Origin of the sequence: Micromonospora sp. WMMD1076 (assembly GCF_029581475.1) — a bacterium.
Lineage (GTDB): Bacteria > Actinomycetota > Actinomycetes > Mycobacteriales > Micromonosporaceae > Micromonospora > Micromonospora aurantiaca.
Genome location: NZ_CP120862.1, coordinates 3,111,581 through 3,157,500, shown reverse-complemented (window position 1 = coordinate 3,157,500; position 45,920 = coordinate 3,111,581). Strand labels below are relative to the sequence as shown.

Here is a 45,920-nt window from a genome sequence, read left to right as displayed (position 1 = left end):
ATCTCCCGCTCGCCGTGCACCAGCGTGGTCAGTTCCTCGGCCAGCGCCCGCTGGGCCAGGCGCACCTGCGGGCGTTCCGCTGTCGCCTTCTCCAGCTCGTCCAGCTCCGCACGGGAGCGGAAGCTGAAGTACCGCAGGTAGCGGCTGACGTCCCGGTCGTCGGCGTTGACCCAGAACTGGTAGAACGCGTACGGGCTGGTCATCTGCGGGTCGAGCCAGACCGTGCCGGTCTCGCTCTTGCCGAACTTGGTGCCGTCGGCCTTGGTCACCAGCGGCGTGGTGAACGCCTCCACCGGCCCGGCGCCGCGCCGCCGGATGTAGTCCACCCCGGCGGTGATGTTGCCCCACTGGTCGGAACCGCCGTACTGGAGCCGGCAGCCGTGCCGGCGGTGCAGCTCGAAGTAGTCGTTGGCCTGGAGAAGCTGGTAGCTGAACTCGGTGTAGCTGATGCCCGTCTCCAGCCGCGCCTTGACCACCTCGCGGGCGAGCATCTTGTTCACCGGGAAGTGCTTGCCGACGTCCCGGAGGAACTCCACCACCGACATCTCGCCGGTCCAGTCCAGGTTGTTGACCAGTTGCGCCGCGTTCTCCCCGGAGTACGTGACGAACGGCGAGAGCTGCTCGCGGATGCGCTCGACCCAGCCGGCGATCACCTCGGGCGGGTTCAGCGTCCGCTCCGCGCTCTCCTTCGGGTCGCCGATCTGCCCGGTGGCGCCACCGACGAGCAGCAGCGGACGGTGCCCGGCCTGCTGGAGCCGGCGGGCCATGACGACCTGCATCAGGTTGCCGATGTGCAGGCTCGGCGCGGTGGGGTCGAAGCCCACGTAGAAGGTGGTGCTCCCGCCGTCGAGCAGCTCGCGCAGTTCGTCGAGGCCGGTCGAGTCCTGGATCAGGCCCCGCCACAGCAGGTCGTCGGTCAGGGAGTCCCGCCCCTGCGGGAGGTTGCTGTCGGTCACGGTCACCGATTCTCCCCCATTCCCGGGCCCGGCCCGTACCGGGTTTGCCGAGGTGCGGCCGACTAGGCTGGCGGCGCCGTCGAACGCGAGGAGGAACCGCGGTGGACATGCCGAACCTGACCGGTGGCTTCGTGGCCCTGCTGGGCCTGACGTTCGACGAGGTCAGCGGGGACCGGGTGGTGCTCCGCTGGAAGGTGCGCCCGGAGCTGCACCAGCCGTACGGGATCCAGCACGGCGGCGTCTACTGCTCGGTGGTGGAGACGGCTGCCAGCATCGGCGGCGCGCTGTGGCTGGGCGACAAGGGCAACGTGGTCGGGGTGTCGAACCAGACCGACTTCCTGCGCGCGGTGCGCGACGGCGAGCTGACCGCTGTCGGCACGCCTGTGCACCGGGGCCGCAGCCAGCAGTTGTGGCTCGTGGAGATCACCGACGCCGACGGCCGGCTGGTGGCGCGCGGTCAGGTACGGCTGCAGAACCTCACCGCCGCCTGACATCCGCGGGCTGCTCGATTCAGCCCGAAAAGGGGCACTGACGCCGATATCGTCGCCTCGGTGAGGACATCCGCTCCCGACCCGACGTGAGGAAGCTGTTCGCCGCCACGCTCGGCGTGCTGTCGGCGGTCGGCGGCTTCGTCGACATCGGTGACCTGGTGGCGGCCAGCCAGGCCGGCGCGCTGTTCGGCATGGCCCACACCTGGGTGCTGCTGGCCGGGGTGGTCGGCATCTGCGCGTACGCGGAGATGGCCGGCCGGATCGCGGCGGTGAGCGGCCGGGCGGTGTTCGACCTGGTCCGGGAGCGTCTCGGGCCGCGGGTGGCGCTGCTCAACCTGGTCGCGTCGTGGCTGGTCACTGTGGTCACGCTCGCCGCGGAGCTGGGTGGGGTGGCGCTGGCGCTGCAACTGGCGACCCGGCTGAGCCACCTGTTCTGGGTGCCGCTCGCGGCGCTGGCCGTCTGGCTGGTGCTGTGGCGGCTGCGGTTCGAGCTGATGGAGCGGATCTTCGGCCTGGCCGGGCTGGCGCTGCTGGTGTTCGCCGTCGCGCTGGTGGCGCTGCCGACCGACTGGCCGGCACTCGGGCAGGGCGTGTGGCAGGTCAGCGCGTCCGGGCACGGCTGGCCGCTGTACTGGTTCGTGGCTGTGGCGTTGTTCGCCTCGACTGTGAGCCCGTACGAGGTGTTCTTCTTCTCCTCCGGCGGCGTCGAGGAGCGGTGGAGCGCGGCGGACCTGGCGCGGGCCCGCTCGAACGTGCTGATCGGTTTCCCGGTGGGCGGGTTCCTGGCGTTGTCGCTGGTCGCCGTGGCGACTGTGGCCTATCACCCGTCCGAGGCCTCGCTCAGTACGCTCGACGAGGTGGCGCGGCCGGTGGCGACGGCGCTCGGCGGCGCCGGCCTGGCCGCCGCGGTGCTGGCGTTCTTCGCGGTGACGTTCGGCGCGGCGCTGGAGACCGGGCTGTCGGCGGCGTACGCGGCGGCGCAGTACTTCGGGTGGCAGTGGGGCAAGCGGGTCCGGCCCCGGGAGGCGGCCCGGTTCCACAGCGTGCTGCTCGTCGGTCTGCTGCTCGGTGTGGTGATGCTGATGACGACTGTGGACCCGGTACGGCTGACCGAGTACATGCTGGTGCTGAGCGCGGTGGTGCTGCCGCTGACGTACCTGCCGATCCTGGTCGTGGCCAACGACCGCGGGTATCTCGGCGACCGGGTCAACGGGCGATGGATGAACCTGCTCGGCGCGGTGTTCCTGCTGCTCATCGTCGCGGCCTCGGTGGCGGCGATCCCACTGGCGATCATGACGGGAATGGGGCCATGAGGGTTCAGCTCGCCAGGCGGCTGCTCGACCGGCAGATCGTCGACGTGGACGGATTGCTGGTCGGGCGCGTCGACGACATCGCGTTCGCCGTCGACGACGAGGGCTACCCGTACGTGGACAGCCTGCTCACCGGGCAGGGAGCGCTCGGCGAGCGGATCGGCGGGCGGGCCGGGCGGCTGCTGGTGGCGGTGGCGGACCGGTTCACCGACGACCCGCCGGTGCCGCCGTTACGCGTACCGCTGTCCCAGGTCGCCCGGGTGGACAGCGCGGTGCGGCTGCGCTGCCCGGCGACGGACCTGCCGCCGTCACCGGTGGAGGCGTGGCTGCGCCGGCACCTGATCGAGCGCATCCCGGGGTCCGGTCGTGCGAGCGGGTGAGCTGCTCGGCCGCACCGCGTACGACCTGCGCGGGCGGCGGCTGGGCCGGGTGGTGGACGTGGTGGTGCGCGGCGGGTGGCCGCCGGACCGGCTGCGGATCACCGACGTGATCGTCGCCGGGCACTGGTGGACCCGGGTGATCAGCCGGCTGATCGGCCCCGAGCTGCACCCGTCCGGGCCGTGGATGCTGCGGGTGATCGCCCGGTCGGTCGGGCGGAGCACCCGCCAGCTGCCCGCCGACGCGGTGCAGTTGCTTCCGCCGGTGCCCGGTTTCCCGTTCGGCCCGCCGGCCGGGCGCCGCTGAGCCTGCGCCGGACGCCGGGCTGCGGGGCGCCCGGCAGTCCGGGCACCGGTGGAGCGACCGCCCGGCGCCGGTCAGCGGCGGGCGTCGTCGAGTTCGGGGGCGCCCGCCGCGTCCGCCGCGTCGGCCGCGTCGTCGCCCGGGCTGCCGGTCGCCGCGTCGTCGTCCGCCGAGTGCTCGCCGCGGCCGCGGCGGCGGACGTGCACCTCGGTGATGGCCCGCTGGTCGACGCCGGCCACCGCCAGCTCCCAGCCGTCCACGGTCACCTGCTCCCCCGCCACCGTCGGGATGTGCCCGAGGCAGATCAGCACCAGCCCGGCGACTGTGGTGTAGTCGCCCGCGGGCCGGTTCGGCAGCTCCACGCCGAGGTCGGTCAGGTCGTGCACCGGGAACGTGCCGGGCAGCACCAGCGTGCCGTCGGGCTCGGTGCGCACGGAGCGCAGGTCCCGGTCGGTCTCGTCGTAGATCTCGCCGACGATCTCCTCGAGGATGTCCTCCAGCGTCACGATCCCGTCGACAGCGCCGCGCTCGTCGACCACGAGCGCGATGTGCTGGCGTTCGGCCTTGAACTGGCGCAGCGCGTCGACCACCGGAAGCGAGTCGGGCAGCAGCATCGGCGGGCGGGCGATCTCGTCGACCGGCCGGTCGTCGGAGACGCCGACCAGGTCCCGCAGGTGGATCACGCCCACCGCCTCGTCCAGGCCGCCGTGGCGGACCACCGGCGCCCGGGAGTGGCCGGTCGCCGCCAGGACGAGCCGCGCGGCCTCCGCGGTGGTGCCGCTGTCGAGCGTGAAGACCTGCAACCGAGGTACGAGCACCGCCCGCAACTGCCGGTCGGCGATCTCCACGGCACCGGCGATGATCGTGCGCTGTTCCTTGGTGAAGCCGTGGTTGCCGGCCACGATGTCACGCAGCTCGTCCGGGCCGATCTCGTCCGGCTCGGCCTTCGGGTCCAGGCCGAACAGGCGTACCACCAGGTCGGTGGTCGCGCCCAGCAGCCAGACGGCGGGCCGGGTGATGCTGGACAGCACGTCCAGCGGACGGGCCACCAGCAGCGCCCACCGCTCGGCCGACTGCATGGCGATCCGCTTGGGGGCCAGCTCACCGAAGACGAGCGTGACGAACGTGAGCACCAATGTGACCGCGACGATGGCGGCGGTCTCGGCGGCGTTGCCGAAGACGCTCAACAGCGGGACGAGCGGCCGGGCCAGTGACACCGCGGCGGCGGCGGAGGCCAGGAACCCGGCGAGCGTGATGCCGATCTGGATCGTGGCTAGGAACCGGTTCGGGTCCTTCGCGAGACGGGCGAGGGTCCGGCCGCCGCGGCTGCTGCGCTCCAGCCGCTGCACCTGGCTGTCGCGCAGGGACACCAGTGCCATCTCGCTGCCGGCGAACACCGCGTTGAGGATCACCAGCACACCGACCAGGGCAAGCTGGCTCCAGTAGCTCTGCACGACCGGTTATCTCCCCTCGGCCCGATCCGGGTCGGCCGATGGCCGACCCGCCGGCCGGCAGATCCGGTCGGCGTGGCCCCTCTGTTGCCCAGCGGGCCCGCCGCTGAATCATGGCCGGCCCCGGCGTAGCCCGCCGGAGCCGGGTTCAGGCCGGTACGGGCAGGTCGAGCACGTACGCGCCGCCCTCGGGGCGGAACCCGAGCCGGTGGTAGTAGGGGGCGACCATGCCGGGCGGGCTGACCACCCGGCGGAAGCCCCGGTCGGTGAACAGCCGGCTGCGCCGGTAGACGAACTCCCCCGGCGTGAAGTCGCGGAACGGCGGGGTCACGTAGTCCAGGTCGATCTGGGCCACCCCGCCCGGTTCGGCGTGCGAGAGCATCACGCCGACCACCTCGTCGGCGCGTACCACGAGGAATGCCGAGCGGTCGGAAGCGGCCGGATCCCAGCGGAAGCCCGGGTTGAACCGGGCGATGTCGGCGGCGTGCACCCGCAGCGTGTGCGCCAGGAACGCGTCGCCGGTGCCCACCTCGACCACCTGGTAGGTCTGCTCGTCGTGCCGGGTGGCCAGCAGCTTGCGCAGGTACCAGACGTTGATCACGGCGAGCACCACGTTCAGCCCGACCATCGGCCAGACCTGCACCGCGGTGTTGTAGCCGATCAGGATGAGGCAGCCGACCAGGTTGAGCGCGCGCAGCCGCAGAATCCGGGTCTGCAGCAGGGACCAGACCAGCAGCGCGGAGCCGGCCCAGCCGACGAGTTCCAGCCAGTTCACCCCGGGGAGACTAGCGGTCTGCCTGGTCAGGCCCCTCGGCGGGCAGCTCCAGCACGTACTCCTCGACCTCGCTGCCGCGGCCCGCGGCGTATCCGGAGTCCTCGCCGACCACGACGAAGCCGCACTTGCGCAGCACCGCGAGCGAGGCGGCGTTGTCCTTGGCGGCGCGGGCGTGCAGCGGCCGGTGCGGCACCTCGCGCAGCAGCGCGCGCAGCGCGGCGGTGGCGTGGCCGCGCCCCCAGTGCGCCGTGCCGATCCAGTAGCTGACCTCGGTCTGCTCGCCGACCGGGAACGCGGCCACCCGCCCGACCAGCCGGCCGCCGACGACGACGGCGCGGTTCACGATCCGATCGTCGGCGCGGATGCGCGCCCAGTGCGCGTCGAACGCGGCCCGGTCGGACGGGTCCTTCGGGCCGAACGCGGCCATCCAGTTCGCCTGCGGGTCCTGCTCGTGGGCGAAGAAGGCGGGCAGGTCGTCGTCGCGCACCGAGCGGAGCAGCACCTCGTTGGTCACGGCCGGAACGATACGGGCACCCACCGACACGGTCGGGACCTCCGGCCCGGTGTGTGTCCCGTCCGGCCCTGCCGCGCCGCCGCCCGGCCCGGTTACCAAGGAGGTGGAACGACGCAGCCGAGGAGGCCGGACCATGTCGAAGTACGTCTACGACTTCATCGAGGGTGACCGCAGCCGGGCCGGCCTGCTCGGCGGCAAGGGCGCGAACCTCGCCGAGATGACCCGGCTCGGGTTGCCGGTGCCGCCCGGGTTCACAGTCACCACCGACGCGTGCCGAGCGTACCTGGCCACCGGCGCGCCGCCGGACGGCCTGTACGAGGAGATCAACGCGCATCTGCGGGAGGTCGAGGCGCGGCTGGACCGGTGGCTGGGCGACCCGGGTGACCCGCTGCTGCTGGCGGTGCGCTCCGGCGGGCGGTACTCGATGCCGGGGATGATGGAGACGATCCTCGACATCGGGCTCAACGACACCACAGTGGCCGGGCTGGCCGCCCGCACCGGCGACGAGCGGTTCGCCTGGGACTCGTACCGGCGGCTGATCCAGATGTTCGGCCGCACCGTGCACGGGATCCCGGCCGAGGAGTTCGAGCACGAGCTGGCCGCGCTGCGGGCCACCGCCGGGCCGGACGGGCCGGGCGCCGCCCAGTTGCGCGACCTGGTCGAGACGTACAAGAAGATCTTCACCCGGCACGTCGGGCACGACTTCCCGCAGGCCCCGCACGAGCAGCTGTTCCTGGCCGTGCGCGCGGTGTTCGAGTCCTGGCACTCGGAGCGGGCCCGGATCTACCGGCGGCAGGAGCGCATCCCGGACGACCTGGGCACCGCCGTCAACGTGATGGCGATGGTGTTCGGCAACCTCGGCCCGGACTCCGGCACCGGTGTGGCGTTCACCCGTGACCCGGCCACCGGCGCCCCCGGCGTGTACGGCGACTACCTGACCGACGCGCAGGGCGAGGACGTGGTGGCGGGCATCCGCAACACGGTGCCGCTGACCGAGCTGGCGGAGCTGGACCCGGCGAGTTTTCACCGGCTGCGGGAGATCATGGCGACGCTGGAGCGGCACTACCGCGATCTGTGCGACGTCGAGTTCACCATCGAGCGCGGCCGGCTGTGGATGCTGCAGACCCGGGTCGGCAAGCGCACCGCGGCGGCGGCGTTCGTGATCGCCGCGCAGCTGGCCGAGGAGGGCCTGATCACGGCCGACGAGGCGCTGACCCGGGTCAGCGGGGGGCAGCTCGCCCAGCTGATGTTCCCGGCCTTCGACGCCGCCGGCGCGCCCGAGCCGCTCGCGGCCGGCGTCGGCGCCTCGCCCGGCGCCGCGGTCGGGCGGGTGGTGTTCGACTCCGCCGCCGCGGCGGCGGCCGACGGACCGGTGATCCTGGTCCGGCCGGAGACCAACCCGGACGACCTGCCCGGCATGATCGCCGCGGCCGGGGTGCTCACCTCGCGCGGCGGGAAGACCTCGCACGCCGCCGTGGTGGCACGGGGCATGGGCCGAACCTGCGTCTGCGGCGCCGAGGCGCTGGGCATCGACGTCGAGCGCGGCGAGTTCACAGTGGGCGGGCAGGTGGTGCGCGCCGGCGACCTGATCTCGATCGACGGCACCAGCGGGCGGATCTGGCTCGGCGAGGTGCCGGTGCAGCCGTCCCCGGTGGCCCGGTACCTGACCGGTGAGCTGCGGCCGGAGGCCGACCCGCTGATCGCCGCCGTGCACCGGCTGCTCGGCCACGCCGACGCGGTGCGCACGCTCGGCGTACGCGCCAACGCGGACACCCCGGACGACGCCCGCCGGGCCCGCGAGCTGGGCGCCGCCGGGATCGGGCTGTGCCGCACCGAGCACATGTTCCTCGGCGAGCGCCGGGAGCTGGTGGAGCGGCTGATCCTGGCCGACGGCCCGGCCGAGGTCGGCGCGGCGCTGGACGAGTTGCTGCCGTTGCAACGGGCCGACTTCCTCGGACTGCTCACCGCGATGGACGGGCTGCCGGTCACCGTCCGGCTGCTCGATCCGCCGCTGCACGAGTTCCTGCCTCCGCTCGCCGAGCTGACCGCCCGGGTGGCGGGCGCGCAGGCGCGCGGCGAGGAACCGGGCCACGACGGCGTGCTGCTCGCGGCGGTGTCCCGGATGCACGAGACGAACCCGATGCTGGGGCTGCGGGGCGTACGGCTCGGGCTGGTGGTGCCGGGCCTGTTCGCGATGCAGGTGCGGGCGCTGGCCGAGGCGGCCGCGCAGCGGGTCCGGGCCGGCGGTGACCCGCGCCCGGAGATCATGGTGCCGCTGGTCGGTGACGTGCGGGAACTCGCCGCGGTGGCGGACGAGGCACGGCGGGTGCTGGCCGAGGTGCCGGACGCGCCGGACATCCCGGTCGGCACCATGATCGAGACGCCCCGGGCGGCGCTGACCGCCGGGGACATCGCCGCCGAGGCGCACTTCTTCTCCTTCGGCACCAACGACCTGACGCAGATGACCTGGGCGTTCTCCCGGGACGACGTGGAGGGGGCGTTCTTCTCCACGTACCTGGAACGGGGGATCTTCCCGGTGTCGCCGTTCGAGAGCATCGACGCCACCGGTGTGGGCCGGCTGGTCCGCCTCGCCGTCGCCGAGGGGCGGGCGGCCCGTCCGGACCTGACCGTCGGGGTCTGCGGTGAGCACGGCGGCGACCCGGAGTCGATCGGGTTCTTTGCCGCGGCCGGGCTCGACTACGTCTCCTGCTCGCCGTACCGGGTGCCGGTGGCGCGGCTGGCCGCCGGCCGGGCCGCTGTCGAGGCCGGCACCGAGAAGTCCGATTCCCGCTAGGAGGGCAGCACCATGACCGCCATCTTCAACCCGACCGGGCCGGCTGTCACGCCGCTCCCCCGGCCCGCGCCGCCGCAGGCCGCGGCGCCCGCCCCCACCCCGGCCGGTCCGGTCGGCCCGGTGCTGGAGCTGCCCGGGGACACCGCGCTGGTGCCGGTGAACCGCGACGGCCGCCCGGTCGGCGTGTTCGTCGCGGCCGGCGGCCGGGTCCGCTACCGGCGGGTGGTCGAACCCGACCAGTTGGTCGCCGCCGCCACCGGCGCGTTCGCGGTGGCCGCGCTCACCGCCGCCGTGGCGGTGTGGTCGCGGCGCCGCCCGCCGTCGGTCGGCACCGTCACCATGGGTCCGGGTGGATGGGTCAGCCTGCGCGGCGTGCCGGCGCCGCGGCTGCGCCCGGACCACAGGCCCTGGTGGGCGCGCCTGCTGCGGGCCCGCCGCCTGGTCGTCGACCGCTGAGCACCCCAGGGGTACGGCCGCCGGTACGTCACCGGCGGCCGTACCGCCGTTGCGGCCTCGGAGGGGCCGTTGGTCCCGGGTCACCGCGGTCCTGCGCCCCTGCCCGGACGCTCCCGGGTGGACGACGCTGAGGGGGAGAACGAGAGAGGGAGGCCCCCGATGCGCGCCAGTGTCGTCACCGCGTTCGACCGTCCGATGGAGATCACCGAGCGTCCCGTGCCGGAGGCCGGCCCGGGCGAGATCCTGGTCCGCATCGAAGCCAGCGGACTCTGCCACACCGACATCCACGCCGCCCGCGGCGAATGGCCGGTGAAGCCCACCCCGCCGTTCGTGCCCGGACACGAGGGCGTCGGCCTGGTCGAGAAGGTCGGCCCCGGCGTCACCGAGCACGCCGTCGGCGACCGGGTCGCGCTGCCCTGGCTCGGCTGGGCCTGCGGCACCTGCGCGTACTGCGTGACCGGCTGGGAGACGCTGTGCGAGTCGCAGCTCAACACCGGCTACAGCATCGACGGCGCGCACGCCGAGTACGCGGTCGCCGCCGCCCGGTACGCAGTACGCGTGCCCGACGGCGTGGACCCGTTCGAGGCCGCGCCGCTGACCTGCGCGGGCGTCACCACGTACAAGGCCGTCAAGGTCGCCGGGGTACGGCCGGGCGAGCGGGTCGCGATCTTCGGCATCGGCGGCCTGGGTCACCTCGCCCAGCAGTACGCGCAGATCTTCGGCGCCGAGACGGTAGCGGTGGACGTGACCGCCGAGAAGCTGGAGCTGGCCACGTCGCTGGGCGCGGCGCACACGGTCGACGCCGCCACCACCGACCCGGTCGAGCGGATCATCGCGCTGGGCGGCGTGGACGTGGCGATCGTGCTGGCCGCGAGCCCCCGGGTGATCGAGCAGGCGCACCGCTCGCTGCGCCGCGGCGGCCGGCTGGTGCTGGTGTCGCTGCCCGCCGACAACGCGATCACCCTGCCCGTCTTCGAGACGGTGCTCAAGGGCATCACGGTGCTCGGCTCGATCGTCGGCACCCGCGCCGACCTGGCCGAGGTCTTCGCGCTGCACGCCGCCGGCCGGACCCGGGTCGTCTACGAGACCCGCAAGCTGGACGACATCAACGACGCGGTGGACGACGTCCTCGCCGGCCGGGTCGCCGCCCGGCTCGTGCTCCAGCCCTGACCCCCGCCCCCGGTCCCCGCACCCGGCGGGGACCGGGCCACCGCCGACGCCCGGAGAGGGACCGACATGACCGCCACCGAACCCCTGGCCCCCTGGCGCGGGTTCCACGCCGGAGCGTGGCAGGAGACGATCGACGTGGCCGGCTTCGTCCGGCTCAACCACGAGCCGTACACCGGGGACGCGTCGTTCCTCACCGGGCCGACGCCGCGCACGCTCGCCGTGTGGGACCGGCTGCGGGAGATGTTCCCGGAGGAGCGGCGGCGCGGCGTGTACGACGTCGACGCGGCCACCCCGTCGACGATCACCTCGCACGCACCCGGGTACATCGACCGGGAGCGGGAGCTGATCGTCGGGTTGCAGACCGACGCGCCGCTGCGGCGGGCGATCATGCCGGCCGGCGGGCTGCGGATGGTGGAGACGGCGCTGCGCGCGTACGGGCGCGAGCCGGACCCGCTGGTGCACGAGATCTTCACCCGGTACCGCCGCACCCACAACGACGCCGTCTTCGACGCGTACCCGGCGAACGTGCTCGCGGCGCGGCGCTCGCACGTCATCACCGGGCTGCCCGACGCGTACGGGCGCGGGCGGATCATCGGCGACTACCGCCGGGTGGCGCTGTACGGCGTGGACCGGCTGGTCGAGGAGCGCCGGGCGCTCAAGGCGGCGCTCGACGACCGGCGCAGCACCGACGACGTGATCCGCGACCGGGAGGAACTGGCCGAGCAGATCCGCGCGCTCGGTGAGCTGAGGGAGATGGCCGCCTCGTACGGCTTCGACATCTCCCGCCCGGCCGTCACCGGCGCGCAGGCGATCCAGTGGCTCTACTTCGCCTACCTGGCCGCCACGAAGGAGCAGAACGGCGCCGCCATGTCGCTCGGGCGCACCGCCGGGTTCCTCGACGCGTACCTGCGGCGGGACATCGCCGAGGGGCGGCTGGACGAGAGCGGCGCGCAGGAGCTGATCGACGACTTCGTGATCAAGCTGCGGATCATCCGCTTCCTGCGCACCCCCGAGTACGACCAGCTCTTCTCCGGCGACCCGACCTGGGTCACCGAGTCGCTCGGCGGGATGGGCGCGGACGGACGGCCGCTGGTCACCCGCACCACGTTCCGCTACCTGCAGACGCTCTACGACCTCGGCCCGGCCCCGGAGCCGAACCTGACAGTGCTCTGGTCGCCGCGGCTGCCCGAGGGGTTCAAGCGGTTCTGCGCCCAGGTGTCGCTGGACACCAGCGCCATCCAGTACGAGAACGACGAGCTGATCCGTCCGGCGTACGACGACGACACCGCGATCGCCTGCTGCGTGTCGGCCATGCGGGTCGGCCGGGACATGCAGTTCTTCGGCGCGCGGGCGAACCTGGCCAAGGCGCTGCTGTACGCGATCAACGGCGGCCGGGACGAGCTGACCGGCACGCAGGTGGCCCCGCCGGCCGCGCCTGTCGGCGGCGAGACGCTCGACTACGACGAGGTGCTGGCCGCGTACGACCGGACGCTGGACTGGCTGGCGCAGACGTACGTGGACGCGCTGAACGTGATCCACCACCAGCACGACAGGTACGCGTACGAGCGGCTGGAGATGGCCTTGCACGACCACCCGGTGCGCCGGTTCATGGCCACCGGCATCGCCGGCCTGTCGGTCGCCGTGGACAGCCTGTCGGCCATCCGGTACGGCCGGGTGAAGGTGCTGCGCGACGCCACCGGCCTGGCCGTCGACTTCGCTGTCGAGGGCGAGTTCCCGACGTACGGCAACGACGACGACCGGGCCGACGAGATCGCGGTGTGGCTGGTCGAGACGTTCGCGGAGAAGCTGCGCCGGCAGCGCACGTACCGCGACGCGGAGCTGACCATGTCGGTGCTGACCATCACCTCGAACGTGGTGTACGGCAAGCACACCGGCAACACGCCGGACGGGCGGCGCGCCGGTGAGCCGTTCGCGCCGGGGGCGAACCCGATGAACGGTCGGGACACGCACGGCCTGGTCGCGTCGGCGCTGTCGGTGGCCAAGCTGCCGTACGACGCGGCCCGCGACGGCATCTCGCTGACCGGCACTGTCACGCCGGACGGCCTAGGCCACACCCGCGACGAGCGGATCGCGAACCTGGCCGGGGTGCTCGACGGCTACGCCGACGCCGGCGGGTTCCACCTCAACGTCAACGTGCTGGACCGCGCCACGCTGCTGGACGCGATGGCGCACCCGGAGCGGTACCCGCAGCTCACCGTCCGGGTCTCCGGGTACGCGGTGAACTTCGTCCGGCTCACGCCGGAACAGCAGCGCGACGTGGTGTCGCGGACCTTCCACGGGTCGCTGTGACCGGCCGCCCGCCCGCGCCGCCGCAGGTCACCGCGGCGGCGCCGGGCCGTGCCGCCGAGGCGGTCACGGGCGCGGTGCACTCGTGGGACACCTCGGTCGGGGTGGACGGGCCGGGCACCCGGTTCGTGGTCTTCCTGGCCGGCTGCCCGCTGCGCTGCCGCTACTGCCACAGCCCGGACACCTGGTACGGCCGCAGCGGCCGCCGCCGCACGGTGGACGAGATGGTCACGCTCGCCACCCGGTACCGCAGGTTCATCCAGGTCGCCGGCGGCGGTGTCACCGTCAGCGGCGGGGAGCCGCTGCTGCAACCGGCGTTCACTCGCGAGTTGCTGCGCCGCTGCCACGACCTCGGCCTGCACACCGCGCTGGACACCTCCGGTTTCCTCGGCGTCCGCGCCGACGACGCGCTGCTGGACGCCACCGACCTGGTGCTGCTCGACGTCAAGGCGGGCAACCCGCAGACGTACCGCCGGGTCACCGGCACCGGCCGGCTCGCGCCGACGCTGCGCTTCGCGCAACGGCTCGCCGACCGGGGTACGCCCATCTGGATCCGGTACGTGCTGGTGCCCGGCCTGACCGACGCGGTCGACGAGGTGGAGCTGGTGGCCGACGTGGCCGCCGGGCTGGCGACTGTGCAACGCGTCGAGGTGCTGCCGTTCCACCGGCTCGGCGCGCACAAGTACGCCGAGCTGGGGCTGACGTTCCCGCTGGCGGACACCGAGCCGCCTGATGCCGACCTGCTGGCCCGGGTACGCGGCCAGTTCGCCGCCCGCGGCCTCACCGTCACCTGACCGGCCCGCCGTCACGCCACGAGGATCGGGGCATGTGGGCTCACTCCGCCGGTTCAGCTGGCGGCGGCCGTCGGGTAGCCGTACAGGTCGAGCAGCCGGACCCGGGACGCCTGGAGCCGGTCCACCACCACGCTCATGAACCGGGTGGTGAGCTGACGGCCGAGCGTGTCGTCGGACTCCATCAGCCGGCGTACCCCGTCGGCGTCGAGTTCGACGGCGGTGCTGCGCTGGGTGGCGACCGCACCGAACTGCCAGCGGTACGGCGGGAACAGCCAGGACCAGCCGAGCACGCCGCCGGGCCCGATCGTCTCGATGCTCACGTCACCGCGGCCCGGCACCGGGAAGTCGAGCGCCACCTGGCCGCCGCGGACCAGCCAGAACCGGTCGGCCTGCTGATCGGCGCGGAACAGCCGGTGCCCGGGATGCCAGACCACCGGGCGGGCGTAACCGGTGAGCCGGGGTAGCCACTCGTCGGGCAGCCCGGCCAGGAAGGGGTGGACGCGGAGCATCTCCAGCGGGGTCATCGCGCCTCCAGGGTCGACAGGAGGAGAGCACTGGTTCCATTCCACCTCGCCACCGCCCCGGCCGGTAGGGGCCGTTGGTCCCGGCCGTGCCGGGCGGATCGACTCTGCCCGGGTGGGGGCCGCCGGCGCAGGCTGAGGGGGAACCGAAGGAGGACGTGATGACCGACAGAACCGGTGCCCCCGTCGTGGTGGGCGTGGACGGCTCCCCGTCCGCGCTGGACGCGGTACGGCTGGCCGCACGCGAGGCGGTGCTGCGGCACCGGCCGCTGCGGGTGGTGAACGCCTTCCTGTGGCCGCTGGCCGGCACGCCGCTGGGCATGGTCGCCCCGGTGCTGCCCGACGTCGAGCTGCGCCAGGAGGCCGAGAAGCTGGTCGAGGAGGCGGTGGACGAGGCCCGCAAGGTCGACGCGGACCTGGCCGTGACCGGTGCGGTCGTCGACGGCGGGCCGGTGGCGGTGCTGCTCCGGGAGAGCCGCGACGCCGCGCTGCTCGTGCTGGGTCACCGGGGACTGGGCGGCTTCGCCGAGCTTCTCGTCGGCTCCGCCGCGGTGCAGCTCTCCGCCCGCGCGGACTGCCCGGTGCTCGTGGTCCGGGGTGAGGCCCGCGCCGACGGTCCGGTGGTGGTCGGCGTGGACGGCTCCGCGCTGTCCGACGAGGCGGTCGGGTTCGCGTTCGCCGAGGCCGCGGCGCGCGGCGCCGAACTGGTGGTGGTGCACACCTGGCTCTACCCGCAGGCGGTGACCTACCGGGAGGCGTTCGGTGACGTCGTGCCGCTGGCGTACGACCCGCAGGAACTGCGCGCCGACGAGCAGCGGGTGCTGGCCGAGGCGATCGCCGGCTGGGCCGAGCGCTACCCGGAGGTCACGGTACGGCCGAAGCTGGTCGCCGCCGCCACCCCGTCCCGGGTGCTCGTCGAGGAGTCCGTCGGCGCGCAGCTGACGGTGGTCGGCGCGCACGGGCGGGGTAGCCTCGGTGCGCTGCTGCTCGGCTCGGTCAGCCACGCCGTGCTGCACCACTGCCACAGCCCGCTCGCAGTCGTCCGCCACCGCGGAGACCGGACTCGCTGAGCCGGTTCCCCGGCCCGGGCGGGGCCGGCAGCGCCACAATGGCCTGAGCCGACCGGAGGGAAAGCACCAGATGAACCGACCCGTCGTGGCGGGAGTGGACGGATCGCCGTCCAGCCTGGCCGCCGCCGACCTGGCCGCCGCGACCGCCGTCGCCCGTTCCCGGCCGCTGCTGCTCGTGCACGGCTACCTGCACCCACTGGGCTACGGCGTGCCGCTCAACCCGTACGACCTGGGGGTGCCGGCGCCCACCGCGGAGTCGGAGAAGATGCTGGAGTCGGTCGCCGCCGACCTAACCGAGCGGCACCCGGGCCTGCGGGTGCAGGTGCGTCAGGTCGCCGGCGGTCCGGGCGCGACGATGGTCGAGGAGTCCCGCCGCGCCGAACTGGTCGTGGTGGGCAGCCGGGGCGTGGGCGGCTTCGCCGGGCTGCTGCTCGGCTCGGTCGGCGGGCAGCTCGCGCAGCACGGGCACTGCCCGGTGCTCATCGTCCGCCCGGAGGAGCAGCCGATCCCGCTGGACGGTCCGGTGCTGGTCGGCGTGGACGGTTCCGACTCGGCCGGGTACGCGATCGAGCTGGCGGCGGACGAGGCCGATCGGCGCGACGCGGAGCTGGTGCTGATGCACGTCCGGTCGCCGGAACGTGGCGCGGTGACGCCGGAGGTCGCGGCGGAGGCGTCCACCGCGGAGCGGGCCGAGGCGGCCGGGCTGCTGGCCGAGGCCGCGGCCCGGGTCCGGGCGGCGCACCCGGGCCTGCGGGTGACGGAGCGGGCCGTGACCGCCGCCTCGCCGGAGACCGCGCTCCGGGAGGCCAGCGGTGAGGCGTCGCTCGTGGTTGTCGGTTCCCGGGGCCGGGGCGGCTTCGCCGGGCTGCTGCTCGGCTCGGTCAGCCAGGCGCTGGTGCAGCACTCCCACTGCCCGGTGCTCGTCGCCCACCGGCCCGAGCCGGCCGACGACTGACGCGCCGCGCGGCTGGCCGGTCCGGTCCGCCGAGTGGCCCGCCCGGGCGTCAGGACGGGTCGCGGCCGGCGAGCAGGTCGGCGAAGTCGGTGGTGAGCGCGAACGGGTCGGCCGGGCCGGTCGCGGGCGGGCGGCGGTCCACCTGCTCGGCCAGCTCGGCTCCGGCCCGGCGGATCCGGGACCGCAGCGCGCTGTCGCCGTCGTCGCCGGCCCAGTCCTCGGGCGCGGCGAAGACCGCAGTGGGCAGTGTCGCCGCCCGCAGGTACGTGAACATCGGCCGGACCGCGTGCTCCAGGGCCAGCGAGTGCCGGGCGGTGCCGCCGGTCGCCCCGAGCAGCACCGGCTTGCCGGCGAGCGTGTCCCGGTCGACCACGTCGAAGAACGACTTGAACAGCCCGTTGTAGGACGCGTTGAAGATCGGCGTCACCGCGATCAGCCCGTCGGCGGTGGCCACCTCGTCGAGCGTCCGCCGCAGCGCGGCCGGCGCGAAGCCGGTGAGCAGGTGGTTCACCACGTCGTGGGCGTACTCGCGCAGCTCGACCACGCGCAGTTCCACAGTGGCGCCGCGGCCGGCCAGCTCGTCGCGGGCGGCCGCGGCGAGCTGGCCGGCGAGCAGGCGGGTCGACGACGGCTGGCCGAGACCGGCCGACACGACCGCGAGGGTACGGCTGGTCATCGCTGCTCCCCGGCCGGGGCGGCGTCGCGGGCGGCCAGCAGGCTCGCGTGGGTGGGCGCCTCGGGCACGTGTGCCGGACGCAGCGAGTCGAACTCCTTGCGCAGCACCGGGACCACCTCCTCGCCCAGCAGGTCGAGCTGCTCCAGCACCGTCTTCAGCGGCAGCCCGGCGTGGTCCATCAGGAACAGCTGCCGCTGGTAGTCGCCGACGTACTCGCGGAAGCCCAGCGTGCGGTCGACGACCTGCTGCGGGCTGCCGACGGTCAGCGGCGTCTCGCGGGTGAACTCCTCCAGCGACGGCCCGTGCCCGTAGACCGGGGCGTTGTCGAAGTAGGGGCGGAACTCGCGTACCGCGTCCTGGGAGTTGCGCCGCATGAACACCTGCCCGCCGAGGCCGACGATGGCCTGGTCCGGCGAGCCGTGGCCGTAGTGCGCGTACCGCTCCCGGTAGAGGCCGACCATCCGCTGGGTGTGCTCCTTGGGCCAGAAGATGTGGTTGGCGAAGAAGCCGTCACCGTAGTACGCGGCCTGCTCGGCGATCTCCGGGCTGCGGATCGAGCCGTGCCAGACGAACGGCGGTACGCCGTCGAGCGGGCGCGGGGTCGAGGTGAACGACTGCAGCGGCGTACGGAACCGGCCCTTCCAGTCGACCACGTCCTCGCGCCACAGCCGGTGCAGCAGGTCGTAGTTCTCGATGGCCAGCGGGATGCCGTTGCGGATGTCCTGCCCGAACCACGGGTAGACCGGGCCGGTGTTGCCGCGCCCCATCATGAGGTCCACCCGGCCGTCGGCCAGGTGCTGGAGCATCGCGTAGTCCTCGGCGATCTTCACCGGGTCGTTCGTGGTGATCAGCGTGGTCGAGGTGGACAGCAGCAGCCGTTCGGTGCGCGCGGCGATCCAGCCGAGCATGGTGGTCGGCGACGACGGCACGAACGGCGGGTTGTGGTGCTCGCCGGTGGCGAAGACGTCGAGGCCGACCTCCTCGGCCTTGAGCGCGATGGCGGTCATGGCCTTGATCCGCTCACGCTCGGACGGCAGCCGCCCGTTCGTGGGGTCGACGGTGACGTCACCGACGGTGAAGACTCCGAACTGCATGACCAGCTCCTCGCGTGGGGTCCGGACCGGTCGGCCCGGGATCGCTCCTCACAACATATTTGACGAGTCAACTATTCCGGTGGCCGCCCACCCCGGCGTGGCCCGGATCACGCACCGACCACCGACTACCCTTGCCGCGATGACGTACCCCTGGCTCTCCGCGCCCGCCACGCAGGTCGCCGGCACCGCGCGGACGCTGCTCGGCTGGACCGTGTCGGCCGGCGGCGTCACCGTCCGGCTCACCGAGGTCGAGGCGTACGCGGGCACCGGCGAGGACCCGGCGTCGCACGCCCACCGCGGGCCGACGCCGCGCAACAGGGTCATGTTCGGGCCCGCCGGGCACGTCTACGTGTACTTCGTGTTCGGCATGCACTGGTGCGCGAACGTCGTCTGCGGTCGCGACGGCGAGGCGGCGGCGGTGCTGCTGCGCGCGGGCGAGGTGGTCGACGGCGTCGAGATCGCCCGCGAGCGCCGGCCGCGCGCCACCGACCGGGATCTGGCCCGTGGGCCGGCCCGGCTGGTCACCGCGCTCGGGCTCGGGCGGGACGCGAACGGCACCTCGGCGATCGACGGCAGCGGACCGCTGCTGCTGACGCCGCCGGCGAGCCCCGTCGACCCGGCGCGGATCGCCGCCGGGCCGCGTGTCGGGGTCGCCGCCGCGCACGACCTGCCGTGGCGGTTCTGGCTGGCGGACGAACCGAGCGTGAGCGTCTACCGGCGGCACACCCCGCGCCGCCGGCCCGCTCCGGCCGCTCCGGTGCGGAACTCGCCGGCCTGAATCGGCCGTTCCGGGCAACCCGGGACACCCCGCGACGCGTCTGTGGTGGCATGACGCGCCAACTCTTCACCACACGTTGAGGGCAGAGTGTTTTACACGAAGGGCTTTCAACGAGGTGTTGACAACAGGCCATTCTTGGGTGTGGGATGGACGGCATGGTCACCGTGGACAACGACCCGTTCACCGCTCCGGATGCTGCCCAGGCCCGGGCGCACCGCAACTACGCTGCACTGCTGCGGATCGCCGAACGGCACGCCGGCACCAACTCCCGCCGCCGCCGCTACGCCCACCCGGACGTGCCCGACGCCTACGAGGCGGCCACGCTGGTGATGGCGCTGGCCGGGGGCGCCGAGCTGGACGAGGGTGAGGAGCCCGTCGACCAGGCCGACCTGATGGCCGCGCTGACGCTGATCCCGCACGTGCGGGCCGAGGTGGACGCGCTGGAGGCCGGCCTGTTGCAGGTGGCCCGCGGGCGGGGCATGACCTGGCAGGCGATCGCCTTCGGGCTGGGGCTGGGCAGCGCCCAGGCGGCCCGGCAGCGCTACGAGCGGCTCACCGTCCGCACCGGCACCGGCGACTGACCGGCGGCGCGGGCTGTCACAGCGGCGGGCGAGACTGTGCCGGACGACGGCACGGGAGGACGCGATGACGCGCGAGGAGATGCTGGCCTACTGCCTGGCCAAGCCGGGAGCCTGGCTCGACCGGCCGTGGGAGGGCGACGAGGTGGTGAAGGTGGGCAGCCGCATCTTCGCGTTCCTCGGCTCACCGGAGGGCGAGGCCCGGCTCGGGGTGAAGTGCGGGCCGTCCCGGGAGGTGGCCGACGAGTGGCTGCACCGGTTCCCGGCCGACGCGCGCCCCTCCCCCTACATCGGCCGGTCCGGCTGGAACACGCTGCGGCTCTCCGGCGGCATCCCGGACGACGAGCTGATCGAGGCGGTCGACGGTTCGTACGACGCGGTGGTGGCGAAGCTCCCGAAACGCGAGCGCCCCGCCGGCTGACCGGCGCGAAGCACTCGGCCCAGCCGTGAAGGTCAGCGGGGTACGACCCGCTCGGCGGCCCACTCCCGCCAGCCGGTCAGCTTGTCCGCAGCGGCGGCGAGCTGGTCGGCGACCGGGCCGGGGCCGGTGGAGCCGGGCGTGATGCGGGCGGCCAGCGCCGAGCGCACCGAGAGCACGTCGCGCACCGACGGGTCCAGGTGCTCGCTCACCGCGGCCAGGTCGGCGTCGGACACCTCGTCCAGCGCGCAGTCGCGGGCCGCGCACAGCGCCACCAGCTTGCCGGTGATCTCGTGCGCGTCGCGGAACGGCACGTTGCGCCGCACCAGCCAGTCGGCGACCTCGGTGGCCAGCGAGAAGCCCGACGGGGCGCTGGCCACCAGCCGGTCCACCCGGACCGTCATCGTGGAGATCATCCCGGCCAGCGCGGGCAGCAGCAACTCCAGCGTGTCCACCGCGTCGAACGCCGGTTCCTTGTCCTCCTGCATGTCCCGGTCGTACGTCATGGGCAGGCCCTTGAGCATGGTGAGCACGCTCATCAGGCCGCCGACCAGGCGGCCCGACTTGCCCCGGGCCAGCTCGGCGATGTCCGCGTTCTTCTTCTGCGGCATGATCGACGAGCCGGTGGCGAAGGCGTCGTCCAGCTCGACCCAGCCGAACTCCTGCGACGTCCAGAGCACCACCTCCTCGCCGAGGCGGGACAGGTGCACGCCGATCATGGCGGTGACGAACAGGAACTCGGCCACGAAGTCGCGGTCCGCGACCGCGTCCATCGAGTTGGCGAACGAGGTGCGGAAACCCAGCTCCTTCGCGACCGCCACCGGGTCCAGCGGCAGCCCCGACCCGGCCAGCGCGCCCGCGCCGAGCGGGCTGATCGCGGTCCGCTCGTCCCAGTCGCGCATCCGTTCCAGGTCGCGCAGCAGCGGCTGCACGTGGGCCAGCAGCCAGTGCCCGAACGTCACCGGCTGGGCGTGCTGCAGGTGCGTCATGCCCGGCGCGGCGGTGTCCACGTGCCGCTCCGCCTGCTCCACGAGCGCCTCGGCCAGCTCGACCAGCCGGGCCGCCACGCCGCGGGCGTGGTCGCGCAGGTAGAGCCGCAGGTCGGTGGCGACCTGGTCGTTGCGGGACCGGCCGGCGCGCAGCTTGCCGCCGAGGCTGCCGAGCCGTTCCAGCAGGCCGCGCTCAAGCGCGGTGTGCACGTCCTCGTCGTCAACCGTCGGGCGGAACGCGCCGGAGGCGCACGCCGCCTCCAGGTCGTCCAGCGCCGCCAGCATCCGGCCCAGTTCGTCCGGGTCGAGCAGGCCGGCGCCGGCGAGGACCCGGGCGTGCGCGCGGGAACCGGCGATGTCGTACGGGGCGAGGCGCCAGTCGAACTGGACGCTCACCGACAGCCGCGCGAGCGCCTCGGCGGGACCGCCGGCGAACCGGCCGCCCCAGAGGCTCGTCCGGTTGGCGGGGGCGCTGTTCTCGGTCAGGCTCTTGTCGTCCACCCCACCCATTGTGGTGCCCGCCATCAGGCCCCTCCCATCCGGGCGTCCCGTTGCGCGGCCATCGTGCTGGGCAGTCCCCACAGTCGTACGAATCCCTTCGCCAGCGACTGGTCGAACGTGTCGCCGGTGTCGTAGGTGGCCAGGCCGAAGTCGTAGAGGCTCGCCTCGGAGCGCCGGCCGGTGACCACCGCTCGGCCGCCGTGCAGCCGCAGCCGCACCTCGCCCGTCACGTGCCGCTGGGCGTCGTCGATGAACGCGTCCAGCGACCGCTTCAGCGGCGAGAACCAGAGCCCGTCGTAGACCAGCTCACCCCAGCGCTGGTCGACGCCGCGCTTGAACCGGGCCAGGTCCCGCTCGACGGTGACCGCCTCCAGCTCCTGGTGGGCGGTGATCAGGGCGAGCGCGCCGGGCGCCTCGTACACCTCGCGGCTCTTGATGCCGACCAGCCGGTCCTCGACCATGTCGAGCCGGCCCACGCCGTGCGCCCCGGCCCGCCGGTTCAGCTCCCGGACCGCCTCGTACGGCGTGACCGTCTCGCCGTCGATCGCGACCGGGACGCCGCCGTCGAACGTGATCACCACGTCGTCCGGGTCGCGTTCCGACGCCGGGTCCCCGGTGTACGCGTAGAGGTCCTCGACCGGGGCGTTCCAGATGTCCTCCAGGAACCCGGTCTCCACGGCCCGGCCCCACAGGTTCTGGTCGATCGAGTACGGCGACCTCGCCGACACGTCGATCGGCAGCCCCTTCTCCCCGGCGTACGCGATCGCCTTGTCCCGGGTCCAGGCGAAGTCCCGGGCCGGCGCGACGACCGTCAGGTCCGGCGCGAGCGCGGCCAGGCCGACCTCGAACCGGACCTGGTCGTTGCCCTTGCCGGTGCAGCCGTGCGACACGATCGTGCCGCCGTGGGCGCGCGCCGCCGCGACCAGGTGCCTGACGATCAGCGGCCGGGACAGCGCGGACACCAGCGGATAGCGGTCCATGTAGAGGGCGTTGGCCCGGATCGCCGGCAGGCAGTAGTCGGCGGCGAACTCGTCACGGGCGTCGACCACCTCGGACTCGACGGCGCCGCAGTCGAGCGCGCGCTGCCGGATCACTGACATGTCCTCGCCGCCCTGGCCGACGTCGACAGCTACCGCGATCACCTCCGCGCCGGTCCGCTCGGCCAGGTACGGGATGGCGACCGAGGTGTCCAGGCCCCCGGAGTACGCGAGCACGACCCGCTCGGTCACGAGGTGCCCCCTTCGGCGGTGTCGTCGCGGCGGGCCCACGCGGCGAGCCGCTCACCCAGCGCGGCCCCGCCGTCGGCCTCGCGGGCCACGACGAGGATGGTGTCGTCGCCGGCGATGGTGCCGACGATCTCGGACAGCCCGGCCCGGTCCAGCGCGCTGGCGAGGTACTGGGCGGCGCCCGGCGGGGTGCGCAGCACCGCGATGTTGCCGCTGGAGTCGACGCCGTTGAGCAGCTCACGCAGCAGCCGGACCAGCCGGGCCGGTGCGCCCTCGGCGTCGCGCAGCGGCCGGTGCCCGTCCTCCGGGATCAGGTAGACGCCCCGCCCGTCGCCGCCGCGCGCGGTCACCGCTCCCAGCTCCTTCAGGTCGCGCGACAGGGTGGCCTGGGTGACCTGGATGCCGTCGCCGGCGAGCAGGTCGGCCAGCTCGGTCTGCGAGTGGATGGGGGTGTCGCGGATCAGCTCGACGATGCGGGCGTGCCGCGCGGCGCGGGTCAGCGGAGCGGTCATGCGGATTCCTCCACGAGAAAGGTCAGCAGCGCCTTCTGGGCGTGCAGCCGATTCTCCGCCTGGTCGAACACCGCGCTGTGCGGGCCGTCGAGCGCCTCGTCGGTGATCTCCTCGCCCCGGTGGGCGGGCAGGCAGTGCAGCACGATCACGTCGGCGTCGGCGTGGCCGAGCAGCTCGGCGTTGACCTGGTACGGCAGGAACGGCGTGATCCGGTCCAGCCCGTCCTCCTCCTGCCCCATCGAGGTCCAGGTGTCGGTGGTGACGACGTGCGCGCCGCGTACCGCCTCGGCCGGGTCGGTGAGCACCTGGACCGAACCGCCGGTGGTGGCGGCGATCTTCTCGGCGCGGGCCACGATCTCCCGGTCCGGCTGGAACCCGGCCGGGCCGGCGATCCGCACGTGCATCCCGGCGGTCGCGCCGGCCAGCAGATACGAGTGCGCCATGTTGTTCGCCGCGTCGCCCACGTACGTGAGGATCCGCCCGGCGGTGCCGCCGAAGCGTTCCCGCACGGTGAGCAGGTCGGCCAGCAGCTGGCAGGGGTGGTACGTGTCGGTCAGCGCGTTGACCACCGGCACCGTCGCGTGGGCGGCGACCTCGGCGATCCGGTCGTCGCCGTGGGTGCGCAGCACGATCGCGGCGACGTAGCGGGACAGCACCCGGCCCGCGTCGGCGAGCGTCTCGCCCCGGCCGAAGTGGGTGACCTGGGTGTCCACCACGAGCGGGTGCCCGCCCAGCTCGGCGATGCCCACGTCGAAGGAGATCCGGGTGCGCAGGCTCTGCTTGTCGAACAGCACCGCCACCGACTTCGGCCCGGTCAGGGGCTGGTGCGCGTACCGGTCGGCCTTCATGCGGGCGGCGAGGTCGAGCACGGCGGCCTGCTCGGCGGGCGTGAGGTCGTCGTCGCGCAGGAAGTGGCGGATCATGCCGGAGCCTCCGTCGGGGTCGTGACGCCAGGCCCGGCGACGTGGGCGGGCTCCGCGATGCCGGCAGGCCCGGCGACGTGGGCGGGGGCCGCGGTGTCGGCGGGCGCGGCGCGGGCGGCGTCGGTGGTAGGGGCCGGCGCGGCGGCGGACAGCGCGGCCGGCAGCGCGGCGAGGAACGCGTCGGCCTGCGCCGCGGTGAGGATCAGCGGCGGGGCGAGCCGGACCACGTCCGGCTGCACCGGGTTGACCAGGAAACCCGCCTCGCGAAGCGCGGCCACGGCCGCGGCGGAGACCGGCTGGTCGAGCACGACGCCGAGCAGCAGGCCGGCGCCGCGCACCTCGCGGACCAGCGGGTGCCCGAGCGCCTCGACACCGCGGCGTAGCCGCTCGCCGACGCGCTTGACGTGGTCGAGCAGGCCCTCTTGCGCGATCGTGGAGACGACAGCGAGCGCGGCGGCGCAACTGATCGGGTTGCCGCCGAACGTGGTGCCGTGCGAGCCCGGGGTGAGCAGGTCGGCGGCCCGCCCGAAGGCCAGGCAGGCGCCCAGCGGCAGCCCGCCGCCGAGGCCCTTGGCGAGCGTGATCACGTCCGGCTCGACGCCCTCGCCCTGGTGGGCGAACCAGTGGCCGGTGCGGCCGATGCCGGTCTGCACCTCGTCCAGCACCAGCAGCGCGCCGTGCGCGGCGGTGATCCGCCGGGCCGCGGCCAGGTAGCCGGGCGGCGGGACGACCACGCCGTTCTCGCCCTGGATCGGCTCGATGATCAGCATGGCGGTGTCGGCGGTGACCGCCTCGGCCAGCGCGTCGGCGTCGCCGAACGGCACGTGCGTCACGTCGCCGGGCAGCGGGCGGAACGGGTCGGCCTTCGCGGGCTGCCCTGTGAGCGCCAGCGCGCCCATGGTCCGGCCGTGGAACCCGCCGTGGGTGGCGACCACGTGCCGGCGGCCGGTGAGCCGGGACAGCTTGAACGCGGCCTCGTTGGCCTCCGCGCCGGAGTTGGCGAAGAACACCCGGCCCGGGCGGCCGGCCAGCGCGAGCAGCAGCTCGGCCAGCGCCACCGGCGGCTCGGCGACGAACAGGTTGGACACGTGCCCGAGCGTCGCGACCTGCTTGCTGACGGCGGCCACCACGGCCGGGTGGGCGTGGCCGAGCGCGTTGACGGCGATGCCGCCGATCAGGTCGACGTACTCCCGGCCGGTCTCGTCGACCACGACGGCGCCGGAGCCGGAGACGAGCGCCAGCGGCGGCGTGCCGTAGTTGTCCATCATGGTGGCGTTCCACCGCTGCACGAGCATGCTCATGACTCGATCACCATCGTTCCGAAGCCCTCCGACGTGAACACTTCCAACAGCGTGGAGTGGGCGACCCGGCCGTCGACGACGTGCGCGGCCGGTACTCCCCCGCGCACCGCCCGCAGGCAGGCCTCCATCTTCGGGACCATGCCCGACTCCAGGAACGGCAGCAGCTTCGCCAGGTCGTCCGCGGTGATCTCGCTGACCAGGCTGGACGTGTCGGGCCAGTCGGCGTACAGGCCGGGCACGTCGGTCAGCACGACCAGCTTGCGCGCGTCCAGCGCCACCGCGAGCGCGGCAGCGGCGGTGTCCGCGTTGAGGTTGTGCAGCACCCCGTCGGCGTCCGGCGCGACGGTCGAGATGACCGGGATCCGGCCGGCCGCGATCAGGTCGGTGGCCGCCGAGACGTTCACCGACTCCACGTCGCCGACCTGGCCCACGTCGACCGCTTCCCCGTCCACGTACGCGGGACGGCGCACCGCGGTGAACAGCCCGGCGTCCTCGCCGGAGAGCCCGACCGCGTACGGGCCGTGCGCGTTGATCAGCCCGACCAGTTCCCGGCCGACCTGACCGACCAGGACCATCCGGACCACGTCCATCGCCTCCGGGGTGGTGACCCGCAGGCCGCCGCGGAACTCGCTGGCGATGCCCAGGCGGCCGAGCATGGCGGAGATCTGCGGGCCGCCGCCGTGCACCACGACCGGCTTCAGGCCGGCGTAGCGCAGGAACACCATGTCGGCGGCGAACGCCCGCTGGAGTTCGGGGTCGACCATGGCGTTGCCGCCGTACTTGACCACGACCGTGGCGCCGGAGAAACGGGCCAGCCAGGGCAGCGCCTCGATCAGCGTGGCGGCCTTGGCCTGGGCCCGGGTGAGGTCAGCGGAGAGGTTCATGCTGAGCTGGCCTTTCGTTCGCGACTGCGGGACTCCGCTTCGCTGCGTTCCTCGCGCTCACCGAGCCCGCCTTTCGTTCGCGACTGCGGGACTCCGCTTCGCTGCGTTCCTCGCGCTCACGTCGAGTAGGCCGAGTTCTCGTGGACGTACGCATGCGACAGGTCGTTGGTCCAGATGGTGGCGGTGTCGGCCCCGGCGTGCAGGTCGATCCGGACCGTGACGCCGCGGCCGGTGAGGTCCACCTTGGCGCGGTCCTCGGCGGCGGCGCCGCCCCGGCACACCCAGATGCCGTTGACCGCGACGTCCACGCCGTCCGGCTCGAACACGGCGGCCGTGGTGCCGACCGCAGCGAGGATCCGGCCCCAGTTCGGGTCGTTGCCGAACAGCGCGGTCTTCACCAGGTTGTTGCGGGCCACAGTGCGGCCCACCTCAACCGCGTCGTCCTCGCTCGCCGCGCCGACCACCTCGATCGCGACCTCCTTGGTCGCGCCCTCCGCGTCGGCCAGGAGTTGCTGGGCCAGGTCGTGGCAGGCGGCGGTGACCGCGGCGGTCAGCTCCTCGGCGGTCGGCTCGATGCCGGAGGCGCCGCTGGCCAGCAGCAGCACCGTGTCGTTGGTGGACATGCAGCCGTCGGAGTCGATCCGGTCGAACGTGATCCGGGTGGCGGCGCGCAGCGCGGCGTCCAGGGCGTCCGGCCCGGCCACCGCGTCGGTGGTGAGCACGCAGAGCATGGTGGCCATGGCCGGGGCGAGCATGCCCGCGCCCTTGGCCATGCCGCCGACGGTCCAGCCCGTACCCTGCGCCACTGCCGTCTTCGGCCGGGTGTCGGTGGTCATGATCGCCTCGGCGGCCGCCGGGCCGCCGTCGCGGGACAGGCCGCGCACCGCCTCGCGTACGCCGGGAAGCAGTTTGTCCATCGGCAGGCGCTCGCCGATCAGGCCGGTGGAGCACACGGCGACCTCGCCGGCGCCGACGATCAGCCGCGCGTTCGCCGCGGTGATCGCGGCGGCGGTGTGCTCGGCGGTGGCGTGGGTGTCCTGGAAGCCGGCCGGGCCGGTGCAGGCGTTCGCGCCGCCGGAGTTGAGCACCACGGCGCGCACGACGCCGCCGTGCACGACCTGCTGGCTCCACAGCACCGGCGCGGCCTTGACCCGGTTGGCGGTGAACACACCGGCCACGCCGGCGTCCGGGCCGTCGTTGATCACGAGGGCGACGTCGGCGGCGCCGGCGGACTTCAGTCCCGCAGCGACACCTGCGGCGCGGAACCCACGGGGGACGGTGACGCTCACGGGGCCACTCCAAACACGGACAGACCGGCGGTCTCGGGGAGACCCACCATCAGGTTGGCGTTCTGCACGGCCTGGCCGGCCGCGCCCTTGCCCAGGTTGTCGATAGCGCTGACCACGATCACCCGGCCCGAGTCGACGTCCACGGTCGCCTGCAGGTGGCAGGAGTTCGACCCGGCGGTGGCCGCGGTGTGCGGCCACGATCCCTCGGGCAGCACGTGCACGAACGGCGCGTCGGCGTAGGCGGCGGCCAGCACCGCGCGTGGATCGGCGTCACCGGTGGGCACCGCGGTGACTGTGGACAGGATCCCCCGGGGCATCGGCGCGAGCACCGGGGTGAAGGAGAGACCGGTCGCGCCGGTGGCCTGCTTGATCTCCGGGACGTGCTGGTGCGCGCCCACCTTGTAGGGGGTCAGGTCGCCCATCACCTCGCTGCCGAGCAGGTGCGCCTTGGCGGCCCGGCCCGCGCCGGAGGTGCCGGAGGCGGCGACCACCACCACGTCGTCGGGGCGTACCGCGCCTGCGGCGATCAGCGGCGCCAGCGCCAGCGTCGTAGCCACCGCGTAGCAGCCGGTGCTGGCGACCCGCGTCGCGGCGGCGATCTCGGCCCGCTGCCCGGGCACCTCGGGCAGCCCGTAGGTCCAGGCGCCGGCGTGCTCCCCGCCGTAGTAGCGGGCCCAGGCGGCGGCGTCGCGCAGCCGGTGGTCAGCGCCGAGGTCGACCACCTTGACCGTGGCGGGCAGCGCCGCGGCGAGCGCCGCGGACTGCCCGTGCGGCAGGGCCAGGAAGACCAGGTCCGCGTCGGCGAGGGTCGCCGGTTCGGTAGCGGCGAACACCAGGTCGAGGCCCGCGAGGTGCGGGTGTACGGCGGTGACGGGCTGGCCGGCCTGGCTGTGCGCGGTGGCGGTGATCAGCTCGAACTCGGGGTGACCGGCGAGCAGGCGCAGCAGTTCGCCCCCGGCGTATCCACTCGCCCCGGCCACGGCAACCCGAATGCCCATACCCACCTCCGCATGACTATGCAGAGAAGGCTACCAGTGGCCCGGCACCCGATGCAAGTTCATGCAGTGTAGTGCATGAAGCTGCGGCTTGGCCGGCCCTTCCGATTCCGTCCAGGAAGGGCCGGCCCGGCCAGGGTCAGCCTCGCTCGACGAGCCCATGCTGACGCTCATAGGTGCGGAGAGCCGCATCCCAGGCCTGGGTGTACTCCGACGGGCCCATGTTCAAGTCGTTGTGTCCCCGGACCGCCTCCCGGAGCAACTCCACCAACTCCGGCACGGTTTCCCGGCGCTCTGTCACGTACCGACGGAACACCTCGGCGAACTGCTCCCCGGTCAGCCGGGCGGCATGCATTGTCACCGGGTCGCCTTCGAGATTCTGGAGCACCGCGCACCACCGTCGGGTCAGGTCGTCGGCCTGGCGGGCCCTGACCTTCTGCAGCTCGTGGTCGCACTCCAACTTGATCCGGTCCTCCCAGTACGGCCGCAGCCGCTCGCGTATCCGCTCGTCGGGGCTGACACGCACCTGGACGGTGAAGGAGGGGGCCGTCCCCTGCCGGGGCCAGCGCTGGCCGGACAGATGCACGTTCAGGGCCTGCTCCAGTTCGTGGGAGCGGTGCGGCTCATGCCGCCGGGCCAACTCGACCGCTTGTTCCCGGAGAATGCCACACGCCCACGTCAGGTAGCCCTCGGCCCGGAACCGCAACTCCTCGAACGTCATCCGCTGCGCCGTCCAGACGTAGACGGCGTACAGGCGGAAGTCAAAGGCGTCACCTTTCGCCGGCACCAGGAGAGGCTGCGGGGCCTCCTGGCGAAACGACACGGCGGGTGGAGAAGCCGGCGTGGGGGAAGCAATGGTCGACGGGGCAGGCGGGAAGACGGTGTGCCACCAGCGGCGTGCCGGCTGGTCCGAGGCGGAGGCAGGGGTGCTCGAGGGCGCTGCGGGAGGGGTGGTCATCTCTGTTCCTCGTTCGTCAGTCGTCGTACGTCGTTGAGTAGGGAGTTACCGGGCATCAGGGGCTGCCAGACGTGTCGAATCTGGTGGTCCAGGCGACACCGGAGGGGTTCCCGGCCGGCGACCACCGCGGTGAGCAATTGTCGGCAGTACATCGCCACCTCAGGCTGCCCATCGGCGCGGCTGAGCCAGAACCCGAGCGTCCGCCAGGCTCGAAACGCGGTCCCCGGGATAGCGAGCGCGGCGGCCCAGCAGGTAGCCAGATCCTGCAGTTGAACGGCGCCGCGCCGTGTCAGGTCGAGCAGTTCGGGCCAGTGTTCCCGCGGCACGGGTGACCACCGGTCGGCCAGGATCCGCAGTGCCCGCCCGGCGTGCAGACGCACCTCCGGATGGGTCGAGACGGCCCACTCCGCCAGCGCGGCCGTCACCTCCGCCGTGTGCCCTGCGTCGTACACCTCAACGAGGCCCCGGACCACGGAGTTGTGCCAGCGCTGCATCCGCGCCTCCGCCACCTGACGCAGGTGGAGCAGCGCGCTCTCGGGCCAGAGACGAGCGAGGCCGAGAGCATAGGCCCGAGCCACGGTGTCCCGGCGGTGCGCCGTGCCACTCTCGGCCCAGCGGTCCAACTCGTTGCGGAGCCGATGGCGCAGGAAGGGCTGCATAGCCATCGCGACCAGAGCGATGGCTGCCGTCTGGCGCACGCCGGCGCGTCGTTCCCGTGCCAACTCGTCCACGGCTTGCAACGCGGGGCGCACCGCGAGACTTGCCGACCAGCCGATGGCGCCCGCTGCGGCCTGCCGAACCCCGGGCACGTCGCTGCGGGCAAGAACGCCCCACCACCGCAGAAGCCGCTCCGGGTGCCACCAGTCCTGCCAGGCGACCTCCAGCAGGCTGGAACGAAGCGCATCGCTGGCCGGGATGAACTCCACCCGTCGCCCGCCCGGCACTCGATCGTCGTCGACCACCCGCACCGCCTGACGAAGTTCGGACCCCATCAACTCGTCAAGCGCGGACCCGCGGCCAGGCACGACCGCCTGTGGCAGGTCGTCCGCCGCAGGTCCGGTCAGCAGCCGTGCGGCATGCTGAACCTCCGACATCGGCTGGCCGGCGAGCACCGCACAGGCCAGGCGGAACGCACGACGGTCGTCGGTAGCCCAGAATACCGACGGGTGCTGCCCGTCGGTGCACTCGAGAATACGAGCCGCCCGCTCCCGCACCTGCCCCGGCAGCAGGCGCTCCAACCGTTGCGTCAGATCCACGCCGTTCACAGGGTTGCGGGCGATGGTCTCCACCAAGCGGACCACCTCACCTGGCCGCGGATCACCGCTCAGGTAGGTCATCATCAACGGGTGCCCGACAGCTTCGTCCTCGACATAGCGGTCGACGCACGCTCCGACGCACTCGTTGCCACACCGGCCGACGCATCTGCCGCGCAGATGCCGCCGTAGCTGGGCCCGGAAGACATCCGCAGCGCCGGGCGGCCGGTGCTCGACGATCTGATCGGTGAACTCCCGGCCCCGCGACCGGAAATCACCGACGAGCACCACCGTGCAGCCCACCGCCTCCGCCCGGGCCGCCGCGCCGACCAGGGTCATGCCGTCCAGTTCCCGGATCGCCTCGTCGCCCAGAGGCAGGACGTAACCGTGTTTGGTACGCAGGATGCCGGCTGTCCGGATCAGATCTCCGAGGCTCTCCACGTTGATCAGGCCCACCCGGTCGTAGCCGTGCCGTCTGGCGGAGGCCAGACACGCCGCCGTGTAGCGTCCCGTACCTTCCGGTCCGGAGAGACACAGCAGCCCTCGGCGCTTGAGCCGTCGGTCGAGGTACTGATCGCTCGACGCCGGCGCATACCCGTCGGCGGACTGTCGAACTGTGGCTCCACTCAACGTCTCCGACCAGGTCCGGCCCTCCCCGACGCCGGCCATCGTGACGTGCATCGCGCCGATGGCGGTGGCTCCGGTCCCGGTGGCGTTCTGGCCCTGGACGTGTACATCCCCGACCTCGATCCCCGCGGGTGCGCCGAGCAGCGCGGAGAGTCGGCCGATGATCTGGCGCGGGTCGAGAGACGGATCGTCCTCCGCCTCCTCCGCGAGGCCTTCCTCGTCCGCATCCATCGGATCGGCGCCGGGGCCGGCCCCGCCGATCGTGGCGCCCGCAGCCTCTCCGCCGTCATCCAGGTGGATCGGCGGGACCGGCACCGGGACGCCGTCGGTCTCCGGCGGTGGCACGTGGGCGATCATCGTTCGGTCCCGTCCCGGCCGATGCTCGCGTCGCGACCGACCGATCCGATCGCTGTCGCGTTCGGGCCGACAGCGCTCTGCCCATGGACCTGGAGGCTGCCGATCCGGATACCGGCGTTGCCGGAATGCGGCGGTTCGACCGGACGGCCGATGGAGTCGGACCCAACGTCGCCTGCCGGGTCTACCGTTCGCGGTTCGCCGACCGCCAATGACGACATGTCCTCGTCGACCACGTAGAGCCAGGCGGTCTCCTCGAAGCCCTTGTCCGGGTGGCTCACCCGAACCTTGCGAAACCGCTCGGGCCGCATCTCCTCGGGGTACTCCTGGACGACGTTCCGGTAGATGTCGTCGGAGACGACGAGCGCGACTCCAGCGTCCGGGAAGGCGGCAAGAGCCTGCTTCAGCGGATCGGAGTCGCAGAGTCGGCAGACGAGGACGACTGCCGAACCCGGAAAGCCGTTCGCGCCGTCCAGGTGTACGAGGCCCTGATGGACGGCCACCCGCAGCCGGATCCGCGCCGCCGGCACCCGGCTGACGTTGTACGCACGCAGCCGTCGGTTGAGCTCCGGGACGAATCGGCCGATGATGAGCGCCTCGTGGGCGTCCCGCGGGAGAATCGCCAATTCCCCGTCACCGGCCTGCTGCGTATGCCACTGCGTCCGGTCCAGTCCGACCAGCGCGGCGGCCTCATGCAGAAGGCGCCGGAACTCCTGCTGCGCCTCGTACTGCTGGACATTGCTGCGGCGGCTGTACCGCTCCATGTCCACGCTGATCAACATTCGTCGCTCGGGATGGTGCATCCGGTGTCGCCCCTTCGTCACTCACCCGCCGGAACCGGCGGGACCACAAGGGACATCGAATCCGGGTCGCCCGAGCCGCACCCCGTAGAAGTACGGCATCCGCCGTGCCTGTCCGGAACCGGTCTTCCCGTCTTCGTCCGGGATCCGGCAGGCGGAGCCGCGATGGACTAGTCGCATGATCGACGTCCTCAGCGAGTTGCTTCTCGACGCGGGCTGGCACCCGGCGGCAGTGCTGTCCGTGGTGGCGATCTACGTCGGGGCCGCCGCACTGTTGCGCCGCGCGTCGCGCTCCGCTCAGCTTCGGCTACGCTTCGACGGTCTTCGCTGGCTGGCGAGAACGGGGTTGTCGATGCGTCGAGGGGCACCGCCCCAGGCCGAGTGGCCGTACGGGACCTTCCTCCGGCGGCTGCGCCCGGCAGATCGGGAGATCGTCCTGGGTCTCGGTGTCCGACGCCAGGTACCCGCCGGTCAGATCCTGATCCACGAGGGCGTCTGGGAATCGCACCTGGTGCTCCTGGAGGAGGGGTTGACCAAGGTGACGGCGAGTCTCCCCGACGGTCGGTCGGCGCTGCTCTCGCTGCGCGTCGGTGGTGACCTGGTCGGTGAGATGTCCGCCCTGAACGATCAACCCCGCTCGGCCACAATCACCACCTGCGGCCCCACGCGGTACAGCGTCATTCCCAGAGACCGGTTCACCCGATTCCTCAAGGAGCGCCCCGAATCCGCGCTCGAACTCGCGGCGATGGTGGCGGATCGGCTGCGCTGGTCCAACCGGCGCCGCATCGACTTCACCTCGTACCACGTAAAGATCCGCGTGGCCCGGGTGATCGCGGAGCTGTGCCGGACGCACGGTCGGCGGTGTCCCGAAGGCGTGGTCATCGACGTCCGCCTGACCCAGCCGGAACTCGCCACGATCTGTGGTGCGGCGGAGACATCGATTCAGAAGGCCCTGCGCGAGCTACGCGCCGAGCGGCTCGTGGACACGGACTACCGGCGGATAACGGTCCGGGATCTGCCAGGCCTGCGAGGTCTCGGCGAGTTGCCTTCCGACGACGAGTAAGCCGCGCGGGGCGACGTGTTAAAAGGGGCCCCCTCCTCTACCGGAGGCGTTAAGAGGGGGCCCCTCCTTTCATGCGCCGCGCAGGGTGGCGCCGAAACGCTCGGCGGCGACAGCGACCGCCGCGTCCCGCGCGGCCAGCGCCTCCTCGCCCGCGAGGGTCCGGTCCGGGGCGCGGAACGTCAGCTTGTACGCCAGCGACTTGCGTCCCTCGCCGAGCTGCTCGGACGTGTAGACGTCGAACAGGCGGACGTCGTCCAGCAGCGCGCCCGCGCCCTCGACCAGCGCCGCCCGCACCTCGGCGGCCGGCACCGCGTCGTCCACCACCAGCGCCACGTCGATCAGGGCCGGCGGGAACGTGGAGATGGTCGGGCCGGTCGCCAGCGGGGCCGCGGGCAGCGCGTCCAGGTCCAGTTCCATGGCGCTGGTACGCCGGGGCAGCTCCAGCGCGGCCAGCACGGCCGGGTGCAGCTCACCGGCGTGGCCGACGACCACGCCGTCCACCACCAGTTCGGCGCAGCGGCCCGGGTGCCAGGGCGCCCGCTCGCCGGCCCGTACCGTCACCCGGCCGGCGGGGATCCCGGCGGCGTCGAGCACCGCCCGGCCCGCCTCGACGGCGTCCGCCCAGCCGGCCGTGCGGCCCGGGCCCCACCAGCCGGCCGGTTCGATCTCGCCGGTGAGCGCCACCGCGACGTGCCGCGGCTGGGCGGGAACGACCGCGTCGGCGGCGGCGAACTCCTCGTCGGTGGGCCGCCGGTCCACGCCCATCGCGGGCGGGGTGCCGGCACCGGGACGCGGGTGGAAGACGGTGCCGATCTCGTAGATCGCCACGTCCCGCTGGCCCCGGCCGACGTTGCGCTTGACGATGCCGAGCAGCGGGCCGAGCAGCGTGGTGCGCAGCAGCGGCTCCTCCTCCGACAGCGGGTTCGCCAGCCGTACCGCGGGGCGGCGCGGGTCGTCGGCGGGCAGGCCGAGCTGGTCGACCAGTTCCGGCGCGACGAACGGCTGCGCCAGCACCTCGACGTAGCCGCGCTCGGCGAGGGAGCGGGCGACGGCCCGGCGGCGCTGCTGCTGCCAGGTCAGGCCCCGGCCGGGCGGCGCGGTGGGCAGCACCGACGGCACCCGGTCGTAGCCGTCGAGGCGTACCACCTCCTCCACCAGGTCGGCCGGGTCGGTCAGGTCGGGCCGCCAGCTCGGCGGCGTGACGGTCAGCACCTCGCCGGCACCGGCGCCCGAGCCGACCCCGGCCGTGCCGACGGTGCCCGGGTCCTCGGCGAGCCGGTCGGCGCCGCGGGTGACGGTGCAGCCGACCTGCTCCAGCAGCTCCACCACCCGGTCCGGCGAGTACGTCACGCCGACCCGCCGCGACGGCAGGTCCACCGGCAGCGTCACAGGCGTACGAGGCGCGACGTGGTCGATGTCGAGCACCTCGGCGCCGGCGGTGCCGCCGGCGAGGTCGGTGAGCAGCCGGACCGCCCTCTCCAGCGCGACCAGCGGCAGCGCCGGGTCCACGCCCCGCTCCCACCGCTTCGCTGCTTCGCTGAACAGCTTGTGCCGCCGTGCGGTACGGCCGACTGTGGCCGGATCCCAGTGCGCCGCCTCGAACAGCACGTTCGTGGTCGAGGCGAGCACCTCGCTGGTCTCGCCGCCCATCACCGCGGCGAGCGAGATCGGAACCCCGGCGTCCTCGCCTGCGAGGGCGCCGGGCAGCCCAGCGTCGCAGATGACCAGGTCCTCGGCGGACAGCGTGCGGCTCACCCCGTCCAGCGTGGTCAGCTTCTCCCCCGCCTCGGCGCGGCGCACCACGAGCGTCCCGGCGATCCGGTCCGCGTCGAAGGCGTGCATCGGCTGGCCGAGTTCGAGCATCAGGTAGTTGGTGATGTCGACGGCGAGCGAGATGCTGCGCACCCCGGCGACCGTGAGCCGCTGCCGCATCCAGCCGGGCGTCTCGACGGTCGGGTCGACGCCGCGCACCATCCGCGCCGCGAACCGGTCGCAGCCGACCGGGTCGCGGACCTCGACCGGGTACGCCGGCTCGGCGGTCGCGCCGGGCGCGGGCGCGTCGGCCGGGTCGCGGAACGGCACGCCGAGCGCGTGCGACAGCTCCCGGGCGATGCCGCGCACGCTCAGCGCGTACCCGCGGTCCGGGGTGATCTCCAGCTCGACCACGACGTCGTCCAGGCCGACGACGGGCCGGGCGTCGTCGCCGGGCTGGGCCTTGACGTCCTCGGGCAGCACCACGATGCCCGAGTGGTCGTCGCCGAGCCCCAGCTCCTGCGCCGAGCAGATCATGCCGTGGGAGTTGCGCCCGTACGTCTTGCGCGCGCCGATGGCGAACCCGCCGGGCAGCACGCCACCGGGGAGGATCACCACGACCCTGTCGCCCACGGCGAAGTTGCGCGCCCCGCAGACGATCTCCTGCGGCTCGCCGGTGCCGTTCGCGGCGCCGACGTCGACCCGGCAGAAGCGGATCGGCTTCTTGAAGCCGATCAGCTCCTCGATCTCCAGGACCTCGCCGACGACCAGCGGGCCGGTGACCGACTCGCGCAGGTCCACCACGGAATCGACCTCGATGCCGAGGTCGACCAGCGCCTGCTCCAGGTCGCCGGTGGGCAGGTCGGCCGGCAGGTCCACGTACTCCCGCAGCCAACTGACAGAGACTCGCATGACTGTTAAACCACCGTTCCCGTAGCTCAGGCGCCGAACGCGCGGGTGAACCGCACGTCGCCCTCGGCCATGTCCCGCATGTCACTGACGCCGTGCCGGACCATCACGGTCCGGTCGACGCCCATGCCGAACGCGAATCCGGAGTAGACCTCCGGGTCGATGCCGCAGGCGCGCAGCACCCGCGGGTTGACCATGCCGCAGCCGCCCCACTCGACCCACTGCGGACCGTCCCGGTGCTCCGGGAACCAGACGTCGAACTCCGCCGACGGTTCGGTGAACGGGAAGTAGTGCGGCCGCCAGCGCGTCTTCGCACCCTCGCCGAACATGGCCCGGGCGAAGTGGTCGAGCGTGCCGCGCAGGTGCGCCATGGTGATGCCCTTGTCCACCACGAGGCCCTCGACCTGGTGGAACACCGGCGCGTGGGTGGCGTCCAGCTCGTCGGTGCGGTAGACCCGGCCGGGCACCACCACGTAGATCGGCGGCTTGCGGGTGAGCATGGTGCGCGCCTGCACCGGCGACGTGTGGGTGCGGAGAACGAGGCCCGAGCCCGCAGAGCCGGCCGAAGCCGCGGCGGAGCCGTCGGCGGGTGCGATGTGGAACGTGTCCATCAGGCCGCGCGCCGGGTGGTCGGCCGGGATGTTGAGCGCGTCGAAGTTGGTCCACTCCAGCTCGACCTCGGGGCCCTCGGCCACCTCGTAGCCCATGCCGATGAACAGGTCGCTGATCTGCTCCATCAGCACGCTCAGCGGGTGGCGGGCGCCGCGCGGCCGGCGGTCGTACGGCAGGGTCACGTCGACCCGCTCCTCGACCAGCACCCGCGCGGCCCGTTCCCGGTCCAGGATCTCCTGCCGGGCGGCGTACGCGGACTCGATGGCCTTGCGGGCCTCGTTGACCCGCTTGCCGGCGTCGGCCTTCGCGGCCGGCGGCAGCGCGCCGATCTCCCGGCGGGCCAGCGACACCGGGGACCGGTCGCCGAGGTGCGCGGGGCGCAGCGCGGTGAGCGCGTCCGGGTCGGTGGCGTCGGCGAACGCCTTCTCGGCGTCGACCACGGCCCCGGCCAGGGCGTCCGGGTCGAGCAGGGCGACCTGCTTCGGGTCGTACGGATCGTTGCGGTAGCTCATGGTGAACGGGCACTCCCTCACGGCGGCGCCGACCCTCGCGGGTGGCTAGGCGAGTCTACGGACGCGCGGCTTCGCCGCAGCCCGCCGGTGGGGAGTCGTGCAGGGGGAAGGGTCAGGCCCGCCGCCCGCCGACACCGGCGGGCTGGCTAAACGAACGCCGTGGCGCGTTCATGACGAGGCGGACTCCCCTGCTGTCTCTCGCGCGCCCCCGGGGACACGCAGTGCTCTGGCGGAAGAATACAGGCAGACGGCCGCCGCCGCAGCCAGGTTCAGGCTCTCCGCGCGCCCGTGCAGCGGCACCCGGACGCGGGCGTCGGCGGCGCCGGTCAGCTCCTCGGGCAGGCCGTGCGCCTCCGAGCCGAACAGCCACGCGGTGGGGGCGGACAGCCGTCCTGAGTCGGCGAGGTCGTCCAGGTCGCTGTCGCCGTACCCGGTGGTGGCGAGGATCTCCAGGCCGGCGGCCCGCAACGCCTCGACGGCGGCGAGCGGGTCGGCGGCGCGCACCACGTCGACGTGGAAGAGGCTGCCGGCGGAGGCCCGCACGCACTTGCCGTTGTAGGGGTCGACCGCCTCACCCGCGAAGACCACGGCGCCCGCGCCCGCCGCGTCGGCTGTGCGCAGCACGGTGCCGGCGTTGCCCGGGTCGCGGATCCCGGCGAGCACCGCGACCAGTCGCGGCCCGCGCGCCACCGCCTGCTCCAGGGGTACGTCGAGGTGCCGGCACACCGCCACCAGCCCCTGCGGCGCGACGGTCTCGGTGAGCGCCGCGAGCGCGTCGTCGGTCACCTCGGAGACCGGCACGCCGGCGCGGGTGGCGGTGGCGGCGAGGTCGGCGTACCTGTCGAGCGCCGCCGGGGTGCCGAACAGCTCGACCACCGTGCCGGCGCGGGCGAGCGCCTCCCGGACCGCCTGCGGCCCCTCGGCCAGGAACCGGCCGGCCTGGTCGCGGTCGCGCCGCCGCTGCAACCGGCGTGCGGCGACGACCCTCGGGGTACGCGGGGTGAACGGTCCGGGAACGGCGTCGAGGCGCCTCCCCTGCGACTGTGACTGCATGGGAGACGCCTCGATCTGCCGTACGGGGTGGGTCAGGCGGCCTGAGCCGCGGCGCCACCGGTGCCCTCGGCCGCCACGGCGGCGCGGGCCAGCTCGACGATCGCCGCGAACGCGGCGGCGTCGTTGACGGCCATGTCGGCCAGGATCTTCCGGTCGACCTCGATGCCGGCCAGGCGCAGGCCCTGGATCAGGCGGTTGTAGGTCAGGCCGTTGGCCCGGGCGCCGGCGTTGATCCGCTGGATCCAGAGCTGCCGGAAGTCGCCCTTGCGGTCGCGACGGTCCCGGTAGGAGTACTGCATCGAGTGCAGCACCTGCTCCTTGGCCTTGCGGTACAGCCGGGAGCGCTGACCGCGGTAACCGCTCGCGGTCTCCAGCAGGGTACGACGCTTCTTCTGGGCGTTCACAGCCCGCTTGACGCGTGCCATCTCAACTCCTTCTTCGGTTCAGGTGGCTCGCGTCAGCGGCCGAGCAGCTTCTTGATGCGCTTGGTGTCGGCCTTGGCCAGCTCGACGGTGCCGGTCAGCCGACGGGTCTGGGTGCTGGGCTTCTTCTCCAGGTTGTGGCGAAGGCCGGCCTGCTGGGCAACGATCTTGCCCTTGCCGGTCACCTTGACCCGCTTGCCCATACCCGTGTGGCTCTTCATCTTCGGCATTGGAACGTCTTCTCCCCTGTTACTGGCCGCTGGTCTCAGCGGTCGTACCGGTCTCGCCGGCTGCTGCGGTGTCGCCGGCCGCCGGGGTCTCGCCGGCCGGAGCGGCCGGTTCCTCCGCCGCCCGGTCGCGCGGTCCACCGCGGGACGCCGTGGCGGCGACAGCGGAGGCCTTGACGGCCCGGTGCGGAGCGAGAACCATGATCATGTTTCGGCCGTCCTGCTTCGGCGCGGCCTCGACGTATCCCAGGTCCGTGATCTCGGACTCGAGCCGGCGCAGGAGCCGGTAACCCAGCTCCGGGCGGCTCTGCTCCCGACCGCGGAACATGATCGTCACCTTGACCTTGTCGCCGGCCTTGAGGAACCGCACCACGTGACCCTTCTTGGTCTCGTAGTCGTGCGGGTCGATCTTCGGCCGGAGCTTCATCTCCTTGATGACGGTCTGCTGCTGGTTACGCCGCGCTTCGCGCGCCTTGAGTGCGCTCTCGTACTTGAACTTGCCGAAGTCCATGAGCTTGCACACCGGCGGGCGCGCCATCGGCGCAACCTCGACCAGGTCCAGGTCGACGTCCGCGGCCAGCTGCAGGGCGCGCTCCAGCGGGACGATGCCCACCTGCTCACCCTCAGGGCCGACCAGTCGGACCTCACGTGCCCGGATCTGCTCGTTCACGCGTGGTTCGACGCTGATGGGGCCTCCTCGAGTCGAGTCTCCTACGGTGCCGACTCCGTGGGCTCCCGGGTGGGAGCCGACCCGGAAAGCAGAAGGCCCCGGCGTATGCCAGGGCCCACTCGACCGGTCGGCACGATCACAGGATCGCGCATCCGGCGCCGGGACGTGCCCGAAACCGGGGACCGGACCCGGCCACCGTGGCGGCGACTCGGGTGGGAGCGGGCGCTCCGCTTCACGACCGCCCGCGCGTCAGGGACGGGGGCAGTCTGGTCGACTCCGCAACACTACACCCTCGGCCCAGGCCCGCCCAAACCGGGCTCGCTGGTCAGCGGGGTGCCGACTGGCCGGCGGACAGCGCCGCCAGGTGCGCCTGGTGCAGGCGGCGCAACGCGCGGACCGCCTCGACCGCGCTCTCCTTGTCGGCGGCCTGCAACGCGACCATCGGCAACAGGTCGTCGTCGTGCAACTCCAGGCTGGCCCACGGTGCGCCCCGGTCGAACCGGACACCCCGGACGACCTCCCACGGCAGCTCGTACGAGCTGAACACGTTGCGCACCCGGACGCCCTTGGCGTCGGCGATCACACGAGGGCGGGTGAACAGCAGGAAGCCGAGCGCGCCGAAGACGCCCAGGCCGATCATGGCGAGCTGGTCGCCGCGCTGGAACGTGCCGTAGCCGTTGCCGGTGGCGCCGGTCAGCGACGTCGCGACAAGGCTGAACACCACGAACAACGTGACGGCCGACACCCAGCAGACGACCCGGACGCGGCGGGGTCGCACGGTCACCACGGAATCGCTCACCCGACCAGTCTGCCATCCGGTTCGCGTACGCCTTCGGCCGCCACACGGTCCGGGCCGCGCCGGCGCAGCCCGGTGACCACCACGGCGAGCAGCGTGAACAGGGCACCGGCCAGCACCGGCAGCCGCACACCGGGGCCGCCGGGCAGCACCAGGTCCAGCAGCAGCGCGCCGCCGAGCTGCCCGGCCACCAGCGCCAGGCCGGTCCGCAGCACCCCGGCGGCGCGTACCCCGACCAGCAGCGAGAGCACGATGCCGACGCCGAGCAGGCCGCCGACGTAGAGCCACCACTGGGTGGGCCAGCGGGGCTGGCTCGCGAGCGCTCCGGTCAGCGCCGCGACCGCGCCGATCACCACAGTGCTGACCGCGAAGTTGACAGCGAGGCCGGCGGCCGGGCCGACCGAGGCCGCGACCCGGCCGTTGAGTGCGGACTGCCCCGCCACCGCCAGCCCGCCCAGGACGCAGAGCAGCACCAGCCCGACCGCGAGGTCACCGACCGGGCGGCCGAGCTGCGCCAGTGCGACAGCGCCGACGCCGAGCACCGCGCCGCCGACGCGGGGCAGCGTGAGCGGCATCCGCCCGGTGGCGGCCAGCCCGGCCCGGTCCACCGCGAGGCCGCCGAGGCTGCCGCCGGCCACCTGGGCGATCGTGAACACCGCCACCCCGAGCACCGGCACCACCACCGGCGCGACCAGCACGATCACCGCGCCGCCCACCCCGCCGAGGTACGCCCACCACGGCAGCCCGGAGCGGCGCAGCCCGGCCAGCCCGGCGCGCATCGAGGGCAGCGCCACGATCCCGGCCAGCACCAGCAGGCAGCCGCCGAGGTTGTTGACGACCGCGCCGAAGACCGGGGCACCGGTCCGCTCGCCCATCTCGGCGTTGACCGCGCCCTGGGCGGCCGAGGCCACGCCGCCGGCCACGACCACGGCCAACGCGGCCGGGAGCGGCAGCGGTCTCACAGCCGGCAGGCGTGGATGTTGGTGACCAGGATCGCGCGGGCGCCCAGCTCGTACAGCTCGTCCATGATCCGGTGGACGTCGTCGCGGAGCACCATCGCCTGCACCGCGACCCAGCCCTCCCGATGCAGCGGCGAGACGGTGGGCGACTCGATGCCGGGGGTCAGCGAGCTGGCCCGGTCGAGCAGGCCGGCCGGCACGTCGTAGGCGAGCATCACGTACCGGCGGGCGACCAGGACGCCGTGCAGCCGGCGCTGCAACTGCTCCTGCTGGGGGCCGCCGGGCGCACCGGCCCGGCGGACCAGCACCGCCGAGGAACGCAGCAGCGGCTCGCCGAACACCACCAGGCCGGCCTGGCGCAACGTCGCGCCGGTCTCCACCACGTCCGCGACCACGTCGGCCACGCCGAGGCGGATGGCGTTCTCCACCGCGCCGTCCAGGCGGATCACGTCGGCCTTGACGCCCAGCTCGGCCAGGTGCCGCTCGACCAGACCCGGGTACGCGGTGGCGATGCGGTGCCCGCCGAGCTGCTGGACGGAGGCGACGTCGTCGGGCCGGGCGGCGAACCGGAACGTGGCCCGCCCGAAGTTGAGGTCGACGATCTCCTCGGCCGGTGCGCCGGAGTCGATCAGCAGGTCGCGGCCGGTGATGCCGACGTCCAGGTCACCGGAGCCGACGTAGGTGGCGATGTCCTTGGGGCGCAGGTAGAAGAACTCGATGTCGTTGGCCTCGTCCCGGCAGACCAGGTCCTTCGGGTCGGTGCGCTGGCGGTAGCCCGCCTCGCGCAGCATCCCGGCTGCCGACTCGGCCAGGGCGCCCTTGTTGGGTACTGCGACACGCAGCATGGGAGTGCTCCTTCGTTCGATCGGATGATCAGCGGACGGGCACTCAGAGATGTCGGTAGACGTCCTTCAGTTCCAGGCCGGTGGCGAGCATCAGCACCTGCGCCTGGTAGAGCAGCTGGGAGATCTCCTCGGCGGCCCGCTCCGGGCCCTCGTGCTCGGCGGCCATCCACGACTCGGCCGCCTCCTCGACGACCTTCTTGCCGATGAAGTGCACGCCCTTGGCGAGCGCGTCGACGGTGCCCGAGCCCGGGGTGCCGGCGGCGGCCTTGGCCTGCAGCTCGGCGAACAACTCCTCGAACGTCTTCACGGAAGGCGATTCTTCCAGCCGCTTGCGGTGACGGGCCGGGTGGGTCAGGCGAAGCCGACCCGGTGGGCGGACTGGGCGTCGAGGGCGCGGACGGCCAGGGCGGCGTCCAGCGCGGCCACAGTCGCCGACCAGCCCTTGTCCTCGGCCGAGCCGGGCAGCCCGGCCCGGTCGCGGGCCTGCTCGACGGTGTCCACCGTGAGGACCCCGTGCGCCACCGGCTTGCCCTCGTCCAGGGCCACCCGGGTCAGCCCCTCGGTGACCGACTTGCAGACGTAGTCGAAGTGCGCCGTCGCACCGCGTACCACCACGCCGAGCGCGACGACCACGTCGTAGCGGCGGGCCATCGCCTGGGCCACCACCGGCAGCTCCACCGAACCGGCCACCCGGGCCACCACGGCCCGCGCCCCGCACGCCTGCGCGGCGGCCACCGCACGCTCGGTCATGTGGTCGGTCAGGTCGCCGTGCCACCGGGCGGCCACCACGCCGACAGTCATCCCGGCGGCGTCCACAGCGGTCGCGCCCGGTTCACCGAATCCCGCCATCGCCCTACGCTCCGATCTCGTCACCGGCGACCGGGCGGCCCATCGGCGCCTCGGTCACCTCGTCCAGTCCGTCCAGCAGGTGACCCATCCGGTCCCGCTTGGTGCGCAGGTAGCGCACGTTCTCCGGGTTGGACCGCACCGGCAGCCCTTCCCGGCCGGTCACGGTGAGGCCGTACCCCTCCAGGCCGGCCCGCTTGGCCGGGTTGTTCGTCAGCAGCCGCATCGTCCGGACGCCCAGGTCGTAGAGGATCTGCGCGCCGGTGCCGTAGTCGCGGGCGTCGGCCGGCAGGCCCAGGTCGAGGTTCGCGTCCACGGTGTCGCGGCCCTGGTCCTGGAGCTGGTACGCCTGCAGCTTGTGCAGCAGGCCGATGCCCCGGCCCTCGTGCCCGCGCACGTAGAGGACCACGCCCCGTCCCTCCGCGGCGACGCGGGCCAGCGCGGCCTGCAACTGCGGCCCGCAGTCGCAGCGCAGCGAGCCGAACACGTCGCCGGTGAGGCACTCGGAGTGCACCCGCACCAGCACGTCCCGCCCGTCGCCGAGGTCGCCCATGACCAGCGCGACGTGCTCGGCCGGGTCGTGCTCGGCGCGGTAGCCGAGCGCCCGGAACACGCCGTACGGGGTGGGCATCCGGGCCTCGGCGGCCAGCTCGACCTGCTTCTCGGTACGCCGCCGGTAGGCGATCAGGTCCGCGATCGTGACAAGCGTCAGACCGTGCTCGGCGCAGAACTTCTCCAGGTCCGGCAGGCGCATCATGGTGCCGTCGTCGTTCACCAGCTCGCAGAGCACCCCGGCCGGGCGCAGCCCGGCCAGCCGGGTCAGGTCCACCGCCGCCTCGGTGTGCCCGGGACGGCGCAGCACCCCGCCAGCGCGGGCGCGCAGCGGCACCACGTGACCGGGCCGGGCCAGGTCGGTCGGGCCGGTGGCGGCGTCGGCGAGCAGCCGGATGGTGTGCGACCGGTCGGCGGCCGAGATGCCGGTGCTGACGCCCTCCCGGGCGTCCACCGTCACCGTGTACGCGGTGCCGCGCCGGTCCTGGTTCGTGTGGTGCATCGGCGGCAGGTCCAGCCGGTCGCACTCGCCCTCGGTCAGCGGCACGCAGATGTAGCCGGAGGTGTAGCGGACCATGAACGCGACCAGCTCCGGCGTGGCCAGCTCGGCCGCGAAGATCAGGTCGCCCTCGTTCTCGCGGTCCTCGTCGTCGACCACGACCACCGGACGCCCGGCGGCGATGTCCGCCACCGCCTGCTCGATCGAACCGAACGTGCTCATGCCACGGCCTCCGAGTACGTCGCCGGGATCGGGGCGGGCGCGGTCGCGACGGCCCGGGAGGTGCGCCACCAGCTGTACAGGCCGGCGGCGCAGAACGCGCCGTAGACCAGGTACATGGCGGCCGACGGGTAGAAGCCGCCGCGCAGCAGCAGCGGTACGCCGACCGCGTCGACGGCGATCCAGATCAGCCAGAACTCGACCCAGCCGCGGGCCATGCCGTAGGTGGCGAGCAGGCTGCCGACCAGGATCCAGGCGTCCGGCAGCGGCCCCCACGAGCCGAGCGCGGCGAGCACCGGGTACGCGGCGGCGGTGCCGGCGGCGGCGGCCACGAGCAGGCCGAGCCGCTCCGGCCAGGTGGCCCAGCGCGGCACCACGGCCGGCTCGTCCCCGCGACCGGCACGCCGGTTACGCGACCAGCGCCACCAGCCGTACACGCTGACGGCGAAGAAGAAGACCTGCCGGCCGGCCTGGCCGTAGAGGTCGTGCGCCTGCGGGGTGACGAAGACGCCGCCGAGGAACACGGTGAGCAGCAGCGCGTTGCCGATCATGCCGACCGGCCAGGCCCAGACCACCCGGCGCAGCCCGAGCAGCGCCGAGGCGAGCCCGAAGACGTTGCCGACGATCTCCCGGACCAGCACCGGCGAGCCGGCCACGTGCACCTGGGCGTCGAGCAGCCAGCCGAGCGGGCCCATCACCGGGCACCTCCCGCGCCGCGGTCGCCGAGCAGCCGCTCGACGTACTTGGCCAGCACGTCGACCTCCAGGTTGACCGGGTCGCCGATCCGCTTCGTGCCGAGCACGGTGAGCTTGAGCGTGGTGGGGATCAGCCCGACCGAGAACCAGTCGTCGCCCGCCTCGGCGACTGTGAGCGACACGCCGTCGACGGTGATCGAACCCTTCTCCACCACGTACCGGGCCAGCCCGGCGGGCAGCCGGAACCGCACGGTCTCCCACTGCGCGGCGGGCTCCCGGGCGACGATCTCGCCGACGCCGTCGACGTGACCCTGCACCAGGTGCCCGCCGAGGCGGCTGTTGAGCGCGGCGGCCCGTTCCAGGTTGACCGGGTCGCCGGGGCGAAGCGCGCCGAGCGCGGTGCGGCGCAGCGTCTCGCCCATCACGTCGGCGGTGAACACGCCGCCGTCGACGTCGACCACGGTGAGGCAGACGCCGTTGACGGCGATCGAGTCGCCGTGCCGGGCGTCCGAGGTGACGAGCGGGCCGCGGATGGCGACCAGCGCGGAGTCGTCGCCGGTCTCGGTGCTCCGGACGATCTCGCCCAGTTCCTCGACGATGCCGGTGAACATGTCAGCTCTCCCTCTTCCGGGGCAGCGCGGTGATCCGCAGGTCGGGACCGACCCGCGTAACGTCGGTGATCTCCAGATCGATGGCGTCGGCGATGGTGCTCACGCCCGCGTCGAGCAGCGCGGTCGGGCCGGCGCCGAGCAGCTTCGGCGCGACGTACCCGACGATCCTGTCGACCAGGCCGGCGGCGAGGAACGCGCCGGCCAGCGTCGGCCCGCCCTCCAGCAGCGCGGCCCGCACGCCCCGGTGGTGCAGCTCCGCGAGCAGCGCCGGCAGGTC

General features: G+C 73.4%; 48 protein-coding genes (2 of these 48 running past the window's edge). 15 read left to right on the top strand and 33 right to left on the bottom strand.

The features are described from left to right. A protein-coding gene (tyrS, locus tag O7622_RS15220; RefSeq protein WP_282314149.1) for a tyrosine--tRNA ligase crosses the window boundary here: on the bottom strand, nt 1-956 show its 5' portion. The gene continues 328 nt to the left of window position 1, outside the view; 956 of the gene's 1,284 nt are visible here — the first part of the coding sequence; the start codon lies at nt 954-956; its stop codon lies beyond the left edge, outside the window. Nucleotides 957-1,063: 107 nt separating this feature from the next. Here tyrS and O7622_RS15215 point away from each other — a divergent pair, with 107 nt between their 5' ends. The 4 genes from O7622_RS15215 (at nt 1,064) to O7622_RS15200 (ending at nt 3,441) form a co-directional block, all read left to right on the top strand. After that, entirely contained in the window at nt 1,064-1,447 is a 384-nt protein-coding gene (locus O7622_RS15215; RefSeq protein WP_282314148.1) for a PaaI family thioesterase, read from the top strand. 86 nt (nt 1,448-1,533) lie between these two features. Further along, on the top strand, nt 1,534-2,760 hold the full coding sequence (locus O7622_RS15210) for a divalent metal cation transporter (RefSeq protein ID WP_282313949.1): 1,227 nt from the start codon (nt 1,534-1,536) through the stop codon (nt 2,758-2,760). Next, on the top strand, nt 2,757-3,137 hold the full coding sequence (locus tag O7622_RS15205; protein ID WP_282313948.1) for a hypothetical protein: 381 nt from the start codon (nt 2,757-2,759) through the stop codon (nt 3,135-3,137). The genes O7622_RS15210 and O7622_RS15205 overlap by 4 nt, the downstream gene beginning before the upstream one ends. Further along, nucleotides 3,124-3,441, top strand: a complete 318-nt coding sequence (locus O7622_RS15200; RefSeq protein WP_282313947.1) for a PRC-barrel domain containing protein — start codon at nt 3,124-3,126, stop codon at nt 3,439-3,441. The genes O7622_RS15205 and O7622_RS15200 overlap by 14 nt, the downstream gene beginning before the upstream one ends. A 71-nt stretch (nt 3,442-3,512) precedes the next feature. Here the strand turns inward: O7622_RS15200 and O7622_RS15195 are convergent, their stop codons facing one another. The 3 genes from O7622_RS15195 to O7622_RS15185 form a co-directional block, all read right to left on the bottom strand. Continuing rightward, the gene (locus O7622_RS15195; RefSeq protein WP_282313946.1) at nt 3,513-4,892 is read right to left on the bottom strand and encodes a hemolysin family protein; all 1,380 of its coding nucleotides are present in this window, start codon (nt 4,890-4,892) and stop codon (nt 3,513-3,515) included. Between the two features lie 145 nt (nt 4,893-5,037). After that, complete coding sequence (locus O7622_RS15190) at nt 5,038-5,664, bottom strand: hypothetical protein (RefSeq protein ID WP_282313945.1); 627 nt, start codon at nt 5,662-5,664, stop codon at nt 5,038-5,040. Between the two features lie 10 nt (nt 5,665-5,674). Further along, entirely contained in the window at nt 5,675-6,178 is a 504-nt protein-coding gene (locus tag O7622_RS15185; protein WP_282313944.1) for a GNAT family N-acetyltransferase, read from the bottom strand. 133 nt (nt 6,179-6,311) lie between these two features. Here O7622_RS15185 and ppdK point away from each other — a divergent pair, with 133 nt between their 5' ends. The 5 genes from ppdK (at nt 6,312) to pflA (ending at nt 13,699) form a co-directional block, all read left to right on the top strand. Beyond that, entirely contained in the window at nt 6,312-8,972 is a 2,661-nt protein-coding gene (ppdK, locus tag O7622_RS15180) for a pyruvate, phosphate dikinase (RefSeq protein WP_282313943.1), read from the top strand. 12 nt (nt 8,973-8,984) lie between these two features. Beyond that, a complete protein-coding gene (locus tag O7622_RS15175; RefSeq protein ID WP_282313942.1) occupies nt 8,985-9,428 on the top strand; it encodes a hypothetical protein in 444 nt (147 codons plus the stop codon). 159 nt (nt 9,429-9,587) lie between these two features. After that, nucleotides 9,588-10,598 carry a zinc-dependent alcohol dehydrogenase gene (locus O7622_RS15170; RefSeq protein ID WP_282313941.1) on the top strand — a complete coding sequence of 337 codons (1,011 nt, stop codon included), beginning with the start codon at nt 9,588-9,590 and terminating at the stop codon, nt 10,596-10,598. A gap of 66 nt (nt 10,599-10,664) precedes the next feature. Continuing rightward, the gene (gene pflB, locus O7622_RS15165; protein ID WP_282313940.1) at nt 10,665-12,908 is read left to right on the top strand and encodes a formate C-acetyltransferase; all 2,244 of its coding nucleotides are present in this window, start codon (nt 10,665-10,667) and stop codon (nt 12,906-12,908) included. Further along, complete coding sequence (gene pflA, locus O7622_RS15160; RefSeq protein ID WP_282313939.1) at nt 12,905-13,699, top strand: pyruvate formate-lyase-activating protein; 795 nt, start codon at nt 12,905-12,907, stop codon at nt 13,697-13,699. The genes pflB and pflA overlap by 4 nt, the downstream gene beginning before the upstream one ends. A gap of 53 nt (nt 13,700-13,752) precedes the next feature. Here pflA and O7622_RS15155 read toward each other — a convergent pair whose 3' ends face one another. Beyond that, the gene (locus O7622_RS15155; RefSeq protein ID WP_282313938.1) at nt 13,753-14,223 is read right to left on the bottom strand and encodes a cyclic nucleotide-binding domain-containing protein; all 471 of its coding nucleotides are present in this window, start codon (nt 14,221-14,223) and stop codon (nt 13,753-13,755) included. Nucleotides 14,224-14,381: 158 nt separating this feature from the next. Here O7622_RS15155 and O7622_RS15150 point away from each other — a divergent pair, with 158 nt between their 5' ends. Continuing rightward, nucleotides 14,382-15,290, top strand: a complete 909-nt coding sequence (locus O7622_RS15150) for a universal stress protein (protein ID WP_282313937.1) — start codon at nt 14,382-14,384, stop codon at nt 15,288-15,290. Nucleotides 15,291-15,360: 70 nt separating this feature from the next. Next, on the top strand, nt 15,361-16,245 hold the full coding sequence (locus O7622_RS15145) for a universal stress protein (protein WP_282313936.1): 885 nt from the start codon (nt 15,361-15,363) through the stop codon (nt 16,243-16,245). Nucleotides 16,246-16,294: 49 nt separating this feature from the next. Here the strand turns inward: O7622_RS15145 and O7622_RS15140 are convergent, their stop codons facing one another. Together O7622_RS15140 and O7622_RS15135 are read right to left on the bottom strand one after the other, a co-directional pair. Beyond that, the gene (locus O7622_RS15140) at nt 16,295-16,921 is read right to left on the bottom strand and encodes a CE1759 family FMN reductase (protein ID WP_282313935.1); all 627 of its coding nucleotides are present in this window, start codon (nt 16,919-16,921) and stop codon (nt 16,295-16,297) included. Further along, the gene (locus O7622_RS15135) at nt 16,918-18,015 is read right to left on the bottom strand and encodes an LLM class flavin-dependent oxidoreductase (protein ID WP_282313934.1); all 1,098 of its coding nucleotides are present in this window, start codon (nt 18,013-18,015) and stop codon (nt 16,918-16,920) included. Before O7622_RS15135 ends, O7622_RS15140 begins: the two co-directional genes overlap by 4 nt. Before the next feature lie 139 nt (nt 18,016-18,154). Here O7622_RS15135 and O7622_RS15130 point away from each other — a divergent pair, with 139 nt between their 5' ends. The 3 genes from O7622_RS15130 to O7622_RS15120 all read left to right on the top strand — a co-directional run bounded on the left by O7622_RS15130 (nt 18,155) and on the right by O7622_RS15120 (nt 19,792). After that, nucleotides 18,155-18,793 (top strand): DNA-3-methyladenine glycosylase, encoded by a 639-nt coding sequence (locus O7622_RS15130; RefSeq protein WP_282313933.1) that lies wholly within the window; start codon nt 18,155-18,157, stop codon nt 18,791-18,793. 155 nt (nt 18,794-18,948) lie between these two features. Further along, complete coding sequence (locus tag O7622_RS15125; RefSeq protein WP_013285554.1) at nt 18,949-19,374, top strand: hypothetical protein; 426 nt, start codon at nt 18,949-18,951, stop codon at nt 19,372-19,374. Between the two features lie 64 nt (nt 19,375-19,438). After that, complete coding sequence (locus O7622_RS15120) at nt 19,439-19,792, top strand: MmcQ/YjbR family DNA-binding protein (protein WP_282313932.1); 354 nt, start codon at nt 19,439-19,441, stop codon at nt 19,790-19,792. Between the two features lie 32 nt (nt 19,793-19,824). Here O7622_RS15120 and argH read toward each other — a convergent pair whose 3' ends face one another. The 11 genes from argH to O7622_RS15065 form a co-directional block, all read right to left on the bottom strand. Beyond that, a complete protein-coding gene (argH, locus tag O7622_RS15115; protein WP_030271078.1) occupies nt 19,825-21,288 on the bottom strand; it encodes an argininosuccinate lyase in 1,464 nt (487 codons plus the stop codon). Between the two features lie 14 nt (nt 21,289-21,302). Then, the gene (locus tag O7622_RS15110) at nt 21,303-22,508 is read right to left on the bottom strand and encodes an argininosuccinate synthase (protein WP_282313931.1); all 1,206 of its coding nucleotides are present in this window, start codon (nt 22,506-22,508) and stop codon (nt 21,303-21,305) included. After that, a complete protein-coding gene (locus tag O7622_RS15105; RefSeq protein WP_013474917.1) occupies nt 22,505-23,017 on the bottom strand; it encodes an arginine repressor in 513 nt (170 codons plus the stop codon). Before O7622_RS15105 ends, O7622_RS15110 begins: the two co-directional genes overlap by 4 nt. Further along, on the bottom strand, nt 23,014-23,940 hold the full coding sequence (gene argF, locus O7622_RS15100; protein ID WP_282313930.1) for an ornithine carbamoyltransferase: 927 nt from the start codon (nt 23,938-23,940) through the stop codon (nt 23,014-23,016). The genes O7622_RS15105 and argF overlap by 4 nt, the downstream gene beginning before the upstream one ends. Then, a complete protein-coding gene (locus O7622_RS15095; RefSeq protein ID WP_282313929.1) occupies nt 23,937-25,241 on the bottom strand; it encodes an acetylornithine transaminase in 1,305 nt (434 codons plus the stop codon). Before O7622_RS15095 ends, argF begins: the two co-directional genes overlap by 4 nt. After that, on the bottom strand, nt 25,238-26,125 hold the full coding sequence (argB, locus tag O7622_RS15090; protein WP_282313928.1) for an acetylglutamate kinase: 888 nt from the start codon (nt 26,123-26,125) through the stop codon (nt 25,238-25,240). The genes O7622_RS15095 and argB overlap by 4 nt, the downstream gene beginning before the upstream one ends. Before the next feature lie 116 nt (nt 26,126-26,241). Beyond that, the gene (gene argJ / locus O7622_RS15085) at nt 26,242-27,414 is read right to left on the bottom strand and encodes a bifunctional glutamate N-acetyltransferase/amino-acid acetyltransferase ArgJ (protein WP_282313927.1); all 1,173 of its coding nucleotides are present in this window, start codon (nt 27,412-27,414) and stop codon (nt 26,242-26,244) included. Next, complete coding sequence (gene argC / locus O7622_RS15080) at nt 27,411-28,412, bottom strand: N-acetyl-gamma-glutamyl-phosphate reductase (RefSeq protein ID WP_282313926.1); 1,002 nt, start codon at nt 28,410-28,412, stop codon at nt 27,411-27,413. The genes argJ and argC overlap by 4 nt, the downstream gene beginning before the upstream one ends. Before the next feature lie 136 nt (nt 28,413-28,548). After that, nucleotides 28,549-29,232 (bottom strand): hypothetical protein, encoded by a 684-nt coding sequence (locus O7622_RS15075; RefSeq protein ID WP_282313925.1) that lies wholly within the window; start codon nt 29,230-29,232, stop codon nt 28,549-28,551. 131 nt (nt 29,233-29,363) lie between these two features. Then, on the bottom strand, nt 29,364-31,604 hold the full coding sequence (locus tag O7622_RS15070) for a hypothetical protein (RefSeq protein ID WP_282313924.1): 2,241 nt from the start codon (nt 31,602-31,604) through the stop codon (nt 29,364-29,366). Continuing rightward, on the bottom strand, nt 31,601-32,383 hold the full coding sequence (locus O7622_RS15065; RefSeq protein ID WP_282313923.1) for a hypothetical protein: 783 nt from the start codon (nt 32,381-32,383) through the stop codon (nt 31,601-31,603). The genes O7622_RS15070 and O7622_RS15065 overlap by 4 nt, the downstream gene beginning before the upstream one ends. A 196-nt stretch (nt 32,384-32,579) precedes the next feature. Between O7622_RS15065 and O7622_RS15060 the strand changes: the two genes are divergently transcribed. Continuing rightward, a complete protein-coding gene (locus tag O7622_RS15060) occupies nt 32,580-33,464 on the top strand; it encodes a Crp/Fnr family transcriptional regulator (protein ID WP_282313922.1) in 885 nt (294 codons plus the stop codon). A 69-nt stretch (nt 33,465-33,533) separates the two neighbouring features. On the opposite strand, the gene O7622_RS15055 is transcribed toward O7622_RS15060, so the two are convergent. The 15 genes from O7622_RS15055 to ribD form a co-directional block, all read right to left on the bottom strand. Next, nucleotides 33,534-36,128: a phenylalanine--tRNA ligase subunit beta gene (locus O7622_RS15055; protein ID WP_282313921.1), complete on the bottom strand. Its 2,595-nt coding sequence runs from the start codon at nt 36,126-36,128 to the stop codon at nt 33,534-33,536. A 26-nt stretch (nt 36,129-36,154) separates the two neighbouring features. Further along, nucleotides 36,155-37,249, bottom strand: coding sequence for a phenylalanine--tRNA ligase subunit alpha (gene pheS / locus O7622_RS15050; protein WP_282313920.1), 1,095 nt, complete (start codon nt 37,247-37,249; stop codon nt 36,155-36,157). A gap of 168 nt (nt 37,250-37,417) precedes the next feature. Further along, nucleotides 37,418-38,302: an RNA methyltransferase gene (locus O7622_RS15045; protein WP_282313919.1), complete on the bottom strand. Its 885-nt coding sequence runs from the start codon at nt 38,300-38,302 to the stop codon at nt 37,418-37,420. Nucleotides 38,303-38,334: 32 nt separating this feature from the next. Continuing rightward, the gene (gene rplT / locus O7622_RS15040; RefSeq protein ID WP_013285541.1) at nt 38,335-38,727 is read right to left on the bottom strand and encodes a 50S ribosomal protein L20; all 393 of its coding nucleotides are present in this window, start codon (nt 38,725-38,727) and stop codon (nt 38,335-38,337) included. Between the two features lie 32 nt (nt 38,728-38,759). Continuing rightward, nucleotides 38,760-38,954, bottom strand: a complete 195-nt coding sequence (gene rpmI, locus O7622_RS15035; RefSeq protein WP_007075851.1) for a 50S ribosomal protein L35 — start codon at nt 38,952-38,954, stop codon at nt 38,760-38,762. A gap of 19 nt (nt 38,955-38,973) precedes the next feature. Then, the gene (gene infC / locus O7622_RS15030; protein WP_043324929.1) at nt 38,974-39,621 is read right to left on the bottom strand and encodes a translation initiation factor IF-3; all 648 of its coding nucleotides are present in this window, start codon (nt 39,619-39,621) and stop codon (nt 38,974-38,976) included. A 325-nt stretch (nt 39,622-39,946) separates the two neighbouring features. After that, entirely contained in the window at nt 39,947-40,420 is a 474-nt protein-coding gene (locus O7622_RS15025) for a PH domain-containing protein (RefSeq protein WP_282313918.1), read from the bottom strand. Continuing rightward, on the bottom strand, nt 40,417-41,379 hold the full coding sequence (locus O7622_RS15020; protein WP_282313917.1) for a DMT family transporter: 963 nt from the start codon (nt 41,377-41,379) through the stop codon (nt 40,417-40,419). The genes O7622_RS15025 and O7622_RS15020 overlap by 4 nt, the downstream gene beginning before the upstream one ends. After that, entirely contained in the window at nt 41,376-42,221 is an 846-nt protein-coding gene (hisG, locus tag O7622_RS15015; RefSeq protein WP_282313916.1) for an ATP phosphoribosyltransferase, read from the bottom strand. The genes O7622_RS15020 and hisG overlap by 4 nt, the downstream gene beginning before the upstream one ends. Before the next feature lie 43 nt (nt 42,222-42,264). Beyond that, nucleotides 42,265-42,546: a phosphoribosyl-ATP diphosphatase gene (locus O7622_RS15010; protein ID WP_197494977.1), complete on the bottom strand. Its 282-nt coding sequence runs from the start codon at nt 42,544-42,546 to the stop codon at nt 42,265-42,267. 26 nt (nt 42,547-42,572) lie between these two features. Next, on the bottom strand, nt 42,573-43,070 hold the full coding sequence (gene ribH, locus O7622_RS15005) for a 6,7-dimethyl-8-ribityllumazine synthase (protein WP_282313915.1): 498 nt from the start codon (nt 43,068-43,070) through the stop codon (nt 42,573-42,575). 4 nt (nt 43,071-43,074) lie between these two features. Then, nucleotides 43,075-44,340: a bifunctional 3,4-dihydroxy-2-butanone-4-phosphate synthase/GTP cyclohydrolase II gene (locus tag O7622_RS15000; protein WP_282313914.1), complete on the bottom strand. Its 1,266-nt coding sequence runs from the start codon at nt 44,338-44,340 to the stop codon at nt 43,075-43,077. After that, nucleotides 44,337-45,032, bottom strand: coding sequence for a nicotinamide riboside transporter PnuC (pnuC, locus tag O7622_RS14995; RefSeq protein WP_282313913.1), 696 nt, complete (start codon nt 45,030-45,032; stop codon nt 44,337-44,339). Before pnuC ends, O7622_RS15000 begins: the two co-directional genes overlap by 4 nt. Then, nucleotides 45,032-45,643: a riboflavin synthase gene (locus O7622_RS14990; RefSeq protein ID WP_013285532.1), complete on the bottom strand. Its 612-nt coding sequence runs from the start codon at nt 45,641-45,643 to the stop codon at nt 45,032-45,034. The genes pnuC and O7622_RS14990 overlap by 1 nt, the downstream gene beginning before the upstream one ends. A gap of 1 nt (nt 45,644) precedes the next feature. Further along, nucleotides 45,645-45,920 carry the end of a bifunctional diaminohydroxyphosphoribosylaminopyrimidine deaminase/5-amino-6-(5-phosphoribosylamino)uracil reductase RibD gene (gene ribD / locus O7622_RS14985; RefSeq protein ID WP_282313912.1) on the bottom strand. 786 nt of this gene lie beyond the right edge of the window, so only the last 276 of its 1,062 coding nucleotides appear in the window; its start codon lies beyond the right edge, outside the window; the stop codon is at nt 45,645-45,647.

What these genes read in the sequence shown, in the direction of transcription:
- hisG (WP_282313916.1), bottom strand. Translation starts at nt 42,221, where the DNA reads ATGCTGCGTGTCGCAGTACCCAACAAGGGCGCCCTGGCCGAGTCGGCA.
- argF (WP_282313930.1), bottom strand. Translation starts at nt 23,940, where the DNA reads ATGATCCGCCACTTCCTGCGCGACGACGACCTCACGCCCGCCGAGCAG.
- ppdK (WP_282313943.1), top strand. Translation starts at nt 6,312, where the DNA reads ATGTCGAAGTACGTCTACGACTTCATCGAGGGTGACCGCAGCCGGGCC.
- O7622_RS15060 (WP_282313922.1), top strand. Translation starts at nt 32,580, where the DNA reads ATGATCGACGTCCTCAGCGAGTTGCTTCTCGACGCGGGCTGGCACCCG.
- argH (WP_030271078.1), bottom strand. Translation starts at nt 21,288, where the DNA reads ATGGGTGGGGTGGACGACAAGAGCCTGACCGAGAACAGCGCCCCCGCC.
- argC (WP_282313926.1), bottom strand. Translation starts at nt 28,412, where the DNA reads ATGGGCATTCGGGTTGCCGTGGCCGGGGCGAGTGGATACGCCGGGGGC.
- O7622_RS15000 (WP_282313914.1), bottom strand. Translation starts at nt 44,340, where the DNA reads ATGAGCACGTTCGGTTCGATCGAGCAGGCGGTGGCGGACATCGCCGCC.
- O7622_RS15205 (WP_282313948.1), top strand. Translation starts at nt 2,757, where the DNA reads ATGAGGGTTCAGCTCGCCAGGCGGCTGCTCGACCGGCAGATCGTCGAC.
- pheS (WP_282313920.1), bottom strand. Translation starts at nt 37,249, where the DNA reads ATGAGCTACCGCAACGATCCGTACGACCCGAAGCAGGTCGCCCTGCTC.
- rplT (WP_013285541.1), bottom strand. Translation starts at nt 38,727, where the DNA reads ATGGCACGCGTCAAGCGGGCTGTGAACGCCCAGAAGAAGCGTCGTACC.
- O7622_RS15065 (WP_282313923.1), bottom strand. Translation starts at nt 32,383, where the DNA reads ATGTTGATCAGCGTGGACATGGAGCGGTACAGCCGCCGCAGCAATGTC.
- pnuC (WP_282313913.1), bottom strand. Translation starts at nt 45,032, where the DNA reads ATGGGCCCGCTCGGCTGGCTGCTCGACGCCCAGGTGCACGTGGCCGGC.
- O7622_RS15175 (WP_282313942.1), top strand. Translation starts at nt 8,985, where the DNA reads ATGACCGCCATCTTCAACCCGACCGGGCCGGCTGTCACGCCGCTCCCC.
- ribH (WP_282313915.1), bottom strand. Translation starts at nt 43,070, where the DNA reads ATGGCGGGATTCGGTGAACCGGGCGCGACCGCTGTGGACGCCGCCGGG.
- O7622_RS15045 (WP_282313919.1), bottom strand. Translation starts at nt 38,302, where the DNA reads ATGCAGTCACAGTCGCAGGGGAGGCGCCTCGACGCCGTTCCCGGACCG.
- O7622_RS15130 (WP_282313933.1), top strand. Translation starts at nt 18,155, where the DNA reads ATGACGTACCCCTGGCTCTCCGCGCCCGCCACGCAGGTCGCCGGCACC.
- O7622_RS15215 (WP_282314148.1), top strand. Translation starts at nt 1,064, where the DNA reads ATGCCGAACCTGACCGGTGGCTTCGTGGCCCTGCTGGGCCTGACGTTC.
- O7622_RS15095 (WP_282313929.1), bottom strand. Translation starts at nt 25,241, where the DNA reads ATGAGCATGCTCGTGCAGCGGTGGAACGCCACCATGATGGACAACTAC.
- O7622_RS15125 (WP_013285554.1), top strand. Translation starts at nt 18,949, where the DNA reads ATGGTCACCGTGGACAACGACCCGTTCACCGCTCCGGATGCTGCCCAG.
- rpmI (WP_007075851.1), bottom strand. Translation starts at nt 38,954, where the DNA reads ATGCCGAAGATGAAGAGCCACACGGGTATGGGCAAGCGGGTCAAGGTG.
- O7622_RS15070 (WP_282313924.1), bottom strand. Translation starts at nt 31,604, where the DNA reads ATGATCGCCCACGTGCCACCGCCGGAGACCGACGGCGTCCCGGTGCCG.
- O7622_RS15120 (WP_282313932.1), top strand. Translation starts at nt 19,439, where the DNA reads ATGACGCGCGAGGAGATGCTGGCCTACTGCCTGGCCAAGCCGGGAGCC.
- O7622_RS15150 (WP_282313937.1), top strand. Translation starts at nt 14,382, where the DNA reads ATGACCGACAGAACCGGTGCCCCCGTCGTGGTGGGCGTGGACGGCTCC.
- O7622_RS15170 (WP_282313941.1), top strand. Translation starts at nt 9,588, where the DNA reads ATGCGCGCCAGTGTCGTCACCGCGTTCGACCGTCCGATGGAGATCACC.
- argB (WP_282313928.1), bottom strand. Translation starts at nt 26,125, where the DNA reads ATGAACCTCTCCGCTGACCTCACCCGGGCCCAGGCCAAGGCCGCCACG.
- pflB (WP_282313940.1), top strand. Translation starts at nt 10,665, where the DNA reads ATGACCGCCACCGAACCCCTGGCCCCCTGGCGCGGGTTCCACGCCGGA.
- O7622_RS15055 (WP_282313921.1), bottom strand. Translation starts at nt 36,128, where the DNA reads ATGCGAGTCTCTGTCAGTTGGCTGCGGGAGTACGTGGACCTGCCGGCC.
- O7622_RS15155 (WP_282313938.1), bottom strand. Translation starts at nt 14,223, where the DNA reads ATGACCCCGCTGGAGATGCTCCGCGTCCACCCCTTCCTGGCCGGGCTG.
- O7622_RS15140 (WP_282313935.1), bottom strand. Translation starts at nt 16,921, where the DNA reads ATGACCAGCCGTACCCTCGCGGTCGTGTCGGCCGGTCTCGGCCAGCCG.
- O7622_RS15105 (WP_013474917.1), bottom strand. Translation starts at nt 23,017, where the DNA reads ATGACCGCTCCGCTGACCCGCGCCGCGCGGCACGCCCGCATCGTCGAG.
- O7622_RS15135 (WP_282313934.1), bottom strand. Translation starts at nt 18,015, where the DNA reads ATGCAGTTCGGAGTCTTCACCGTCGGTGACGTCACCGTCGACCCCACG.
- O7622_RS15145 (WP_282313936.1), top strand. Translation starts at nt 15,361, where the DNA reads ATGAACCGACCCGTCGTGGCGGGAGTGGACGGATCGCCGTCCAGCCTG.
- O7622_RS14990 (WP_013285532.1), bottom strand. Translation starts at nt 45,643, where the DNA reads ATGTTCACCGGCATCGTCGAGGAACTGGGCGAGATCGTCCGGAGCACC.